Source organism: Streptomyces sp. NPDC006450, assembly GCF_040612195.1.
Classification (GTDB): domain Bacteria; phylum Actinomycetota; class Actinomycetes; order Streptomycetales; family Streptomycetaceae; genus Streptomyces.
The window spans coordinates 1-57,082 of the sequence record NZ_JBEXPT010000018.1; the positions used below are offsets into that span (position 1 = coordinate 1).

The window sequence follows — 57,082 nt, forward strand, 5'->3', positions numbered from 1 at the left end:
CTTCCGGGTCCGGTCGGCGCCCGTTCCGGTCACTTGCCGGTACCGGTCACGCCTGCGCGGGGTGGGTCAGCGGCGGAGCTTCAGGCGGTGTACCCCGCCGTCGACCGCGCCGACGTAGAGCGTGCGGCCGTCGGCGGCGGCGGCCAGCTTGGTGGTGTCGGTGTTCTGCAGACCGCTCGAAATGTTTTCCCACGTCAGACCGTTGTCGGTGCTGCGCAGTACGCCCCGGCCGCCTTGGACGAGTCCCGACGCGGTGGAGGAGGTGGTGGCCGCGTAGAGCGCTTCGCCGGCCTTCAGCAGGTCCGAGACGTGGACCGCGAGCGGGCCGGTGTCGGCGGTGCGGAACGTCTTGCCGCCGTCGGTGCTGACCCGGATGGACGAACCTCCCACGATCAGGCGTCCCCCGTCCGTCGTGATCGCGGAAACCGGACCCTCGGCGACCTTGGTCTTGGTGACGCCGCCGTCGTCCGAGCGGTAGAGGCCCGAGGCGTTGCCCAGCCAGAGGCGCCGCGGGTCGCGCGGGTCACCGGCCATGGCATCGAAGGACCTCTCGTGGAAGAGGTTCTTCCACGTCCTGCCGCCGTCGGACGTCGCGAACAGCCCGTCGCCGAAGATGCTCCGGAAGCTGATCGCCACCCGGTTCGGGGAGGCCGGGTGGACCAGGATCGAGGTCGGTATCTCCGACGACGTGCCCTTCACCTGCCAGGTCCGGCCGGCGTCACGGCTGCGGGAGACCTCGAAGAGGCCGGTCGCCGTGCGCCGGACCTGCCACACCACCTTGGTGTCCGCGGGCGAGACGGCGATGTGCGAGGTGAGGCGACCGGTCATGCCCTCGCCCCCGGACTGGCCCCACTCGGGACCGGCGACGGGGATCGCGGTGCGGTAGGTGCCGCTCACGGTGCCGGCGAGCAACTGGTCGCCGCTGGCCGCGAGGGCGAAGGCGGTCAGGCCCTGGACACCGATCCTGCGGTAGCCGGTGCCGTCGGCCGAGCCGCGGTACAGGCCGTCCTGTTCACTGGACACGGTCACCGAGCCGTCGGCCCAGCGGTCGTAGTCCATGGGGATGGCCGCCTTCGAGGGGGCGGGCACCGCCTTCCAGGTCCTGCCGTGGTCGCGGCTCACCTGCCCGGCGCCGAACAGCGCCCGTACGTACAGGTCGCCGCCGGAGGCGGTCAGCCCGTTGCCGCCCTCCGGCAGGGGGAGCAGGGTGGACCAGGTGCGGCCCTTGTCGTAGGAGCCGCGGACGCCCCTACCGGGGACGTAGGCCGCCACCACGGTGGAGTCGGCCGCGAGACCGCGGATGGTGTTCACCGGCTCGTCGAGGACCAGGCGCGCCGTCCCGGGGTCGCCCTTGCCGACGCCGTCGATCCGCCAGACCCCGTCGAAGGTCGCCAGGTACAGGGTGTCGCCGACGAGACTGGCCTCGCGGACGCCACCGGTGACACCGGTGGGGTACGTCGCCCAACTGTCGCCTGCGTCCGTGCTGACCAGCAGGGTGCCGCCGACCATCGCGGCGAGGGTACGGGTCTGCTCGTCCGCGACGAACTCGTCGATGTGCGCGTCGGGCACGTCGAGCTTGCGCCAGGTGCGGCCGTTGTCGTCGGTGCGCAGGATCGTTCCCCGGCGGGTGGGGTCGGCGGCCGTGTTCACGGCGTACCACCAGCGATCGGGGCGGCGGGCGTCGACCACGACCGCCCCGGTGCCGTTGCCGTCGGCGATCGGCAGTCTGCCCACCTGGCGCCAGTTGGCGCCGCCGTCGGTGCTCAGCCAGGGAGCTGCCTTGCGGTACTGGGTCACGACGGCCTGCTTCGGCCGGGCGGGAGAGAGCGCGACGTGGCCGGCCTCGCTGTTCGGGCCGATGGGCTCCCAGCGCTGCCCGCGGCTGTCGGCGGGCGTGACCTCGAAGGCGCTGGATCCGGTGATCCGGCGGCCGTCGGTGGTCGTGGCCCGCACGGCCAAGCGGTAGGCGCCGGACGCCTTCCCGGTTACGTCGGCCTGGTAGTAGCCGGCTCCGTTCATGGTGGTGGGCAGCGTGAAGGCCTTGCCGCGCGGCGGCGTGACCGTGATCTGCGGCGGCGCGTTGAGGGCGGCCGGAGAGGCGATGTGCACGGTGGAGCGGCCGTCGCTCGGGTCGGGGGACGCCTGGACGACCAGGTGCCGCACGACGAGCAGGTACGGCACCCGCAGGGCCGGACCGCGATCGGGGGTGGCGGTGATCCGGCCGTGGATCTCCGTGTCGGTGGCCGGGCGGTCGGTGCGCAGGGTGGCCGTCACGGTCGCGGAGCCCCCGGCGGGGACGGTGACCCGCGCCGGGGTCACGGTGGTGGGCCCGCTGCTGCTCAGATTGACGGTCAGCGGTTCCTTGCCGGGGTTGGCCAGCCGTACCTTCGCGGAGGCGCCGACGGTCTTGTCCGACAGGTCCGCGAGGCCGAACGACACGGCCGTCGGGGAGGAGCTGAGGCCGGCCGAGGCCGCGGCGGCCACGTCGAGCCGCCCGTTGCCGTGGACGGTTGGTCCGGTGCCGGCGAGCGGCTTCGCGCTGCCGACCAGTGCGGACTTGATCCCGTCCGGGCTCTGGTCCGGGCGTAGTTGGCGCAGCAGGGCGGCGGCTCCGGCAACGTGCGGGCTCGCCATCGAGGTGCCCGACATGCGGTAGACGCCGGGTGCGTACATCGAGGTGGGGATCGTGGAGCGGATCTCCACGCCGGGTGCGACCAGGTCGGGCTTGAGGCCGAATCCGGTGCCCGGTCCACGCGAGGAGAACGAGGCGATCTCGTCGGTGGAGTCGGTGCCGCGCAAGGTGACGGATACTGTGCCGGCGGCCATTTCACGGCTCAGCTGGGCGTACTGGGTCGTGTCGATGCCCATGACGACCAGGTGGTCCATGCGCAGCGAGTCGCCGGAGGCGGCGCTCCGGTTGAGCTCGGGGCGGGCCGGGGTCGCCGGGACCTCGACCGTTCCCGGGGTAGCGGCGAGCACCGGTCCGTCGTGGGACGGGAGGCCGCCGAGCACGGCGAGCGCGCCGCGCTTCTCGGCCTCGCGCGCCCAGTCGATGTCGCTCCCGCTCAGGACCTCCGTGCTGGGCGGGACGAGGATGTCGGCGCGCAGGATCTTGCCCCGCACGTCACCGACCCGCTTCCAGTCCTCGGCGGTGCCCGCGCCGACGTCCACGAGCGGCGCGGTGACCGGTTCCCGGGGCGGGTTCGCGGAGAGGATTCCCCGGTAGGTCTGGATCAGTTCGGGCTTCGCGCCCGCCAGGTAGGCGCTGGGCTTCTGCAGCCCGCTGGTGGAGGCGCCGACCGCGATGACGCCGTCGGCCGAGGCAGGGGAGTTGACGGTGCCACTGCCGGGGCCGTCGTTGCCCGCCGCGGCGACGACCACGACTCCGGCCCGCACGGCGGCGGTCGCCGCGCGGCCCAGCGGGTCGGTGCCGTCGCCGGGGCCGCCGAGGCTCATGTTGATGACATCGGCCGGGTGGGGGTTGGCGGGGTCGGCCGCCGCCTCGATGCCGGCGATGATGTCGGAGGTGTAGCCGCTGCCGTCGGCGCCGATGACCTTGTAGGCCAGCAGGCTCGCGTCGGGCGCCATGCCGGTGACGCCCCCCTTCGAGGCCGCCTTGCCCGCGATGATGCCCGCGACGTGGGTGCCGTGGCCGTTGTCGTCCATCGGGTCGTCGTCGCCGTTGGCGAAGTCGAAGCCGCCGACGACCTTGTGGCCCTTGCCGAAGCCGCCGCCCAGGTCGGGGTGGCCGTAGTCCACGCCGCTGTCCAGGACCGCCACGACGGTGCCCTTGCCGGTGGCCTTCACCCCGGCCGGGTCCTTGCGCTTCCAGACGTCGGGCGCGCCGGTCAGCGGCACGCTGGCGTCCGTGCGCACCTGGATCCGGGTGTCGGGACGGACGCTGAGGACGCCCGGCTGCCCGGCCAGCCGCGCCGTCTCGGAGGTGGGCACCGTCATCGCCACGGCGTTGACGAGCAGGCCGAGTTTGCGGGGCGAGGCGGGGTGCAGGCCCGCCTTCCGGACCGTCTCGACGAAGGCGTCCTGCCGCGCCGCCAGGGCCCGCCGGGCGTCGCCGACGGCGGAGGCGGTGCCGGCGGCCGGAGAGGTGAGCGAGCCGCCGGGGGCTGCTGCTGCCGCTGCGTCCCCGGACAGCTCGACGATGACCCGTTGGTTCGGGTCGGGTGACTTCGCGGTCGCGGTGGCGGGCATCGCAGTGAGCGTCCCGGCGAGCGCGACGGTGGTGACCGTGGCGGCCGCCAGGCGTCGGCTTCTTCGTGGGTTCTTGGCCATGGAGAGAAGTCCTAGTGCCGAAGTCACTCTCCGTACAACGGATTCCGGCGGCCCATTGCTGCCGCTGGCACAAGTGGGCCAGTATCGGCATATGACGAACGATCTCACCGCTGCAGGCATCGATCCGTTCGACGAGAGCGTCTACCGGGCCGTGTTGACCCGCCGTACGGCGGCTCCGACCGAGCTTGCCGCCGACCTCGGCTGCTCCCCTCTCCGCGCCGCAAGGGCGCTGGACCGGCTGCACGACCACGGCCTGGTCGGGCGGCTCGCGGGCGTCCGCCGCCAGTACGCGGCGATCGAGCCGGGAGCCGCCGTCGAGTCCCTCGTACGTACCAGGGCCGCGGAGTTGGACCGGGTCCGCTCGGCGGCGGCCGAGCTGTCCCGCCTCTTCGCGGCGGCCCAGGCCGGCACCGCCGGGGAGGACGAGGTGGAGATCACCACCGGCCGCGAGGCACTCGGCCGCTGGTTCGTCCGCCTCCAACAGGAGGCGCGCGAGGACGTCATGACACTGGACCGGCCGCCGTACGCACTGACCACCTCCAACCCGGTGGAGAGCACGGCGCTGGGGCGCGGCGTGCGCTACCGCGCGGTCTACGCCCCCGAGGCGCTGGAGTGGCCGGGGGTACTGGACGACATCCGCGGACTCGTACGCAGCGGCGAGGAGGCCCGGGTGATGCCCGGGTTGCGGATCAAACTGGCCATCGCGGACCGCCGACTGGCACTCATGCCCCTCTCGCTCGACCTCGACGGCGTGCGCGCTGCCGTCATCCGGCCCTCCACCCTGCTGGACGCCCTCACCGACTACTGGGAGCTGTGCTGGAAACAAGCCCTGCCGCTCGACATGACCGCCGAGGACCCCCTCGGTGAGGAGGACCGCCTGGTGCTCACCCTGCTGGTCAGCGGCCTCAAGGACGAGGCCATAGCCCGCCAGCTCGGCTGGTCGGTGCGCACCATGCGCCGCCGCATGAGCCGCCTCCACGAACTCCTGGGCGCGGTCAACCGCTTCCAGGCCGGCGTCGTAGCCTCCCGCCGGGGCTGGATCTGACACGACACCGGGCGCGGGGCTGGGGTACACCGCGTCCGACCGCGGCCCGGCGGACGCCCGTCACGACGATCGGATCGCAAACCCGGCGCACGCCGCGACAGCGTCGGGCGCCACTCGAACCGGAGCGGGTCGCCGGCTCCGCGGCGGACCACCTCGGCCCCACCCACCCGGTGATCACCACCGCAAGGGGCACAGCGATGACGGGCGCTGCTAAGATCCGCGGGAATTCGAACGTGGGGGGCCTCCGGAGAGTTCGCACTCCTGGTGTCGGTGTTCCCTGCACAGCCCTCCTCGGTCGTCGTGTCTGCTCGCACCTTGCGCAGCAGCCCGTCCAGGAGGACACGTGCCGCACAGCAACTCATCCCGCAAGGTCCTGGCCGGGACGGTGGCTCTCGCCATGGCGACCATCGCCGGGCCATTCGCGGTGCCCGCGGTCGCGGATCCCGGGACCGGGACGGCCCGCCCGGACGCCGAGGCCCAGACGACCGCCGCTGCTGCGCTGCCTCCGGGTTCGGAGTTGGTCATGGCCGGCGCGACGGGCTTCCTGGCGTCGACTCCCGGCTACGACTTGCTGTGGACTCGGTACGCCGACGGTTCGGTCACCAAGCTGAGCCGTGGCTACTCGCAAGCGCGGATGGGCGTGTCCTACGGGTCGGTGTCCGATGTAGTGGCACTGGAGTATGGCGAGATCGGCGACGCCGACCACCGGGTGGAACTGCGCGACATGTCCACCGGAGCGGTTTCCACCGTGGTGCTGGGCAAGTACCGGCATTTCCAGGGCGCCGTCGGTTCGACAGTGGTGACCACCCCCTGGCTGGGCGGGAACTCCTACTCCACGGAACTGCACCTGCTCAGCATCGTGGACGGTGTGCAGACCGATCGGACGGTCACCGGGCTTCCCGATGACACACGGAGGGTGGACATAGCATCCGCCGCCCCCGGGAAGCTGGTGCTGTACTACAACCGCCTCTCAGACGCAGAAACCGACCGCTGGTCCTACGCGGTGGTTGACCTCGCCTCCGGCGTCGCATCACCCTCGAACCTTGCGCCCACGCCATGGGCCGGCGCGGCCCTGTCCCCGAAGTACCTCGCCACTCTGCAAGGCAGCTCGAGCTGGCCTGCCACCTCGCAATTGCGCGTGAAGAACCGCGGCACCGGCCAGGTGACGAAGGTCGACACGCACCAGCTCATATCCGAACCCCTGGTGGGGCTGGCCGGGAACTGGGCTCTGTTCGGATCCCGGACTCCGCTGTCGGAGGGCTCCACCGACGACGACTTCTCCTTCCGGGCGATACCGGTCGGCGGGGGCGTCAGCCGCAAGATCCTGGACCACGCCACCTCGCTCGCGGCCACCCCTGACGGTGCACTGCTGGTGATGGGCGGCACGCTCGCCCAGGGCGAAGGCGTCTACCGGGTGTCACCCGGTGCTGACGGTGCGCCGGTGGCGAAGCTGGTTGCCGGCACCGGCCAGCCGCTGGGGATCACCCTGGTGAGTTCCGACGCCCCCGCCGTGGCCACGCTCGACACAGCGCCCTGGAAGGCGAGGTGGCAGCTGTCACGCGCCAACGCGGACGTGACCCTCACCCTCCGCAACACCACGACAGGCGCCTCCAGCACGTCGCACCTGAACCCCTCCGACGACACCACTCAGCCGGTGCGGATGGACTACAACGGGCGGATCCGCATGGACTGGACGGGGTGGACCAACACCGGCGAAGCCCCCAACGGCAATTACACCTGGGAGATCACCGCCAAGCCGTACAACGGGCTCGGGCCGGACCTCAAGGTCAGCGGCGCCTTCAAGGTCACGCGCCGGCCCGCACCCCACGACTACACCGACAACGGGTCGCCGGACCTCCTGGGCCGCGACAGCTCCGGTGTGCTCTGGCGGGTCGACACCACCCAGGTTCCGTGGAACCCGACGCTGTACGCCACCACCCCGGTGAGTCTCGGTGGTGGCTGGAACACCTACAACCAGATCACCCCGGTCGGCAACATCGCCGGCGGCTCCGCGGGTGACCTCCTGGCCCGCGACAGCGCGGGCGTGCTGTGGCTCTACCAGGGCACCGGCAAGGGCGCCTTCGCCTCCCGCACCCGGGTCGGCGGCGGCTGGAACACCTACACCCAGCTGACCGGAACCGGAGACTTCTCCGGCGACGGCAGGGCAGACCTCGTCGCACGCGACCGCGAGGGCTCCTTGTGGCTCTACAAGGGAACCGGGGACTGGAAGGTGCCGTACGCCGCCCGGACGCGTGTCGGCGGCGGCTGGAACATCTACAACAAGATCACCGCGGTCGGCAACATCGCCGGCGGCTCCGCGGGTGACCTCCTGGCCCGCGACAGCGCCGGCGTGCTGTGGCTCTACCAGGGCACCGGCAAGGGCACGTTCGCCAGCCGCATCCGGATCGGCGGCGGCTGGAACACCTACACCCAGCTGATCGGCCTGGGCGACAGCAACATGGACGGTAAGCCGGACCTGCTCGCCATCGACCAGACCGGCACCCCTTGGCGCTACCGCGGAACCGGTAACGCGCAAGCCCCCTTCGCAACGCGCGAGAACAGTCAAGTCATCTACCCAGGTCACCGCTACGAAACCATCGTCTGACCTCGGCAGCGGGATCTCAGAACACTCAGGTTGGTGGACCGTAGACCGGTTCCACGACGATGAGGGCGGCCACCCGGTAGTCCGGGGGTGGCCGCCCTCATCGTCAGCGTGCCGGTGGGGGTTGCCAGATGTATCGGATGTCCGGCCCGCGCTCGTCGTTGTGCAGCCCGTCCGTCCCCTCGACCGTGATGAAGCCGTAGCGCTCTTAGCTTGTTCTTTATCTACCAGGACCTGCCAGGTTTGCCGATGGCCTTGAGGGTCTCGGGGCGTTTTACAGTTTTGCCGACGTCGTAGCGGGGTGCCCTGTGTTTGTTCTTGGCGCCGGGTGGCCGGCCGGGGCCGGTGCCTGTGGGTTTGGGAATACGAGTCGGGCAGGCGAGGTGAGCGCGGATGTTCCTGAACCCTCGGCGGACCCGGGCCGGGGTGAGCCGGTCTGAGGCGGCGGGTTTCTCCCAGGGCCGGCGGAGGTCTGCGGCGAGCGGTCGGGCGAGTCGGAGCTGGGTGTGAGCGACGATCAGGATCCAGGTCCAGCGGTCCGCCGCCTCGGGAGTACGGAGTTTCGGGGTGGTCCAGCCCAGGGTCTGTTTAGTGAAGCGGAAGGTGTGCTCCGGATCGAAGCGGCGAAGAAATGCCCGCCAGCAACGGTCCACATCGTCGGGGGCGGCGCCGGTCTTCGAGGACCACAACCACACCGGCGGAGCGTCCCGTTCCTTCGACAGATGCTCGACCTTCAGCCGGATCAACGTTCCCTCGACCAAGGGAAGTTCACCCTCGTGGTCGAGCCAGGCCGAGCGGTGGGTGAGCCGGGGGTGGACCCGGTCCCATGCCTGGGTTTCGGCCTTGCCGTAATTGCTGGTCTCGGTGACGGTGGTTATCGCAGGCGCGGGCCAGGTCTCCGGCTTGGCGAAGCGGAACTCCGGTCCGTGCTTGGGCGGCCGGCCGTTGACGCCGTGCATCCGCGGTGGCTTCGGCAGACGCATCACGCGGTCGGAGCGGACGCGGCCGACCATCTCGACGGGCAGGTCTCGCAGGACCCAGGCCAGGCGGGTGATGTCGTAGCCGGCATCGCTGACGATCACGATGTCCGGGTCCCCGGCCTGCCACGGGCCCGCGACGATGAGCCGTTCAACGACTCCTCGCAGCTGGCCGGCGGTGATCGCGGTTGCGTCGTCCGCCGGTCCGAGCCGGACCACGTCCAGGATCGCGGTCCAGGACGTAGCACCCGGCTCCAGCACGGCGACGAAAGAGTAAGGCCAGCCTGGAATGAACTGCGAAGCCATCTTCGCCCGACCGTAGACGTGGCAGAACAGCCGCTCTGCCGAGCGCGGTGCGTCCGAACGCAGCCACGGGGACACATCGACCGCGAGGACCAGGCGCCCGCCGTCGAACCGCGGCAGCGACAGCCCGGCCAGCACCGACCGCACCCGATCGACATCGATTCGGCCGTGGTTCAAACCGCCGTACATCGCTCCGTGCCCACGACGATGCTCGGGCAACAACGTCAAGTCCACCGGAGACTTCACCGCACCGTCCGCACAGAGCACCGCGTCCATCAGCTCGAACAACTCATCGCGCCGAGCGGTCAGACACTCGTAGAACTCGCCCCGGAAGCGTGACGCTTCCACGAACGCTTCCCTGCGGACAGCATCAGACAGCAGACTCACCCTCACGGCCTTCGTCGTGGTCACCGTGCATTCCTTGGTCGGAGCACATGATCAGACGAAGACCGTCTCCACGTCCCGGGCATCCCCAGGTGAGCGACTCAGTTCGAGACACCGTTCGAGGCGGGTACCCCCGATCATTCGATCTTGTCGGTGCCCCAACACTGTCACCTGGACGGACGTAACGGCGCTCTCGCCGCGTCGTCTCACCTGGCATAGCCAGCGAGTGCTCACTGCGGTCTCAGCTCTCCAGTATGAAGCCCAACGGCCCACGGAGGTCGGCAGGTCCGCAGTAGTGCACGCCGGTCATGCCGAGCCCGACCGCAGCCTCGACGTTCTCAAGCCGGTCATCCACGAAAAGGCACCGGCTCATGTCAACACCCGCCTGCTCGGCCGCAATCTCGTAGATTTTCCGGTCCGGCTTGGCCACTCCCACCCGCGCACTGCTGACGACGTGGTCTGCGAAATCCGACAGACCCAGCGAGGCCAGGTCGTCCTCCAGCTCCACGGTCGCATTGGTCACCAGCACCAAGGGCACGTGCGCCCGCACCTGACGGAGCATGGCCACCACAACTTCGTCGGCCCAGAACGGCGCCTTGGCAAGCGCGGCACCCAGCTCGCGCGCTTGCACCTCTGGCACCTGGCCTGCGAGGCCGAGCACGATGGACTCCACCCACTGCTGCTTGGTGATCGTCCCGAGGAGCAGTGGCAGGTCTATCTCCGGCGCAAACGCCACTCTCTCGGTTGTGCCCTCTGCCAGCCCCGCACCCCGCTCCAGGTTTGCCAGCTGCGTCGTGTCGTAGAAGCGGATCACGTTGTCGAGGTCGCACAACACCGCGTCGAAGGGCCTACTAGAGATCTTGGTAGTCGTCACTGCTCTTGGATAGCACAGCGTTCATCGCAGTCTCACGTGACCTCGTCCCTGGCCTGCGAACTCGCGGCGCCAGATGCGATGGCATGAGCCGAGACAGCCGGAGGATAAAGAACAAGCTTAGAACCGGTGCGTCAATTCGTTGACCTGGAACGTCCACAGCGCCAGGCCGTCCGGCCGCCGCCTTTCGTGGGTTGGCTGGGAGATACGCCAGGGCGTGGGGATCGGCCTGCTGGTATTCCGGCCATTCAGTGGCCACGACGAGGTCGGCGGCGTCGACGGACCTAGGCAGGTTGTCGGTAGTCACCGCCGTGCCCGGGTGAGGATGGCGCGAGGCGGAGTGCGGCCTGGTCCGCGATGGCGAGCTTGTCCGTTCGCACGGCCCGGCCGCGCCGCAGACGGTGGCCGCACCGGGAATCAGGCCGCGACGAGCTCCTGCTTGCGGTCCGGCGTCTTGACCTTCGGCTTCTTGTTCGGCAGCGAGAGCCGGAAGACCTTGTGCCACGCGGAGAACACCTGCTTGGGCAGCGGCCCGGTGACGTACTCCAGCTCGTACTTTTCGAACAGCGCGCGTACCTTCACCGCGACCTCGGCGTACCGGTTGCTCGGCAGGTCCGGGAACAGGTGGTGCTCGATCTGGTGCGACAGGTTGCCGGTCATGAAGTGCATGGCCCTGCTGCCGCTGATGTTCGCCGAGCCCATCATCTGGCGCAGGTACCACTGGCCGCGCGTCTCGCCCTTGATCGACCGGCGCTCGAAGACCTGCACGCCCTCGGGGAAGTGCCCGCACATGATCACCGAGTGGGTCCAGATGTTGCGGATCAGGTTCGCGGTGAACGTGGCGGCGAGCGTGGTGAGGAACGACGGGCCCGACAGCAGCGGGTGGATCACGTAGTCCTTGAGCACCTGCTTGCGGATCTTGCGACCCACGGCCTTGGCCCGCGCGCGGAACTCCGGGTTCTTGCGGCGGCGCTTGTGGAGGTTCTTGCCGAGCTCGAGGTCGTACGCTGCGATGCCGTACTCGAAGAAGCAGGCGTTGATGAAGTTCCACAGCGGCTGGCCGAGGTGGAACGGGTGCCACCTCTGGTCCTCGTCGACGCGCATGATGCCGTAGCCGAGGTCGTTGTCCTTGCCGATCACATTGGTGTACGTGTGGTGCAGCTGGTTGTGCGAGTGCTTCCACTGCTCGGACGGCGAGACGTGATCCCACTCCCAGGTGGTGGAGTGAATCTTCGGGTCCCGCATCCAGTCCCACTGACCGTGCAGGATGTTGTGGCCGATCTCCATGTTGTCCATGATCTTCGCCACGGACAGGCCGGCCGTGCCGAGCAGCCACGCGGGCGGGAAGAACGAGAACAGCAGCACGCCCCTGCTGACCAGCTCGAGTTTGCGCTGCGCCGAGATGACCTTGCGGATGTAGGCTGCGTCCTTCTCGCCGCGGCTGGCGATCACCTCGTCGCGGATCGCGTCCAGCTCGCGGCCGAGCTCCTCGATCTGCTCCGCGGTCAGGTGGGCGGTGGGGTCGATGGCGGTCAAGGTGTTCCTACCGTTCGATGTCGCAGGGGCCCGCCGCGGCGGACACGCAGGTCTGGATGAGGACGCCCGGCTCGGCCTCGGTGATCTCGCCGGTGCGCAGGTCGCGGATGGCGCCCGACTTGAGCGGTGTGATGCAACCGAAGCAGATGCCCATGCGACACCCGGAGGGCATCAGCACGCCGGCCTGTTCGCCGACGTCCAGCAACGGCGTGGCGCCGTCCGCGTCGACGGTCTTGCCGCTGGCGCTGAACGTGACCTCGCCGCCGTCGCCGGCCACGACGATGCTGGGGCGGAAGCGTTCGGTGTGCAGGCGCTCGTGTACGCCGTGCTCGGTCCAGTGCCCTTCGGCGGCGTCGAGCAGGCCCGCGGGCCCGCAAGCCCAGGTCTCGCGCTCGGCCCAGTCGGGCACGAGTTCGTCGAGGCGGGCGATGTCGAGCATGCCGTCCGTGTCGGTGTGCACCTCGGTGAGCCGCAGCTTCCTGTCCGCAACCAGGTTGTGGAGTTCGCTGCGGAAGATCACGTCTTGCGGCTGTGGCGCGCAGTGGACCATGACGACGTCGTCGAGCTCGATATCGCGCAGCATGCCCATCACGGGCGTGATGCCGCTGCCGGCCGTCAGGTAGAGCACCTTGGAGGGCTTGGCCTGCGGCAGCACGAAGTCACCGGTCGGCTGGTCGAGCTGGATCAGCGTGCCCGGTTCAGCCCTGCGGACCAGGTGGTTGCTGACCTTGCCGTCCGGGATCGCCTTCACGGTGATCGTGATGCGGCCGTCCGGGCGGTTTGTCGGTGAGGTGATGGAGTAGGCACGCCACAGGCGCACCCCGTCGACGTCGACCCCGATCCGCACGTACTGGCCGGCTCTGTGGCCGAGCCAACCCCGTCCCGGCCTGATCACGATGGTCGCGGCGTCACCCGTCTCGGGGTGCACGGCCTCGATGCGCCCCCGCAGGTCAGCGCCCGCACGCAGCGGGCTGACCAGGTCAAGGTAGTCCGACGGCAGCAGCGGCGTCGTGACCATCTCCAGCAGTTTCCACGCCCTGCTGCGGAGGGCTGTACTCGTCATGGCTCCAGCTTGCTGTGCCTCAAGGCGTAAAGTCCTGACCGTAGGACGTAAATCTGGTCGGCTGAATTGTTCGCAGGGAACAAAACGTGAGTCATGCAAGCAGGAGGGCCAGCGAGCTGGCCCTGGATGAGACGACGGTCACCGTACTTCGGGCCGCGCTGAAGACGACCGCCGACGAGGTCGTCCAGGCGATCATCGATGAGGTCCCTCCCTACGCCAACGCCCTCTCGGGCCGTATGGGCGCCACCATCCGCCGATCCGTCCGTACCGCACTGGGCCACTACCTGGACCTCGCGAGCGGGAACGCCACGGGCGGCGACGCCGGTGACGCGGCCTACGAGCTGGGCCGTGGCGAGGTGCGCGACGGCCGCTCGATGGACGCCCTCCTCAGCGCCTACCGCGTCGGCGCGCGCGTGGCCTGGCGATGCCTGGCAGCGGGTGCCGTACCCGCAGGTCTGCCTGCCGCCGACGTCGCCAAGTTCGCCGAGCTGACCTTCGCCTACATCGACGAGCTCTCTGCCGCGAGCGCCGCCGGCCACGCCGACGAACTGGCCGCCCGGGGCAGGGACCACGAGCGCCACCTGGAACACCTGGCCCGCGATCTCCTCGCCGGCGCGAGCACGGACGTGCTTCTGGCCTCTGTTCTACGGGCCGGGTGGCAACCTCCGGTTTCGCTGACCGCGGTCCTGCTGCCCGCCGCCCAGGCCCGGCCTGCCTACCGCATGCTCGACCCGAACACCCTCGTCCTCGACGATCTGCCGGACCTCACCGGTGTGCTGCTCGTCCCCGACGCCGACCGCTCACATCTCCTGCGGCAGCTGACCGACCGCACCGCCGTGGTCGGCCCGGCCCGGCCATGGACTCGTGCGTCCGCCTCGTACGGACGAGCCGTACGCGCGCGCTCCCTCTCCTCTGATATTCGCGACACCGAGGGCCACCTGCCCGAGCTGGTGCTGAGCGCTGACGCGGACGCCTTCGCAGACCTGCGTGCCCGAGCCCTCGCACCGTTGCGGGCCTTGCCCGTCACGACCGCACGGCGGCTGGAGGAGACGCTGCGGGAGTGGCTGCTGCACCAGGGCAGGCGGGACGAGGTGGCGGCGGCCTTGTTCGTCCATCCCCAGACAGTCCGGTACCGGATGTCGCAGCTGAGGGAGCTGTTTCCGGATCTCGCATCGCCACAACGGGTCCTTGAACTGACACTGGCGGTCGGTCTTGGTCCTCGGGAAGCCAGTCGGGGCGCCGGCTCTGAGAGCGCGGTACGGCTCGACTGGACCCGGAGGGTCGACGCAGGCGAGCACTGAACACCGTCACGGGAGAAGCTCTCCGCAGCCGTACGCGGATGCCACGCTTTGCTCCTGCGTGCCTGTTGCAGAACGGTGGTCAGGAGCATCATCCGGACGGGCCCGGATCGGATGTACGCGCTGCCTGTCGGGGCAGACTGCGGCGGGGTCAGTGTGCGAGACGCTGTTCGATCAGGCCGAGTCCCGAACGCAGTCCCGTCAGCCGCCTGGCGCCGGCCCTAGGGACGGAGTTCCAGCCTTGCCCGGCCACCAGGAGCGTGGTGTGAGACCTCGCCCCCCTTACCCCCCACTCGGCTCCCTCGACCGCACTCACCAGCTCGGCTGCAGCAGTGGGACGGTCCTGGGCCCACACCACCACCATCGAGGGGCCCACCCGCCGCACCGCCTCGCCCAAGGCTTCCACCGGAAAGGCGGGACCGAACATCTTCACGGGCAGGCCGCGCTCGGTCAGGGCTGCCCACAGTGCTTCCAGCGGCAGGCTGTGGAGTTCACCTGGCGCGCAGGCCAGTACGATCGGCCGCACCCCTTCGCGGGGCGGCCGGCGAGGCTCGTGTCGCCGTCGCAAGGCCGAGGAGACCAGCCAGGACAGCAGGTGCTCGACCTCGATGTACCGATCGCCCGCCGAGGCCCACTTGCGGCCGGCCGCGCGCAGCGTCGGCGCGATGATCTCCTCCCACGCCCCCACACAGCCATTGTCCTTGATTGCCCGGTCCAGGAGGATCTCCACCGCGTCCCCATCCAGCCGCACGGCTGCCCGGGCGAGACCGCGACACTCGGCCCGGACCGGCCCCAGCGGCAGCGTGGCGGGGCCTCCAGGGGCCCGCCCCGCCACGGCCGCGGGCGCATGTCCTTCGTCCCGGGACGCATCCGTGGCCGCCACCCGGGCGGCTCGCGCTGCCTCCGCAGGCGGCACACCCAGCGCGGTCAGACGGCTCATCTCCTCCAGGCGCACGATGTCCCCCGGAAGCCAGCGCCGATGCTTGCCCTCGACGCGTACAGCAGGGCCGATCCCATAACGCCGCTCCCACGAACGCAGCGTGGCGGCCGCCACGCCGAGCCGCTGCGCCACGGCCCCCGTACTCAGGCCGACCACCGGTTCTGGCTGCGTCAGAGGGCGCGCGTTGACTGTCACGGGTTCAGCTGCCAGATGGACGCGTTGAGGGCGGTCGCGAAGGCCACCCACAACAGGTACGGGAGGAGCAGGAGCGCCGACATGCGGTTCAGCCGCCGGAACAGGACCACCGTGGTGCCGAGCGCGGCCAGTAGCAGGAGGATGTCCAGCAGGGCGAGCCCGTACTGGCGGGCTGCGAAGAACACGGGGGACCAGGCCAGGTTGAGGGCGAGCTGGACTGACCACCAGGCGAGGGCACGCCGCACGCGCAGGCGATCCGCGTGGAGCCAGACCAGCCAGGCCGCAACTGCCATCATCCCGTACAGCACGGTCCACACAGGCCCGAACAGCCAGGCCGGGGGAGCCCAGCCGGGCCGGTCGAGCGCACCGTACACCTCACCCGCGCCGGCGGAGGCGAGCGCTCCCAGCGTCGCGACGCAGTAGCTCGCGGCGAGGAAGCCCGCGAGAGCCCGCCACTGCGCCGATCGGTGCGGGCGGGCCGGAGTCGGCGTCGGTGTGGGTGTCGCTGAATGTGCCACGGCCGGCTCCCGTTGTGCTCGATGACTTCTGACGCGCAGTGCGACCTACCGCCGACCGCTGCCCGGCATCTCCTTCGCGCGGACGCGGCTTCGTCGCGCACCGCCTGCCTTCACTTCTCCTGCCGCGCTGCTGCCGGATGCGCGTGCCGGGCGCATCCGGCACCGCGGCGGTCGGGCCTCACCATCCCCGCGTACCCGGCGGGCCCTTGAAAGGCCCGCTGACCTGGCGGCGCCTTTCCGTTCGCACCACGATCGGGTCCCGGACTGCAGGAACAGCTCGGGCTGCAGGACCAGCTCTGGCCGCATGTCCTGGGGTGGAACGCAGAAGACCGGGGGATGGCTCGTCTCCAGCACCCGAACACAGCGGCGGGTGTCGGCGATTCGAACCCCGGCGAACTCGACGACCACGCGCCGACTGTCTGCCTCGAGGTGCGGCGGACCCGGGTGATCCCACGCGGACGCGAGCGGTCAGCCAGACGGCCCGGTCGCCGTCACGGCCACCGCCTGCGCTCACCGCGCGGTGGAAGCCGGGCCCTCAAGCTGGTCGACCAAGGCGTGTACCGCCACGGCCGGGTCGCCGCCCTTCGGTAGGGCGGGCGCCCGCCCCGCCACGGGCCGGTCCGAGAAGCCCGTCTCCAGGTGAGGGAGGCGGAAGTCGAACACCCGCAGCCGCCGGGCCCGCCCCTCGCGGGCCAAGACACCGAGCCAACAGCTCAGGGCGGTCTTGGCCGCCGCGTAGTCGGCCGTGCCCAGCATCGGCCGGTCCACGACGGCTCCTGTCACGGCGGCCAGGAACCCGCCGTCCGTCACGCGGGGGATCGCACCGCGCAGGACCGCGGCCGGACACAGCATGTTGACAGCGAAGAGATGCTCGACGACCGCATCGGACACCTCCTCCACACGCCCGAACCCAGCCACTCCTACCGTCACAAGGACTCCGTCCAGTCCTCCGAGCTCCCGACCCGCCCACGCGGCAAGGGCTGCACAGTCTTCGACGTCGTAGGCGTCGAGCCCCCGGACCGGAGCCCCGCCGAGCCCGACGGATACGTCCGCGAGCCGGTCCGTATCCCTTCCGGCAAGGGCGACCACGGCGCCGCGGAGGTGCAACTCGCGGGCCGCGAGCCCACCGAGAACCCCGCTGGCCCCCGCCACGAGTACCCGCGACCCGCTCATACCGGGCCCGGACACAGCCGTGCCGTTCTCCATGTGGGTCACCCCCGCCCTACAGGCCGGCGATCCGTGCCACGAAGAAGCCCGCTACGAGGACTGCGCCGAGCACGATCAACCCCAGGAACAACCACGGGTGCTCCCAGATCCCGCCGTCGGGTCGTTCCTGATGTGCTTCGGCCGTGGAACCTTCCGCTGACGGGGTTTCCTCCGGCACCACATGACCGGCGCTCATGTTGCCTCCTCTGCGAGACGGGGTCGTACCTTTCTTCAACCGTTCTGCGCCGGCCCCGCGACCGCACATCGCATCGTTCATGCACCGCTTGAACCCCGCCACGCACGGTCCATGCTCTGCGAGGCGAGGCGAGGCGAGGCAGTGACAGCTCCCAGGGACGCCATGCCTCTGCCCACCACCAGGAACGGGCACCCCGTTGCAGAGTCCATGGCCCCCGACGAGGGAGGGGCATGGCGCTCCCCGGACGAAGTCTTCCTCCTCGCCCGACGCTCTCAGATCGCGCATACGAGCCAGAGGGGTCCGGTCTCGTGCCGGTGCGTCCATTGGGGCGATTGCCCGTGGAGTTCTGTCTGAGCCGCTCGGCGGGTGGGGGAGCAATGGCTCGTGCGGTCCGAGCGCATCCGTTCCCCCGGTGTACGTCGAATAGACGACAGCGCCACTTCACGACACGGAGGACTGAATGCACGCGAAGTCGGTTGCTCGCCATTTCATCGCGACCCCACAGGGGCGCGCCGTGTGCATGCCGAACCCTTTGACGGCGGCTGCGGTCGACCTTGACGTCGGTGCCGCTGTAGATCGCGAGCTGTCCGTGATCTGCAGCGCTCTTGTGGAGTACAGCCGCTCCCTCGACGCCACGTTCGCCCACGACGTCGCGGAAAGGACGGCGGCTTTCGTCCTCGGCGGCGGATCCCGGATCAGGCCCCGATTCCTTTGGTGGGCCACGCGGGCCTGCGGTGTCGCGGACCGCGATGTGCCCGGGGCGCTGCGCGTGGCCGCCGCCCTCGAGCTCATCCAGACCTGCGCCCTCATCCACGACGACGTGATGGATCAGTCGGCAGTGCGCCGCGGCAAGCCCTCCTTCCACGCCCAGATCGCAGCGCAGTACCCGACGGGCGAGTTCCCCGAGGGAACCGGACCGTCACCGTTCGCACGATCGGCCGCGGTCCTCGCCGGAGACCTCGCGCTCTGCTGGGCCGACGACCTCATCGCCGAAGCCGACCTCCAGCCGCCCGTACGCACGGACATCCTGCGGATCTGGAAGGCCATGCGGACAGAAATGGTCGCCGGGCAGTACCTCGACCTGCACGGTCAGGCAAACTCATCCCGTTCGGCCGTCCAGGCCATCCGAACCGTATGCCTGAAGACGGCCCGCTACACCGTCGAACGGCCCCTGGCCCTGGGCGCGGCGCTCGCGGGCGCCGACGTCGCCACCACCCAGGCTTTGACCGCTGCCGGCCGCTGCGCGGGCATCGCCTTCCAACTGCGCGACGACCTCCTCGGTGTGTTCGGCGATCCCGAGCTGACCGGCAAACCCTCAGGGGACGACATCCGCTCCGGCAAGGCAACGTATCTCCTGGCCCTGACGCACTCACGCGCCCGCGCCACCGGCGCCTGCGACGTCATCGACCTCCTTGAGGAGTGCCGGGGGAGTACCGACCTCTCCGAGCCCGTGCTGGCCGCCGTCCGCGAAGCCCTGCGTTCCACGGGGGCCCCGGCGCAGGTCGAACGGCGCATCGGGCGACTGGTGCGCGCGTCCGAGCGCCACCTGCGGGCCGCACGCATACACGGTCCCGCCGCGCAGCAGCTCGCCGAGCTGCTCAGACAGGTCGCCTCACCCCCGCAACGGCCCACGGCCGCGACGTCCGACGTTCACTACGGGGGCTCCCTATGAGGACGATCACCGGGCGCACCGACCACGTCGTGGTGGTCGGAGCCGGACTCGCGGGTCTTTCCGCCACCCTCCACCTCCTCGGCGCGAACCGCCGCGTCACCCTCGTCGAACGCGACCCCCTCCCCGGCGGCAGGGCCGGCCTCACCGAGCGCGATGGCCACCGCTTCGACACAGGCCCCACCGTGCTCACCATGCCGCACTTGCTGGAAGAAGCCTTCGCGGCCGTGGGCCGGACGATGTCCGAACGGCTGACCCTGCACCCCCTGCATCCTGCCTATCACGCCCGGTTCGCGGACGGCACCAGCCTCGACGTCCACACCGGCGCGCAGGCCATGGAGGCGGAGATCGAACGCTTCGCCGGTGGCCGAGAAGCAGCCGGGTACCGGCGCCTACGCCAGTGGCTCCAAGACCTTTATCACGCGCAGATGGGCCGTTTCATCGAGTCCAACTTCGACTCGCCCTTCTCCCTCCTGCACACCGACCTGGCCCGGCTCGCCGCGCTCGGCGGGTTCGGCCGCCTCCAACCGAAGATCGCCCAGTTCGTCACGGACGAGCGCCTGCAACGCGTCTTCTCCTTCCAGGCCCTCTACGCGGGCGTCCCCCCAGCGCGCGCACTCGCCGCCTACGCCGTCATCGCCTACATGGACACCATCGCCGGGGTCTACTTCCCTCAAGGCGGCATGCACGCCGTTCCCACCGCGATGGCCGCGGCCGCCGCCGACGCCGGGGCCACCCTCCTCCACGGCCAGACCGTCACCCGCCTGGAGCGCACCGGCGAGCGGATCACCGCCGTCGTCACCGACCAGCAGCGCATCCCCTGCGACGCGGTGGTCCTGACCCCGGACCTGCCCGTCGCCTACCGTCTGCTCGGGAAGCGTCCACGCCGCCCGCTCGCGCTGCGCCACTCCCCGTCGGCCGTCGTGCTGCACGCCGGCACCAACCGGACGTGGCCCGAACTGGCCCACCACACCATCTCCTTCGGCGCCGCCTGGAAGCAGACCTTCCACGAACTCACCACCACCGGAAGCCTGATGAGCGACCCCTCGCTCCTCATCACCCGGCCCACCGCCACCGACCCGAGCCTGGCCCCACCCGGCAAGCACACCCACTACGTGCTCGCGCCCTGTCCCAACACCGCAATCGGCCCCTCGCCCGCCACCTGGAAGGACCTGGGACCCCGCTACCGGGACAGGCTGCTGCGGGAGCTGGAGCGCCGCGGCCTGACCGGTTTCGAGGACGCCATCGACACCGAGGTTCTCGTCACCCCCGCCGACTGGGCGGCCCAGGGCCATGCGGACGGCACGCCCTTCTCCGTGGCCCACACCTTTCCCCAGACCGGCCCCTTCCGACCGCGCAACCTGGTGAGCGGCACCGCCAACGCCGTACTCGCGGGCTGCGGGACCACCCCGGGCGTCGGTGTCCCCACCGTCCTGATCTCCGGTCGGCTCGCGGCGGCCCGGGTCACCGGCCTGTCCGGCGCCCGCCACCGGGCCCCGGGGACTCCCGTCCAACCGGCGAAGGGCAACCGGTCATGACACGACGCGAACTCGACGCCGCGGCCATCACCGACCCCGTCCTGCGCGCGGCCTTCGAGCGATGCCGCCGCCTCAATGCCAGACACGGGAGAACCTACTTCCTCGCCACCCGGCTCCTCCCCGCATCCCGGCGCCCCGCCGTGCACGCCCTATACGGATTCGCCCGGTACGCCGACGACATCGTCGACGACCTGACCGCGCCCACCGCGCCCGGTGACCGTGCCCGGCGCCTCCAGGCGCTGTCCCACGACCTCCGCACGGCGATGGATGGCGGCCCCGGCCGCCATCCGGTCGTCACCGCCGTCGCCCACATCGCGTACCGCTACCGCATCCCCCACCATCACTTCGACGAGTTCCTCGTTTCCATGCGCAGCGACCTCACCGTCACCGACTACCCCACCTTGGACGCCTTGCGCCAGTACATGCACGGCTCCGCGGCCGTCATCGGCCTCCAGATGCTCCCCGTGCTCGGCCACACCACATCCCGGGACGAGGCCGCACCGCACGCTGCCGCGCTCGGCGAGGCGTTCCAGCTCACCAACTTCATCCGCGACGTCGGTGAGGACCTAGACCGCGACCGTGTCTATCTGCCCGCGGACCTCCTGGCCACCGAGGGCGTGGACCGGGACCTGCTCCTGTGGAGCAGACGAACCGGCCGCCGCGATCCGCGCATCATCCGTGCCCTGCGTTCCGCCGCCGCCCTCACGCAGCAGTTCTACGCGACGGCACAACCGGGACTGGACATGCTCGAACCCGTCTCCCGGCCCTGCGTGCGTACCGCCTTCATCCTCTACCGGGAGATCCTCGACGCCGTCGCCCGCGACGGGTTCGCGAGCGTCCACCGCCGCTCCTCGGTCCCCCTGACCCGACGGGCGGCCGTGGCCGCAGCCGGCCTGGCCAAGATCGCGGCAGTCCGCCTGAGGACTCCCGCCGCAGACCCCGTACTCAAGGAGCCGGCCCGATGAGCCCGCGCGCCCCCCGTCGCAGTCGCTTCCCACTCAGCCTGCGCCGCGAGCCGGTGCCCTGGCACCGGCAGGAGCCGACCTGGCGTGAGGCCTCACCCCGGCTGATCGACGCCGCCCTCAAACGCGCACAGGCCAGGCCCGCCGGCAACTGGTACGTCCTGGGACCGAGCGCCGCCGTCCGCGCGGACATCAGCTACGGACGCACCATCGGGGGGACCGAGATCGTGGCCTGGCGCGGAGCCGGGGGCGCTCTCCTCGCAGGACCCGGAGCATGCCCCCACCTGGGCGCCCCACTGGCACAGGCACCCACCCGCTGCGGCACGCTCGTCTGCCCCTGGCACGGACTCGCGCTGAGCGGCGCCCCCTTCGCCGGCTGGAATCCGTACCCTGCACACGACGACGGCGTGCTGGCCTGGGTGCGCCTGGACGACCACGGTGGCGAGGAACCCCTCGACACCCCCGACGTCCCACCCCGCCCGCCCGCCCATGTCTCCCTGCACTCCGTCTACACCGGCACCGGCGTCTGCGAACCCGAGGACATCCTCGCCAACCGCCTCGATCCCTGGCACGGCGCGTGGTTCCACCCCTACTCCTTCGTCGACCTCACCGTCCTCGACGACGGCGCCGAAAGCGACGTCCTCAGCGTGCGCGTCTCCTTCAAGGTGGCCCGCCGTGTGGTCGTTCCGGTCACCGCCGAGTTCACCGCCCCCGGCCCTCGTACCGTCGTCATGCGCATCACCGACGGCGAAGGAGAAGGATCGGTCGTGGAATCCCACGCCACCCCACTGGGAAGCGCTGGCGACGGCCGCCCTCGCACCCTCGTCACCGAGGCGGTGATCGCCACCTCCCGCCGCACCGGCTTCACCCTCGCCCGCACCGCCGCCCCCCTCCTGCGCCCCCTGATCCGGCGGGCGGCGGGCCGACTGTGGCAGGACGACCTCGCGTACGCTGAGCGCCGCTGGGTCCTGCGCAGCACCGGACGCTTCCCCGGCTGAGCCGGCCCGGTGTGCCGGTGCCGTACAGGTCACCGCCCGCGGGTCGGCCGCCCGAGACCCGCAAGCACCCGGCCCGCCGCCGAACGGCCTCGCCCGGGCACCGTCCACAGGGTCTCGCCCCGCACGCCCCACCGCTCCAGCAGGGCGTTCGCCGCCATGAACCCGCTCGTGGCCGCCCGTTCCATCAACGCGACCGGCAGACCCGTACGCACCAGGTCGCCGGCGATCACGACACGCTCGTCGCCCGTGCGGACCGCCGGCCGGTCGCGATATCCACCGACGGTGAACAGCGGGCAGTCCGCACGCCACTCGTGTCGGGAGTCGATGATTTCGGCGCGCGCAGTCTCCGGGTACACCTCGTGCAGCTGCCGTACCAGACCTTCCTCCACCTGCGGGCGGCGCGCCGCGGGATCCACCGCGTACGCGTGGAGTTCCACCACCGAGCCGCCGTTCCCAAGTGCCCAGCGGTGCGCCTCGCCCTCCCATCGGTCCATGACACTGACGTTGTCGAGTCCGCCGAATCCACTGGTGCCGAGGAAGCCGTGGCGGTCGCCGGCCACCGGGCGCGACAGCCACAGCCGTGACACCAGGAACGGCGGCGCCGTCCGCAGTCCCGCGATACGCGCCCGCCACGCGGCGTCGACCAGTTCGGGCGACGCGCCGACCACCTTCCGCAGCCCAGTGGTGTCCAGGGCCAGCACCACCCCGTCGTACCGCTCGCCGCCACCTTCTGAGACGACCTCGACGCGGTCCAGGCCGGCGGGGCCCACTTCGTGCACAGGCGTGCCCGTACGGATGTCTGCACCGTGGGCGCTCAGGTAACGGGCCAGCGGGTCCCACAGGGCCTGTGGGAAAGGCTCGCGCGGCACGTCGAAGAGCAGTCCCTCGCTGGAGCCGAGGAAGTAGATGTGGAACATCAGCACGAGTTCCGCAGCCGAGAAGGTCGCCGGATCGGCGAAGAAGCTCCGCGAGAACACCTCGAAAGCAAGGTGATGGGCCGCTTCCGGGAAGCGGACCGAGGCCAGGAAGTCCGTGGCACTGACCCCGTCCAGGGACTCGTACACCTCAGGGACGCCGACGTCCAGCAGGGGCAGGGCGGCCCGTGCGTCCATCCGGCCCAGATCCCGCCAGCCGAACGAGGGACTCTGGACGACGAACCCGACAGCGCTCAGGGGCGGCGTGCGGGGCACCCGCGCGAAGCTGTCCTGACCGCCGTCGCGGTGGCGCAGCGGATAGTCCGCCAGCCCGGTCAGGCCATGGAGGCCCGGATCGGTCCGGCGCAGGAGCGCCCGCAGGTTGTAGTACTGCCGGAAGAAGGCATGAAAGCCCCGGCTCATCGTCGCCTTCGAGCCGTCCGCCAGCCGCGTGTCCCACCCGGCCAAACGGCCACCGAGCTGCGCGTCCCGCTCGTACAAGGTGACGCGGATCCCGCGCTCCGCGAGCACGGTCGCCGCCGCGAGACCGGCGATGCCTCCACCCACAACGGCCACCCGCGGGCAGTCGTCCCCCTCGATCCCGGCCCGTCCGGCCCGGGGGTCGATGCGCCGGGCCCGCCGGTCACGTCCCGGGTACGCGCCGTTCACCGGGCCACCCGCCCGACGAAGGTGTGCGTGATGCCGGTCTGCCATCCGGGCAGCGGCAGCACCCGGACGTCCGCGAACCCGGCCGCGCGCATCCGCGCTGCGAACTCCGGCGCGGTATCGAAACCGAGCACGCTCCGCCACAGATGCTCATACAGTCCCGCGTCCCCGCCGGCCCGGCCCAGCGGCATGATCACCGCTCGGCACACGGCCGTCCACAGCGCCCGGTGTACCGGCTTCCCACTGAGCGCGTACTCGTGCACGGCGATCCGCCCGCCCGGCGACATCCGCGCACGCACGGCGGCCAGCGTGAAATCGGGATCGGGCACGTTCCGGAAAAGGTAGGCGGCGAAGACGGCGTCGAACGGGCCGTCGACACCGGCCTCGCCCAGCCGGTCCGCCGAAGCCTCCACGAACCGGACCCCGGGGGGCCACTTCTTGCCGGCAGCACGTTCCAGCATCCCCGCCGAGGCGTCCACCCCGGTGATCTCCGCCGGTTCCGCTACAGACAGCAGGGCGGCGGTCGAGGCGCCGGTACCGCAGCCCAAGTCCAGGACGCGGGCGCCGCGGCCCAGGTCAGGAAGCCCCAACCGGCGGGCCGAGCGGCGCAGATGCCCGTGATAGCCGGGACTCGCCGACACCAGCAGGTCGTAGCGTGCCGCGGCATGGTCGAAAGCAACGGACAAGGCCTCGTCGCGCAGCAGTGACATGAAAGCCTCTCAATGATGTCCCGGACCCGCGGCCGGGACGGTTCGGGGAAGCAGGGGCAGTTCCAGCAGCGACCGGAGCATCGGCACCACGGGTGTGCGCAGGCCGATGCCGAAGTCCTCCCACGGCGAGGTCGCGCCGTCCAGGAACCGCAGGACCCGCTCGGCCGGCACGGTCGAGAAGAGCTCGGTGAAGAAGGGACCGCCGGCGACCCTCCCGGCGTCCAGCGCGCGGAGAAGCACCGCGTCCATCGCCCGGGCCCGACGCCCGTGCACCGCCGGCGCCCGGGCGGGAGAGCGATGCGCCCGCACCGCCTCTGCGAGGTGGCGGCTCTGACGCTGGATCGCCGCGAAGGTGTACCCGGTCGACGGCCGGGTCGCCCCGCCGGCCGCCCCGATGAGGAAGACCCGGCGCCCTGCGCGGCGGGGGAAGCGACCGTCGCTCATCGGGATCACGCCGTGCTCGCGCCCCTGTACGGAGTGCTCGCCAAGACCGAGAACGGACTCGCAGTAGTGGCGCAGGGCGTCCTCGTAGGCTGCCCGGTCCAGAGCGGCGGGGGAGAACTCCGTGTACTCGACCAGTGCTTCGTGCCGGCTGACCGGCAGGACGTAGCCGAAGGCGAGCCCCCGGGGCGGCTGCGGCAGCCGAAAGTCCATCAAGGTCGCCGCCGTCGGGTCGAAGGACGGCTCGACGGTGCGGACGAACCAGCCCATGAAGTGCTGGAGCAGTGTGGTCCGGGCGGCGGGCAACTGCCGCGGCGGCCGCGAGTCGAAGACCAACCCGGACCGCAGTACGGAAGGGGCACCCGACGCGTCGCGTCCGCGGACCAGCGCCACGGCGCCGGCATCGTGTACCGACTCCACCGTCATGGGGCGTACGGCGACGCCGTACGCGGTCAGTCGCTCCGTCATGGCGGACTCGAACCGGTCGGACCTCAGCATCTTGTACCTCAGAGGTCCGAGCTGCCGGTCGATGGCCCGTCCGTCCGGGGCGTAGACCCTCAGCCGATCCCAGCTCGCCGTCAGGAGATCGTCGTACGGCCCGGTGCCCGCCTCCCAGTAGCACCAGGTCCGGACGGGCGGCCTCAGCGGGCCCGGTGGCGCCTCGACGACGAGTACGCGGGGCGCCGGACCTCGCCCGGGGAGCGGCTTCGCCAACTCGACCGCCAGGGACAGCCCCGCCGCCCCCGCGCCCACCACGGTCACATCAGCGTCCCCGTTCACCCTGGGCCTCCCGCTCCGCGCGCCTGTGGTCCCTTTTCCGCGCCGGACACTCCGACGGATGCAGTAAACCGCGCCCCGGGCCCCGAAGCCGGGCGACATGGCGGCGCAGGGCGAGCAGCCTCACCGTGGAGCGGAGCCGAACCTCCGAGCCGGTTGCAACAGAGCTGTCCCCGTGGATCTCATGCGGGAGGGCTGCCACAACGGCAGCCCTCCCTGATTCGCCGGCCGCCGGTCGCGGCCATCTCACGACTACCGCTGCGCATCGTCGGTGGGTGCGGGGCCGCTCGCACCTGTGACGGCAGCGACGGAGCCGGTCACCCGGTCGGCGATGGCCCGACTTGCCTGTGGATCCCGGCCGCCTTCATGCCGGGGATGACGGCGCTGCCAGTACGGATTGTCGTGGGGGAGCTTGCTCGAGACGCGGCCGTACATCCCGAACGTCATGATGATCAAGCCCATGGCGAAGCTGAACATCACGTTCGTCATGCCGAATCCCAGGATGTTGGCGCCCTTGTCGAGGATGAAGATGTGCGCGAACCCGCTGAGCAGGAACAGCGCTCCCACCGTGATGTTGAGGGTGGAGGCGAAGTTGCCGCCGATGACGGCGCCCGCGGCGAGTGCGAGCCCGACGACGACGGAGATGACGCTCAGGGTGGTGTTGGTGGTCAGGCCCGCGATCGTCTCGCCTTGCGTGTCGAACGGGCGGAGGGCATCGGCGAAGCCGAGCACACCGAACGCGATCAGGGTCAGCCCGCAGAGAAGGGCGCCGTATCTGTAGACGGTTGCCAGCCTGTGATCGACTGGGAGTTCGTCGCTCAGCTTCATGCAGACTCCTCAGCTGGTGTGGACGTGCTGCTTCACTTCTCGTAGTTCGCGAGGGCCAGCCCGAGGCCGAAGAAGGTGGGTGCCCACTCTCCGACGAAGATGCCCCACCGGTCCGCCCGCTCGATGTCCTCGCGGCTGTTGGAGGCCAGCCAGGATGCGAGTGACAGACCGATGGACACCGTCGCCGCCGTGTAGGCGTGCTCGCTTCTCACCCCTGCTTCGTGCAGCTTCTTGACGATCATGACGGAGGCTCCTTCGGATCGTTTCGGGTGAGCGCCACCTCCGGCGAGGTGGCCCGTCCAGCCGAACGTATCCGCAGCCCGAGTCGACGTCGACTTGCACCCTTTATGCACAATTTTGAGGTCGCAGCTTCCTTGCTGTCGGGTTGCCGCAGCCGGTGTGCAGGACTGTCCGCCATGGGCCCGGACAGGCGGTGGATGCCGGAACCGGCGAGTGAAGGCTCCGGCACCCGCCCGGTCTCAGCTCTTTGTCAGGGTGCAGGTGTACGAAGAGCTGCCCGAGCTTTGGTACGCGTCGATCTCGAGGTAGTAGCTGCCGCTTCCGGCGGCGGTTCGGGTGAAGGCGAGGGACTCGTCCGTGCCCACTCCATCGTTCACGGACCGGTCGATGGTGCTCCCGCCCGAGTCGAGCAGGTAGAGGTCGGCGTCATAGGCTCCGTCCGGAATGGCGCACTGGATGCTGACCCGCTCGCCGACCGAAAAGGAGACGCGGAAGTAGTCGCGGTCGGTGGTCGACTTCATGCTGCCGGTGAGTGAGGCGGGGTAGGCCAGGGCGTCGGCGTCGTCAGCGGTGGCACGGGTGTCGTTCGTCTCGGTTTCCGCCAGGGTGTTCGTGCCTCCGGGCGGGGTGCAGCTGGTCTGCGGGGTACCTGTGTACAGGTGGGGGTCGGCGACTCCGCTTGTGATGCTGCGGAGGTAGTAGCCGCAGGTGGGCCGGTTCTTGAAGTCGTAGGTCTGCCCGGGTCCCAGGCGCCAGATCTTGTAGTCGGAGAAGGTCAGCGGCTTGCCTGAGGATGCCTGCTCCGGCTGGTGGTCGCCCAGGACGACGTAGGCCTCCTTGCCGTAGAGGGTGGCCTTTCCGTTCTTGTCGAGGAGCAGTGAGCTGCCTTCCTCGACCCCTACGCCCCAGGCTTTGCCTCCAGAGGTCCGGCCTTCCTTGATGGCGCGGGCGACGAAGGCCATGGTGCGGCCCATCCGGTCGCGGGTGGTGAAGTGGGAGTCGTTGACGACTCCGCCGTAGTTCGCCCAGTCGAACATGCCGGTGGTGAACGTGATGGAGCTGTCGTACGGGTTGGCGAGGGCTTCTGAGCTGGTGACGCTGCCTTTGCAGGCGTCGTAGACGACGGGACTGTTGATGTGATGGCCGGCGCTGCCGCCGCCCGAGCCGCCGCCCTTGGCCACGACGGATTCGACGGACGCCTCCAGCGCGCTGCCCTTCCAGGCGGCGTAGCGGCACTGGTCACCGCCTGCGAAGTAGACGAACTCGGCGTTGCGGATGTCGGCGTTGACCTGGCTGTTGTTGCCGTCCGCGGCGGCGGTCAGGGTCCAGGTGGTACAGGAGTTGACGCCTGTGAGCGCCAAGGCGGCGTCGCATTCGGGGGTGGCGCTGCCTGAGGTGGGGGCGGAGCCGGCCAGGACGATGACGTCCAGGCTGCCGGCGCCCCCGCGGATGGCATCGATGGCAGCGGACATGGATCCGGGGGCGATCTTGCCGTCGCCGTTCATGGTGAAGGCGGGGCCCTGCCATGACGTGCGGCTGACGTCGGAGCTGCTGCCCAAGCGGACCCGCGTGGCGGCAGCCTGCGCGCTGCCGGTGGAAGTGAGCGTTGCGGCAAGTGTGAGCAGTGCTACGGCAGCTGAGGCCGGCGAGGCATGCCTGAACCGTGTGCCCATGGCTTCTCCAAGGGGTGGGGGAGGAGTGGAGTGGCGCATCTGCAGGGGGCAGGGCGTGGCGACGCCCTGAGCGGTGCGTGGGAGGTGCGCCGTCCTGCGGGTGCTGCAGTAGCGGAACTTACAAGCCGAGCTGAATGAACGGTAGATGTAGAGCGCGAATCACCCTCCCCATCGGATGTGTGGGTGATTTGGTCAGCTCAACGGCGCCTGATGCGCGGTCTCGCGGTCAGAAGAGCCCCGTTACCGCAATGTAACGAGCGATACATCTAGCCATAAGTTCAACGCGTCTGTAATTTCCGTGTTGTAGCCGACGGCGACCATCCCGTCGGCCCTGAAGACCGGAGAGGCATACGCCTGATGAACACCCGTCTGTCCCGAAACCTGATCGTGGCGCTGACTGCCGCGACCGCGCTGACCACGCTCACTTCTTGTTCGGACTCCGCTGCCGACACCGCCGAGGCCACCGGCGGACAGCCGGCCGCCATCGCGGGGGTAACGGTCGCGAAGGACACTGCGCTGCACGACGCGCTGCCCGACGCGATCAAGAAGTCGGGCACCGTGCGCGTGGCCACGGACGTGCCCTACGCGCCGTTCGAGATGTTCGTGACCGAGGGCAAGCCCGAGCTCACCGGCCTCGACTACGACCTGGGGCAGGCGCTGGGGGCCAAGCTGGGTGTGAAGTTCGCCTTCACGCCTCAGAAGTTCGACGGCATCGTGCCGGCCATCCAGGCCGGAAGATTCGACGCGGCGATGTCGGCGATGACGGACAACAAGGAGCGCCAAGCGGTCGTCGACTTCGTCGACTACTCCGTTTCGGGTTCCGGGATCATGGTGATCAAGGGCAACCCCGAGGAGATCACCACCCTCGATGACCTGTGCGGCAAGAAGGCCGCGGTGCAGGCGGCGACCAACCAGCTGGACCTCCTGAAGGAACATCAGGCGAAGTGCAAGGCCGCCGGGAAGGGCGAGATCGACATCCAGACCTTCCCCAAGGACTCCGATGCGCAACTCGCACTGCGCTCCGGCAAGGTCGTCGCCCAGGTGCAGACCAAGCCCGCCGCGGGCTGGACGGCCAAGACCGCCGACGGCGGCAACGCCTTCCAGGTCGTGGACGACCCGGCTGCCGCGGGCGGCTACGGCGCCTCACCGAACGGCATCGCGGTGTCCAAGAAGCTGCCGCAGCTCAGCGACGCGATCCACAAGGCCTTGCAGACGCTGATCGACGACGGAACCGTGACCAAGATCTTCGACAAGTACGGCGTCGCATCGATCGCCGTCAAGGAGGCCACCAAGAACGCGGCGGTGGACTAGAAATGACCACCACCACAGCCCCCGCGGACATCGACCGCCCGGCCCCCCAGCAGCTCACCGTCGTGCCGCTGCGCCACTACGGCCGCTGGATCGCCGCTGTTGCGGCCATGACCGCACTCATCGGTGTGGCCGGATCACTGGCGAAGAACGGCAATCTTCACTGGGAGATCATCGGCCGCTTCCTCTTCGCCGACCTGATCTTCTCCGGACTCGTCACCACCCTGTGGCTCACCGTGGCTGCGATGGCCCTCGGGCTCGCTCTGGGCACGCTGGTCGCAGTGATGCGCCTGTCGTCCAACCCGGTTCTCCACGGCATGTCCTCACTGTTCGTCTGGTTCTTCCGCGGCACCCCCCTGCTGGTCCAGATCATCTTCTGGGGATACGCCGCCGCCCTCTACCAGTACGTGAAGATCGGCATCCCGTTCACCAGCGTCACCTTCTTCCAGGTCGAGACGAACTCCCTCCTCACCCCGGCCGTCGCAGCCCTGCTGGCCCTCGGCCTCAACGAGGCCGCGTACGCCTCGGAGATCGTCAGGGCCGGCATCCAGTCGGTGGACCCCGGCCAGACGGAAGCCGCGCACTCCCTCGGCATGCGGCCCGCCCAGACCATGCGCAGGATCGTGCTGCCCCAGGCCATGCGGGTGATCATCCCGCCGATGGGCAACGAGACGATCAACATGCTGAAGATGACCGCTCTGGTATCGATCATCTCGGCGCACGACCTGATGTCCAACATTCAGGACGTGTACGCGCAGAACTACCAGGTCATCCCCATGCTCGTCGTCGCCAGCCTCTGGTACCTGGGCTTGGTCACCCTGCTCGGCATCCCGCAGGCATGGCTGGAGCGCCGCTACGGCCGCGGCTCCGACCGAGGCGGCCACGTCTCGCCTCTCCGCCGCATGTTCGCCGGCGCACTGGCCCCATTCGCCCGCACGAAGAAGAACACCAAGGAGGCGGCGGCGTGAACGTCCCCATGGTCCACGCCCAGGGCGTGCGCAAGCACTTCGGGAAACTCGAAGTCCTCAAAGGCATCGACCTGACGGTCGAACGCGGGCAGGTGTGCTGCCTGCTGGGCCCCTCAGGCTCAGGCAAGTCCACCTTCCTGCGCTGCATCAACCACCTCGACCGAGTCGATGGCGGGAAGCTCGCGGTCGACGGCGACCTGGTCGGCTACCGCCAGAGCGGATCGCGGCTCCACGAACTGCGCGAGAAGGAAGTCGCCGCGCGACGACGCGACATCGGCATGGTCTTCCAGCGCTTCAACCTCTTCCCTCACATGACCGCTCTGGACAACGTCATGGAAGCCCCCGTCAACGTCTGCAAGACCGACACGGCGCAGGCCAGGGAAGAGGCCCACCACCTGCTGGAACAGGTGGGCCTCGGGGACCGCGCGGGCCACTACCCGGCCCAGCTGTCAGGCGGGCAGCAGCAGCGCGTCGCCATAGCGCGAGCCCTGGCGATGAAGCCCAAACTCATGCTCTTCGACGAACCCACCTCCGCCCTCGACCCGGAACTGGTCGGAGACGTCCTGGACGTCATGCGCCGGCTCGCGGCAGACGGCATGACCATGGTCGTGGTCACCCACGAGATCGGCTTTGCCCGCGAGGTGGGTGACACCGCCGTCTTCATGGACGACGGCGTCGTCGTCGAATCCGGTGACCCGCGCCAGGTCCTTGTCGAACCCCGGCAGGAACGCACCCGCGCGTTCCTCTCGAAGGTCCTGTGACCGCCCCTTCACGGGAGCAGCTGCACACCGACACGCTGCTTCCGTACGCCGCAGCGCGCCTGGAAGGCTACCTCGCCGACCTTGCCGGCCTGGTGGCCATCGACTCGGGCTCCTACAGCCCCGCCGGCGTGAACCAGATGGCCGACTGGACCCAGGAGCGGCTGCTGCGGCTCGGATTCGACATCGAGCGCGTCGCTCCCGACCCCACCCACGGGCGCCCTGTCGGCGATGTGATCGTCGCCCGCAAGCCGGGCGACCTTCCGGTCGAGCAGGGCGGACGACGCCTCCTGCTCGTCGCGCACCTCGACACCGTCTTCGACGACGGAACCGCCGCAGCGAGGCCCTTCCACCTCGACGGCCACACGGCGCGCGGCCCCGGTGTCAGCGATGACAAGGCCGGCCTGCTGGCCGGCATCACCGCTCTCGAGATCCTGGAAGAGACGCGGGCAGGCCAGTACGCCGAACTCGTCTTCCTTGCCACCCCGGACGAGGAGATCGGCTCACCGGCGAGCCGCCCGGTGACCGAAGCGGCAGCCCGCGGAGTTCACTTCGCCCTCGCCCTGGAGTGCGCCCGGGAGAACGGCGACCTGGTCATCGCCCGCAAAGGTGTCGCAGACTTCCGTGTGAGCGTCACCGGCCGGGCAGCGCACGCCGGCATCGAGCCCGAGCGCGGAGCGAACGCCGCCCTGACCGCCGCCCACCTGGTCGTGGCCCTGCAGTCCCTCAACGGCCACTGGGACGACGTCACCGTCAACGTCGGTGTCGTACGGGCCGGCAGCCGAACCAACATCGTCTGCCCGGAAGCCGAGCTGCGCGTCGAGGTCCGCTCGGCCACCGCCGCCGGACTCGCAGCGGCCCACCGTGCGATCGAGTCAGCCGCGGCACGGCCCGCCGTGGCCGGCACCACTGCGACCGTCGAGCAGCTGGACCTGTGCCCGCCCATGGAGGACACATCCGCCTCACGCCGCATGTTCGACCAGGCCAGACGCATAGCCGCAGGCCTGGGAATCAGCCTGGCAGGATCGGCGACCGGCGGCGTCGGGGACGCCAACTTTATCGCCGGTCTCGGCGTGCCCACCCTGGACGGCCTCGGCCCGGTCGGCGGCGCCGACCACACCCCGGAGGAATGGCTGGACACCTCCACCGTACCGGCCCGCGTCGCTCTCCTGGCCTCCCTGATCGCCGACCTCGGCGACAGCCGCACCGGCTGACACCCCCATGAACGTCCCGTACCGGTTTGATCGCGCCATTGCCCGGTACGGGATGCCCGCCCCGGCAGCCCCTCCCACCACGCACTGGGCTGCCGGCCCGCGCGGGGACCGCAGCGGCCACCCGCAGCTGCGGTCCCGGCCCCCACCCCACCCGACCCGACCCACAGGAGGCATCCCCATGCCCGTCCCGACCGGAGCCCGCCGTACCGTACTGGCGGGCAGCACAGCTCTCCTTCTCGGCCTCACCCTCACCCCGGCCGCCCACGCCCACACTGCCGCGCCGGCCGACGGCCGCGGCTCGCTCGTCCTGATCGGCGGCGGCCTGAAAGCCGACAACACGCAGGTCTACGGCGAGATCATCAAGCGTGCCGGTGGAGCGAAAGCGCGCATCGGCGTCCTCACCGCCGCCTCCGTCCCCGCCAGCCAGGATCCGGCCGCAGGCGACCCGGAGAACTGCAGCAACTCCGCCTGCAACGGCGCCTACTACGCCGGACTCTTCAAGCAGCACGGTGCCGCCGATGCCCAATGGATCCCCATCGACCTCGACCACATAACCAATGCCGACTCCGACGAGGTCGTGCGGCAGGTCAACTCCATGACCGGCTTCTTCTTCGGCGGCGGCGACCAGTACCGCTACGTCACCACCCTGCTCCACGGCTCCGCACACACCGACTCGAAGGTTCTCGCCGCCATCCGGGCCAAGCTCGCCGCCGGGGCCGTGGTATCCGGATCCAGCGCCGGAGCGCAGATCGCAGCCGGAGCGGACATGGTCACCGGGGGCGACTCCTACGAAGGGCTTCGCGACGGCAGCAGCCCGGGCTACTTCGACGACCCGGCCCGGCTCGGATACCTCCCCGAAGGCGGCTTCGGCTTCCTCCGCTCAGGACTCGTCGACACCCACACCGGCACGAGCGGACGCGAAGGCAGGGCCCTGCGACTCGCTGCCGACACGGGACACGACCGCGTGTACGCACTGGAAGAGAACACCGCACTCATCGTCGACGATCCCAGCACGCCCCGCGAGCGACTGCGCGTCCTGGGCCCGCAAGGCGTCGCCATCCTCGACCTCCGGCAAGCCCGCACCAGCAAGGACCCACAGGCCGGATGGGCGCTGACCGGCGCCCGCTACAACTACCTCTCCCACGGCGACCGCTACGACCCCCGCCGCTGGCACATCCAGCCCGCCAGTGGCAAGCGGCCCCTGATCCCGCTGTCAGCCTCACCGATACCCGCCAACTCGGACGTCTTCTACTCCCCGGCCAACCCCGCGGGCGTCCCCTACTCCTTCCTGAACACCGCCCGCGCCCTGGCCGCCAGTACCCAGCGCACCACCACGGCCAGCACCTTCGAGAGCGGTCCCCGGTTCACCGTCACCTTCAGCAAGCAACCCGGATTCACCGCCTGGACCAGCGACGACGCCACCGCGCACACAGTCACCGGCCTGCGGATAGCCGTCGCTCCGGAGTGATTCTGCCCTGACGCACTCCGGGCGACAGGGTCGGCCGGAATCCGGGGGTTCCGGCCGGCCTCACTCGCTCACGCGCGACACTAAGCTCGACCTCGACCCGCCCCAGCACCCACGCATACGAAGGAAGACCCAGCGCATGGCCCCTGGCACGCTCGCCGACGAGATCCGCCTCAAGCTGGGCGATGCCAGCCCCGCCGAACGCAAGGTCGCACGCGTGCTGCTCGCCGGCTACCCCGCAGCCGGTTTCGAAACCATGGCCGTCCTCGCGGAACGCGCCGCCGTCAGCACCCCGACCGTCCTGCGCTTCATCAACCGGATCGGCTATCGCGGCTTCCCCGATTTCCAGGCCGCGCTCCGCGCGGAGCTCGACGAACGCAACGCCTCCCCCCTCTCCCTCTACGAGGCAACCGACTACGGCCGCAGCCAAGACGGAGTCGAGGACCTTTCCCTCCTCCAGCGAGGCAGCAACCTCTTCAGCGCCGCTGTGGCCCAGACCCTCGCCGAACTACCCCCGCACGATCTCGAACACGCGATCGCGCTGCTCTCCGACGGCAAACGCCGCATCACCCTGGCCGGCGGCCGGTTCACGAACCTCTTCGCCCAATACCTCGGCCTGCACCTCATGCAGGTACGCGACGACGTCCGGTTCCTCCCGGACCGGGACGTCGAACGGACCGCGCAGCTCGCAGCGGTGAACCGACGCGATGTCTTCGTCCTGTTCGACTACCGGCGCTACGAGCCGGACAAGGTCTCCATGGCCGAACTCGTCCAGGAGCAGGGCGGCAAAGTCATCCTCTTCACCGACGTATGGCTTTCACCCGCGGCCGCCCACGCACAGGTGGTCCTGCCGAGCCAGGTCGCCGCACCCTCCCCCTACGACAGCCTCGTCCCTACGCTCGCCATCATCGAGACCGTCGTCGCCGGCGTGCTCACCGCCCTCGGTGAAGGAGCCCGCCGGCGGATGCAGCACGGAGAGGACACCGCCCGCCGGATGGGCCTGTACTGACCACCACACCCTCAGCGTGGACGATCTGCCGGTTCCGCGGGAAGCCGCGGAGGTCGTACGCCTGTCACTCAGCGGACGTCACCCACCGCTCTCCGTGACGTCGCGCTCCCGAGGATGCAGCCATCCGTACCGGATGCATCCGGTACGGGTCTGCAGGGCGAAGAGTGGATGCAGTCTCGAGACGCTCCGGCAGAGAAAGTCGCGCAGCGACTGCCCACCGCAGCCGAGACCCGGCACGGTGACGGGAACGTCAAAGAAGAAGAAGTAGTGAGGGTGCTCCGCCTCGCCGGTCGCCGCCCCAGCGAACGACAGAGTCCGAAGTCCCCTTCGGAGGAGGAAGCCATGGCTGTCCATCACGTCCGCCGCACCGCCGCACTCGCGGCAGCGGCGTTCGCTCTCCCTCTGGCACTGGGCGTGGCAACCCCGGTATTCGCCGACTCCCAGCGGGCTGACCCGTATGGGCCGGCCTGCGCATCGGTCCCCAAGGAAGGCTCCGGCAGCCTCGCCGGCATGGCCGAGGACCCCGTGGCCACCGCGGCGTCCAACAACCCGGCCCTGTCGACGCTGTCCGCAGCCATCACGAAGGCCGGCCTGGTCGACACCCTGAACAACGCCGAGGACATCACCGTGTTCGCTCCGACCAACGAGGCGTTCGCGAAGATCCCGAAGGCCGACCTGGACAAGATCCTGGCCGACAAGGCGGAACTGACCAAGATCCTCACCTACCACGTGGTGGGCGAGAAGATCACACCGGACCAGCTCGACAAGGGCTCCTTCAAGACCCTCGAGGGCAGTTCCCTGACGACTGCCGGATCCGGAGAGAGCTTCACCGTCAACGGCACGGCGAGGATCGTCTGCGGCGACGTCCAGACGGCCAACGCCACGGTCAACATCATCGACACCGTCCTCACGCCGATGTGACCAGACCCCCTGACATCCAACCGCTACGCAGCCACGATCCCGCTGCGATACGCGGTAGTCCGGCAGCGGGTCCAAAAGGACCGGTCTCCCGTCCATGCGGGCCCGCAGTGGGGCCGTAGTCGGGTGCCCGCGTGCCGGGCGGAAGCTCCCACCAGCGGGGGAGTCCTGCAAGGAAAGACAGTGAGCGTGAGCGTACGAAGGTGTGGGACAGTCGCGTCGTTCCTCGGAGGCCTGGTCCGCGTTGGTTGGATGCGGGCATGAGTTCTGTGCACTGGCTGTTCGGGGACCAGCTCGGCCCGCACTTCACCGCCACCGCCGCGGGCGGGACGCCGAGGAACGTCCGGTGGCTGCTGATCGAGTCCCTCGCCGTTCTGCGGCGGCGCCGGTTCCACCGGGCCAAGGCCCATCTCGTGCTCAGCGCCATGCGCCACCGGGCGGCAGACTTGGGTGAGCGAGCCCAGTACGTCAAGGCGGAGACCTACCGTGAAGGGCTGATGGGGGCCGTCGGTGACGCGCCCGTCTCCGTCCACCACCCCACGTCCCGTGCCGCCCTCGCCCTGGTGACGTCGCTCCCGCAGGTCACCGTCCACCCGGCCCGCGGCTTTCTGGTCGGGCACCGGGAGTTCGCCGACTGGGCCGCGCGGCAGAAGGGCCGGCGGCTCCTGCAGGAAAACTTCTACCGGTACACCCGGCGCACCCACGACATCCTCATGGAAGGAGACGGGCCGGCGGGCGGACGGTGGAACCTGGACCACGACAACCGCGAGCCACCGCCCCGCGGTCGCACCACGCTCGGTGCGCCGCCTGCATACCGGCCCCGTGAGGACGAGATCGACGAAGGGGTCCGGCAAGACCTGGACCGCTGGGAACGCGAGGAGGGCATCACCTTCGTCGGGCGAGATGGCCCCCGCCTGTTTCCCGCGAGCCGCCACGAGGCACTGGCCGCGCTCGACCACTTCGTCACCCACCGGCTCGCCGATTTCGGCGCGCACGAGGATGCCATGCTGGCCGCCGACCCCGTGATGAGCCACAGTCTGCTGTCCTCCTCCCTCAACCTCGGCCTCCTCGACCCGTGGGAGTGCGTGAGCCGGGCCGAGGAGGCCTTCAGGGCCGGGCTGGTACCGCTCAACAGCGCTGAGGGCTTCATTCGGCAGGTATGCGGCTGGCGTGAGTACGTGTGGAATCTCTACTGGCACCTGGGCGAGGACTACCGGCACCGCAACGAACTGCGCCACACCACACCGGTTCCGGCCTGGTTCGCCGAGCTGGACGCGGACGCCGTGGGCGCCCGCTGCCTGTCCACGGTGCTGGCGCAGGTACGGGACACGGGGTGGACGCACCACATCCCCCGCTTGATGGTCCTTGGCAGCCACGCCCTGCAGCGGGGCTGGGACCCGGCGGAGGTGACGGACTGGTTCCACCGGAGCTTCGTTGACGGCTACGACTGGGTGATGCTGCCCAATGTGGTGGGCATGTCCCAGTACGCGGACGGCGGGCTGATGACCACCAAGCCCTACACCTCGGGCGGCGCCTACATCCACCGGATGAGCGACCTGTGCGAGGGCTGCCGATACCGACCCACGGACCGCAGTGGCGAACGGGCCTGCCCCTACACCGTCGGCTACTGGTCCTTCCTGCATCGGCATCGCGCACGGCTGGAGGGCAATCCCCGCATGGCCCGGGCCGTGAAGGGCCTGGACCGGCTCGCCGACGTCGAGCAGGTCGCCCGGGCGCACCGCGCCGCCGGCGACACACCACCCTGAGCCCCGGTCTGGCCGTCGGCCGGCAGAGCTGTGGGTAACCGGCCACTCGTGCCTCGCTGCCAAGATCCCATGCTATGCACGATCCTCGCGGCGAGTGTTGCCCGACGGGAGCGGTCTCAACTACGGGATCTCCTCTCCCTCAGGCAGGTGAACGAGAAAGACTTCGTCCACGAAACACCACGCCCAGGCCTCGTCGGGATCCATCGACAGGACCACGGGGTGGCCCGTCTGCGCATGGTGGGCGTACGCGTGCCGCCCTCGCGAACTGTCGCAGCATCCGATGTGTCCGCACGTCGAACACCACCGCAGCCGGGTCCAAGTCCACCCGCGTTCGCGGCACTCCGCGCACACGCCCCAAGGCGTCGCCGGCTGTCTGGGCAGCGCGGTGCGGTGGGAACACGCACGTCCTTCGACACGCCCGCCGTCGGGTGATACCGCCCATGAGGAGACCTGTTGCCGGAGACTCTCGCGATCCGCGCCGATGTGATCCAACTCGATTCCCTTCCTCGGCCGGCCCACAGGGGACACAGGCTGAGTGCGTTCACCGCTCTTGCAGGGCCCAAGGCGAGGGGGGCACCCCGCGCGGGGAGCTCTTGGGTAGCGAGACGACCCAGTGCCCCCGCTGCGCCCCACGACCGGCAGCCGGGCTCTGAGTCGGATGCCGCACGCGATCACAACGCCGCGATACGGGCGGCAAAGAAGCCCGCCACCAAGACTGCGCCGAAGGCAATCAACCCCAAGAACAGCCAGGGGTGCTCCCATATGCCACCGTCTGGCCGCTCTGCATGCGCCTCGGCCGTGCATCCCTCACCTGATGGGGTTTCCTCCGGCGTGACACCGTACGTGCTCATGGTGCCTCCTCAACTCAGTGTCTTCATTCCCTTCCATATTTCTGCGAAGCTCCGCCTCGCGCCTTTCGCATCGTTTGTGCACCGCCTGGTGCGGTGAGCCATCGATCACACCACGTGGCTGGTCGGCCCGCTCGCAGGCGGAATCCCGCGCATGAGCTCGTGTGACGAGGGCACCCCCAACGAGGCCGTGTGCCGGATCGTGATCCTGGAAGACCAGATCGAAGAGGCCAGCGCATCAACGCCGCCTATCGCCGCGCCGCCGAGTCGGTGAGCTCCCCTCCCGCCGGCTGGAACGGACGTACCCGGCGAGCCCGGCGTAGCGGCGCCGAGGAGCCTCGTGGCCTTCAGCCCTACCGGCAGGTCCAATCCGCACCGCCAGACGGTGTCGCTGGGTTCCAGGAACGGGTCGTCGGCCCGTGAAGGCCGACGGCGCGGCCGAAGTCCCGAACACCACTGAACACCGGTCTTTCCGGCGGGATCGTCGTGTTCGGGATGCCCGCAGATCGCGGACGGCGGGCCGTGGAAGGACGGTGCGCTGAGGGGCGATGTGAGCAGGCGCGAGCCCTGGACGACCGAGAAGTTCGGAACATCCTACGAGGGCGCGGTCCAGGGGCTTCTCGCCGCTGGGATGTCCCGTACCCGGTCCTGTTCCCCCCGGCGTCGCCGTCGGCGCCGAGGCGGCCACGGCGCATGCGGGTTATGCCCCAGCCTCGCTCACGTCTTCATGGTTGCGATACTGATGCGGTGACGGATAGCGAACGGCAGACGGGCCGGCGTTTGGAAAGAGCCATCCTGGAATTGCTTGAACGTCGCGGCCCGACTTCGACCATCTGCCCCTCGGATGCCGCGCGGGCGGTGTATGAGGGAGACGACGACGGCTGGCGCGCGTTGATGGAACCAGCTCGCCGTGCGGCCCGTCGGCTGGCCTCGGCCGGCGAGGTGGAGATCACCCAGGCAGGCCAACCCGTAGACCCGGCCAAGACCCGCGGCCCGATCCGTATCCGCCGCGCCCCTGAACCGCGGTAGGGAGCTGAGCCTCGACGGCGACTGCGGCACCTGCGCCCGGCCGACGTCGAGACTGGGTGACCCTGGCGCCTGTGAAGGGCCAGGCAGCCTTCAGCGGCAGTCGCCCCGGCGGGGCCCTTCTCGCAGCGGATGCGGGCACGTTCGCGTCGTTGGGCTGCGAGGGCTTCGGGGTATCGGTGGCGTGCGACGACCCGCTGGGGATCACGGGGCTTGGCCGCCGGTGACGTCGGCTGGAGTGTCGCTCGTTCCGCGGACTTGCCGCAGTCAGTACGGCCGGTGGCGCGCCCTGGGGAGGCGGCCGCGCTCTGTCCATGCCGTCCCGTTGCGGTCGGCCAGGAGCCTGCCGTCAGGCGCCAGGGCGATCAGCTGGTCGGGGGGCGGGCCGCTCCACGGCTGCCAGGGCGGGGCTCCGGGGACGGGCTGAAGCTTGTGGCCCCGTCGGTGGAGGAGCCCGCTTCTGGTGGTCGCCCCCAACGCGCCAACAACCTGGCAGCACGTATCCGGGCAGAAGACGGTCCACGGCCGGTTTTGGCAGCTTCGAACCGGATCGCCGCGGGCGAAAGAGCATGATGCCAGGCGGCCCGACCGGAGGGGCCCGCGGGCAGCCACCAGGCCGGGCGACAGCGCCACCGGTGGGGGAGGTGAGGCCGTCTCGCAGTGGCACGTCTACGACGGCCGACGGCCCCGCGTGCCGAAGGTGGCCGGACTGCATGCGGGATCGGTACGGGCACACCGTCCAGGTGGAGGCGACGAGCGTCCTGCTCCTGTGACATCACGTCCGGCATCGCCGCGCGCGCCGGCGGCAATGACTCGGCCGCCGCACGGCTCTGAACGGAACCATCACCGATCAGAGCGCACAGGTGCACGTCGAGGCAGTTCGTGGAACGGCAGCCGTACGGCCGCCGCCGAACTTCCACGTGCCTGACCTGTCAGGCTCCGCCCACGCAATCCACGGTCGGTGTCCGGGCCTTGTCGGCCTTGGCTCAGGTGGCTCGACGGGGCTGCGCGCGTCACCACGGTGGGCCGGCGGTATCAGTTCCACCGGTTTCAGGTCGCGGTTCGGGAACCGTTCCGCGGGATCCTGCGTGAGCCCTTGATGGGCAGCGGTCGGTCGTTGGAGGGGATCTGATGCGAACGCGGACGATGGTGAGTGTGGCGGTGTCGGCATGCGTGGCAGTGGTGGCATGCGGGTGCGGTCCGGAGAATTCGAAGGAGAAGGCTGACGCAAAGCCTTCGCGGCCGTCCGCGTCCACACCGGCGACAGCACCGTCGGGCACGCCGTCCGCATCGGCCGGAGCCGCGAAGCCGTCGGCCACGGTGAGCGCCAACCAGCCCGCGCCCAGGACGAAGGAACGCGCGATCCAGCGCTACGAGCAGTACCTCCACGGCCTGGGGCGGGAGGACATCGGCACGGTCTGCGAAGTGGCCGGGCCGGGCGCGAAGAAGGCAGAGGACCAGGGATTCGGTCCGTGTACGTCGACGTACGTGATCGTGTTCCAGATGATCTCACCCGAACAGAAGAAGGCTTTGCAGACCGCGACGGTAGATCCGCAGCGCGTCCCCGTGCACACCCTCGACAAGATCGAGATGCCGCTCGAAGCGGTCAGGTCCTCCGCCACCTTCTCCGAGGAAGACCTGGGCAGTTACACCCTGGAGTACGTAAAGAACGACTACTACGTCACCGACGGGAAGTGACCCTGGGTCGGGTGCCGTCGTGCGCGGTCGGCGCGGGCTGGAGGTCACCCGGCCCGTCCCGGGTCGGCCGGAACGCCCCAGGCGGCCGGGTGGGGCATGTGCGGTCCGTGGTCGGTGATGGTGAAGAGCTGGATGGTGCAGATCAGCTCTAGCAGGTGGGTGACCTGCGGGCGCGGGGCGTACAGGCGGATGCGCCGGCCCTGCTCGCGGGCGGCCAGGCGGTCCTCGAGGAGGATGTTCAGGCCGGTGGCTTTCGTAGGGCGGTCGCGGTCGCGGTCGCGGCACGAGTGCCGTCGCCGCGGGGCTCAAGGGGGTGGGCTGCCGGTTCCAGTGGTTGAAGTCGCCGACCACGCTGACGGGTCCGTCGGGGGTGTCCTCGGGGAGGACGAAGTCACCTGGGCGCCATTCTTGAGTTGCTTGCGTTCGAGCAGGGAAGGGATTCCAGCGGGAGGGGAACGGTTTTCGCCTGTGCATTCTCGCGGGTCCCGCCCCGTGCGCGCGCCGGCACGGGGCCGGGCGTGGGCGTGGACGTCACCCGGCCGGGCCGAACGGACACCCGCCACATCCCGGACGGCTTGCCGGACCTTTCGGTCGGAGGGACCGCCCCGCGTTCGGGCAACTCGGTCGCTGCGGCCTGCCTCGTCGTCGGGTACGAGGGCTCTCCGCTCGACCCCCTGTTCGTCGCGGCCCCCGACCACCCCTGACTGACCGGCCCAGACGGGCCCGGACCGGGGTCGCTTAGCGGCCCGGCCCGGCCCGTAGCGCAGCCAACTGGCAAGCGGTCTCGTCCAATCGAGGCGTCTACTCAGCGAAGCCAGTCGCTTGGATGGCTCGGCTCGTCATTCAGTCGTCCGAGCGTTCGCGGCGCAGGCATTCAGAGCGGGACCGGAGGGTGTCCAGGGCTTCGTGGATCGGGCAACTGGCCTCAGCTCGCGGTCTGAAGCGGCCTGGCGATGAGTTTGCACGCGAGGTCCTTGAGGTTCCCGTCATCGAGACAGACCCTGACGTACGCGGCCCCGCCGGGCTGGTCCGCCGGAACGACGAAGTCGTAGGACGCGATGGTGGCGCAGGCGATCGGGTAGCCACCACCCTGGCCGATCACGGCACGGTCCCCTCGGAGGGTGTAGGCCCACGTGGTTCGGCATGTGCCCGCACTGTCCCCTACTGCAGACCTGTGCTGCCCGACGACTCGGACCGACCGGTTGTACCAAGTGACGGTTCCCCTGGTCCACGTGGCACCGAACGTGATGTTGAAGTCGCTGGCGGGGTAGGCGGCAGCGGTCTGCGCGCCAGCGGCGGGAGCTCCCAGCAACGTGCCCGCGCTCAGCACGACAGAACCGAGGGCGGCGGCGAAATGAGTCTTCATGCGATCTCCAGGATGGGACGATCCGGTTGCGGCTCCACATCCTGGGCTGGCCGGCCACCTGCGGCCTACCTCTTAAGCCACGGCTTAAAGGGGGGCCGGGGGAGCAGGCACGGCGCCTCGCGCACCTCGGCACGGGTGTCCGGTGGCACCCGAACGGGGCGGCGCACCGCACCCACCGGTCTGACGCCGCGGTGCCCTCGGCCCTCACGGTTCCGTCAGCGCACCGGTCCGCAGCAGGGCCAGCCCGAGGGGGGTGATGAGGTGCAGCACGGACCCGCCTCGGCGGCTGGTGGTGATGAGGCCCGTGTTCCGCAGCACTGTCGCGTGCTGACTGGCCGCTGCGGCCGTGACGTTGAGGCGGCGGGCCAGTTCGCTCGTCGTGCATCCTTCTGCCGTCACCTGCAGGGCGCCGGCTCGCGTGCGGCCCAGCAGAGACTCCAGATTCCGCACGGCCGAGTCGTCCGCTTCTGCCGGTTCGGTACCGGTCAGCGGCCTTCGGAGAGCAGGCACGGTCAGCCGGGGTGGCAGGGCGGTATCGAGCGGATCCCACAGAAAGCTCACCGGGCGCTTCGAGAAGACCGTGGGCGTGATGATCAGTCCCCTTCCCTGGAGACGCACCTCAACTGGGCGCGGGTAGGGAGCTTCGAGCACCGGTGGACGCCAGCGGACCAGCGGTGCGCAGATCGAACGCAGCAGCAGATCTACGCCACCCTCCAACACCAGGTTCGCGCAACGGGTGGACAGGGCGACCAGTTCGGAGCGCCCTCGGTGCCAGTAGGGCTCCACGGTCAGCCGGTGGCAGGCGCGCACGGCCTCGGCGAGCTCCCGCCGCGCGTCGCGGTCGCCCTCAGCCACCCGCCTGGCCCACGGCAGGTGCCCTGGGTGGAAGTCGAGACCCTCGAACTCGCGTCGCAGCCGGGACACCGGGGCGTGCAGCAGGTTGTCCACGGCGTGGTCCACAGAGGGCACATCGCCCATCAGGGCCAGCAGATCAAGCCCGGGACCGCGCACCGGAACCAGGGACGTCAGGGGGCGCGTGTCGGCCCCCATCCGGCCCGCGATCGCTGACCGCCACGAGCGGAAGTGAGGAAGCTCCCGCTTCTCTCTCAGCAACTCCAGGCTGTAGTAGACCTCCGCTGCGACACCGATCGTTGCGGCTACCCGTGTCCGGGCGAGGTCTTCCGTCGTGAAGTGAATGCGTAACACCGACCGGCCCCCTGCTACTGACTTGAAGCGCGTGAGCGCACGCCCAGCATGCCCCAACCCGCCGCGCCCGATCCGGCGTTCAGGCGTAGGCCGCGCCAGCTGGTTGACTGCGCACGCGGCGCCCGCAAACCGGTTCGGGCGAGGGTCGGTTTGCCCTGGCATGACTCAGAAGATCGCTGACATCCCGGTCTTCGGCGGCTTCGGCGGCTTCGGCGGCGGCCTGGCCCCGCGGCAGTCGGTGGCGGGGACTGCCCGGGACCAGGTGAAGGTCGGCGGGTACATGCAGAACCCGGACCTGCTCATCCCGCTCCAGGAGGTCCGCAGCCCGTACCTCGCCGCGTTCCGGGACCAGGCCGTCGCCGACTACGGTGGAACGCACGCCACAGGAGCGCACGAGTTGTTGGGCGTCGGGACCACCACGTCCGGACGGCCGGGACGTCGGCGTGGGGTCGCCGTCACTCAGCGATGGTGGGGGCCCAGCAGCGTGGCGGCCGCGGCGATGAAGGCGATGGATGCTTCCTTGGCCGCATGCCGCCGGGCGTCCAGCTCGGCCCGGTCGATGACCTTGCGCAGCGCGTACGTCGCATCTGCGGCCAGCTGGGCGGGGGCGGCCAGCGCGGGCACGAGGACCTGCAGGCGGATGTGGGGCGCGGTGATTGCCGCCCGAGTGTCGTGCGACCTCGTCTGGGCCTCCAGTTGGTGCTCGGTGCCTGCCTCGGTCAGGGCCAGACGCTCCCGGTGGAACATCGCCGAGCGGTGCGCGTCCAGGGCGGCCGCGAAGTCGGTGACGGCGCCGAGCTGGTCCTGGCGGTGGCTTTCGGTTCGCTCCTCGGCGCGTGCAGTGCGTGCCGAACGGTGCTGGAGGAGTCCGGCGGTCAGGGCACCGGCGAGGGTGCCGAGTACGGCAACGATCGAAGGCCATATGGACATCAGGTGGTGGGTCCTCTCGAGCAGTCGGTTTCCGTGGTGAGGTCGGCGAACAGCGGGCACACGGCGGCGCCTTCAGTGGTGGCGTTACGCCTGCGGCGCTCCGGACCTACCTTCGCTGCCATGATCACCTGTCCCGAGTCGACCTGTACACGTGCTGGCCGGAAGCGAGTACCGGCGCGTTCCCAGAACTCAGCTACACATTCCTGGTCGCTGACGGAGCGCCTCCAGCGGTGACCAACAAACGTTTCGGGCTCTCGGCGACAAAGCCACCGGATGGAAAACACGTTGGCCGGTCCGCCGTTGAGCTGCGACGATGCCCCTGCTTCTCTTACGGAGGATGTTTGTTCGATTTTGTGTGCGGCGGCGAACCAGGCCAAGGGTGACCGGGGTCCCAACGACTGGCAGCCGCCTGCCAAGGGGCTACTGGTGCACCTTTGCGACGGCGTGGACGAACGTGAAGAACAGCTACCAGCTGACGGTGAGCGAGGGTGAGAAGAAGAGCTGACCGAGATGCTGGAGACGTGCTCATGACCGACCACCCGACCGGTAGCATCCCGCAGCCCGACCGCGGTGCAGTCCATGACGGGTTGAGCCCGTTGACCGACCAGGTGAAGGCGGGCCCGGGCGGAGCGATGACGGATGAAGTCGGCGTCATCACCGGCGACGTCACCTTGACGACCGAGGCCAGCCCGGACGGCCGGGCTTCGGTGAGGATCCAGTACACCGGGGCGGCGGCGGCGCCGAAGGCCCCAACGCACTTCGTGAGTGCCCGGCCGCCACATCGTCGTGTCCAGCCGCCCCACCCGTGGAGCGACCGCGATGCGTGCGGCCACACCTGACCCGCGACTGACATGGCCGGGCCCCGACCCAGGGGGTGGGTCGGGGCCCTGCACAGGGGACGGCAGTGCGTCCGAACGCCTACTGGCGGAAGGTGTCCTTGACGTCTTCCTTGGCGTGACGGGCCTGGCCCTTGGCCTGCTCGGCACGGCCTTCGGCGGTCATCCGCTCGTTGCCGGCCATGCGGCCCATGGCTTCCTTGGCCTTGCCCTTGGCCTGCTCGGCGTGCGCCTTGCTCTTCTCCGTGCCCGACATCGGGACCTCCTCGTGTAGTACCGGTTTGGTCGTGACCACACGCCTGCTCCCGATCTCGTACCGCAAACCCCGCCGTCTGCCATCGGCCGGCCAAGGGCGGAAGCCGGTGCTGTCTGGCGCATGGCTGGAGAGGGAGCCGTGCCTGGGAGCCGTGGTCAGCGGGAATAGTGGTGGAGGCCCCGCTGGCGGGGAAGGCCGCCAGGCCGCGGGGTCATGCGGCGGTGGGTGGCCCGGTGGCGTCGGCCGGGGAAGGGGTTGCGCCGGGCGGGCACGCTGGGGGCCAGTGCCAGCAGGACGACGAGGGCGGCGACCGCGACGAGGATGAGCACGGTAACGAGGGTCATGTTCCTGCCTTCCGTCGGGTTCTGACTGTCTGTAGCTACTTGTTGTTACCGGAATGAGAGCTTCTAAACACGGTGGGTGATGAAGTCCTCAGGTGGTGCTCTGAGACGCAGGTGGCGGTCGGCCGGAGTGCGCCGGCTGCGCGCGGGCGGCGCGACCGGGTCACTTGTCCGTTTCCGTGGAGTACGTGGAAGGAAGGAAGAAGCCTGCTGTGATGGGGGACGAACCGGTGGTCACCACGGCCCCGCACGAGGACATAGCGCTGATCCGTCTGCGCGGAGCCATCGACGAGGCCAGTGCGCCCGGCCTCGCGCGGGCCCTTGCCGAGGCTGCGGCAAGCGGTGCATCGCGTACGGTCGCCGATCTCTCGGACGCCAGCTTCGCGGACTCCCACGCCCTGCACGCCCTGCTCGACGCCCAGAAGCTGCACCGGGCGGCGGGGACGACCCTGGTCCTGGCCGGCCCGCTGCAGACGCCCCTGTGCTGGCTGTTCGAGGTGACCGGCACCGCAGCCGGGTTCCGGATGACGAGCAGCCTGGAAAGCGCGATGACATGCTGAGCACGGAGTTCCTCTGCGAAACGGCGTGTGTCCGCGTGCTGTTCACGACCCCGGGCAGGCGATGACGGCGTGAACCGCCCGTAGCGGACACGCGTCCTGCGCCTCTTCGGCACCTGACCGGCCTCCCCACGCTGCCCGCCGACGGTCGTGGGAGTGCTGCGCGCACCGCACCGGCGCGACACCCTTGAGGTGACGGATGGATGACGGCCCGCCATGGTGTCCCGCGGCGGGTCGTTGGGCTGGTCATGGACCAGCTACTCGGTGCGCAGGCCGTCGGGACGCATCATGCGCCACAGCGGCGGCAGGCTGAGCAGGGTGACCAGCAGGACGACACCGCTGCTGATGCCGGTCATCCACGCGATGCCCGCCCAGTCCACGGCCAGTGGCAGCACCGCCATTTTCAGCAGGATCACGCCGAGGCCCAGGCCGCCGACGACAGCCAGCGCCAGGCCGAGCGTCACCGGCAGCGCGGTCTGCCACAGCACCGACAGCCCGAGCGTCGAGCGCCGGGTGCCGAAGGCGACCAGTGCCGACAGCAGTTTCCTCCGCTCGCGGAGCTGCTCCAGCACGGTGACGAGCATGCTGGCGCCGATCAGCAGCAGCACGACGGTCGTGCCGATGAACAGGCCGCGCTTGATGTTCGTGAACTGCGGGGCCGCGACGGTCTCCTCGTAGTACTGGACCGACTGCAGCGGGTCCATCCGCGCCGCGGTGTTGCGGACCTGTTCGGCCGCGTCGCGGTCGGCGGGGTCCAGCTTCGCCAGCAGTTCGGTGCCGGCGTCACCCAGGGCGCCGGCGTCGATCGCCTCGGGGGTGGCGAAGATCCCGGTGTGGAAGGACCCTGCCGGGTCCGGTACCAACGCGGTGAGGCGGGCGGCGGCCGGCACGGTCCACAGCTTGGGCGCGCCCGGCTTCCGGGACGTCTTGTCCTGCGTCGAGAGGTCGACTTGCGTGCCGGGCGCGGGGAGGTACGCGCCGCCGGTCAGCGGGTCCTGGTTCGCCAGGTCGCCGGCCAGGTAGACGCTGCCGGGCCGGCAGCCGGAGGCCTCGACGATCTGGCCCAGGGCCGCGCAGTCCCCGACGATCACGAAGGCGCCGGCGTCCGAGGGCGTGCCGGGCCCGTGCGCGTGGCCGAGTGTGTAGGTCAGGGTCGATGCCACGCCCGGGGTGGCGCGGAGCGCGGCCGTGTCCTTCTTCTGCTGGGCCGCACCGGTGTAGTCCCTGCTGATCCGCATCTCCCCGCGGAGCGGACTGAAGCCGGTGTCCTGGGTGTACCTGCTCTCCAGCCCCGAGAACAGCATCTGCACGGCGATCGCGCCGGCCACCGCGACCGTGATGCCGTTGAACATCCGGGCCGACGCGCCACTGTCCATCTGGATGCGGCGGGTGGCGAGCTGGAGCGGGAGCGGGCCGCCGCGCATCCGGCCGACGACGGTCGCCATCGCCCAGGGCAGCAGCGCCGTCACCCCCATGAGCAGCAGCACGGCGCCCGCCGCGATCCTCGGCTCGTTGACCGGGGCGCCCGGCGAGAGCCCCCCGATCATCGGGGACAGCAGGGACACCCCGACGACCGGCAGCATCAGCCGCCACCACAGGCGCCGCCGGGCCGTCCCGGTGTTCCGTACGACGCCGAGCGGTTCGATGGAGACCGTACGCAGCGCGAACAGGGTGACGGCGACGGCCGTGACCGGCACGCCGGCCACGATCAGCGCCGCCAGCAGGGGGCTCGGGGACACGTCGGACGCGAAGACGCTGATCCGCCACAGCTCGACCGTGCCGATGAGCTGGCGTCCGCCGACGAAGAGTCCCAGCCCCACGGCGAGCCCGATCAGCGCGCTGAACAGGGCCTCCCCGGCCGCGATCCGCCGCGTCATGTGCGGGTCCGCGCCGACCAGCCGCAGCGCGGCCAGCCGTCGGTCGCGGCGCTCGCCGCCGAAGCGGACGGCGGTGGCGATGAGGACCGCCACCGGCATCAGCAGCACCACGAAGGTGATGATGACCAGCAGCGTCAGGAACGGGCCGAGGGCCTCGGAGGGATTCGGGCCGCCGATGTCGTCGGTCCTGATCGGGTTCTCGTCGTCGGGGACGAGGTTGTCGGCCCCCGCGTAGTAGGCGAGTTCGCGTGGGCCGAGGAGTCCCGCCTCACCGATGGTGCCGCTGACCTTGTGGCCGAGGCGCTCCTTGAGCAGGGCCCCTTCGGGTGAAGCGAGCAGCTTGCCGAGTTCGGGGGAGACGAACATCTCGCCGGGGGCGGGCAGTTCGTGCAGGCCGGGCGGGAGCAGCGGACGGTCGCCGTCCGGCTGGACCAGCCGCCCGTAGACGTCCTGGCCCCGGTAGGTGGTGTCGGCCCGGCCGGTGACGATCGTCTCGGCGGTGGGCCGCACGGCCACGCTGTAGGAGGAGGGGGAGTCGTCGCGGGCCGCGCCACGGTCGCCGCGGGCGTTGAGGATGGCCGGGACGGCGGCGGCGACGAGCAGCAGGGCCACGCCGAGGCCGACTCCGACGGCGGTCAGGAGCGTACGGGTCCAGCCCTCACGTCCGCCGCTCACCGCGAACCGGACGCCGAAGGCGAGGTCCCGTACCCAGTCGGCCGGGGTGACGGGGGTCTCCCCGCGCGCCGCCGCACGGCGGTTGTCGAGTTGGCGGTGCTGGGTACGGATGCGTCGCAGCATGCTGTTCTTCACGCGGCGTGCTCCATGTCGCGCGTCTTTCCGTCGCGTACGACGATCTCGCGGTCGGAGTACGCGGCGACGCGTGCTTCGTGGGTGACCAGGACGACGGCCGTGCCGGTGTCGCGGGCGGCCTCGGTCAGCAGGCGTATGACGCGTTCGCCGTTGAGGGAGTCCAGGGCGCCGGTCGGTTCGTCGGCGAAGAGCACGCGCGGGTTTCCGACCAGGGCGCGGGCGACGGCGACCCGTTGGCCCTGGCCGCCGGAGACCTGGCCGGGACGTTTGCGGGCGAGGTCGGCGACCTCCAGGCGTTCCATCCACCCGACGGCCCGGCGCTCGGCCTCCTTGCGCCGGACGCGGTTCAGCCGCAGCGGCAGTGCCACGTTCTCCAGGCAGGTCAGGTCGGGCACCAGCTGACCGAACTGGAAGACGAAGCCGAACTCACCCCGGCGCAGCCGGCTGCGCCCGGCGTCCGAGAGCGTCGACATGGCCCGGCCGTCGTACATCACCTGGCCGGCGTCGGGCGTGACGATGCCGGCCAGGCAGTGCAGGAGGGTGGACTTGCCGGAGCCCGAGGGGCCCATGACGGCGACGACCTCGCCGGAGCGGATGCCGAAGTCGGCGCCGTCCAGCGCGGGGGTCGCGCCGTACGACTTCCGCAGGCGGGTCGCGGACAAGAGGGGGTCGGTCATGTGCGGATCTCCGTGGCGAGCTGGCCGAGGCGGGCGGCGGTGAGTTCGAGCCACCGCAGGTCCGCCTCCAGGTGGAACAGGGCGTGGTCGCAGATCAGCTGGTCGGCGAGGTCGCCCTGGGACTTGCGGCGGGTGAGCTCGCGCATCAGGCGCAGGTGTTCGGCCCGCTGGGTGTCGAGCAGTGCCTCGGCGCTGCGGCCGGTCAGCAGGGCCAGCACGACCTTGGTGTACAGGGTCGTCTGGAGGTACGGCTCGGGCTTCTCGGGCTGGGCGAGCCAGCCCTCGACGTCGGTCACCCCGGCGTCGGTGATGGCGTACCGCTTGCGCTCCGGGCCTCCGCCCGCCTCCGTGCCGTCGACCTCGACCAGGCCGTTCTTCAGCAGCCGCGCCATGGTCGAGTAGACCTGGCCGTAGTGCAGGGGGCGGTCCTGGCCGAACCGGTCATCGAAGGCGCGCTTGAGGTCGTACCCGTGGCGGGGCCCTGACTCCAGAAGTCCGAGCAGGGCATGGCTGATTGACATGCGGCGCACTCTACACGGTGTGTATACATCGCGTGTATAGCCCTCCGTGGCGCCGGCCCGCCCGGCCATCGCCGGGTGTGGCCGGGGGCTGACGGGGCAAGCGGTGTCCCGGAGGTGGATGCGCAGTCTCACGCCATGAACGATTCGACATGGGCGGGAGTGTGGCACCGTGTGCAGTCACTCGTGGCCACGCCGGGCGGTGACCGCGTCTTCGGTGCCGGTTGGGCACACGTTCTTCCTCTTCTTCCTCGAAGACCCTCTGACTCCGGCGGAACTGGCGTATCTCGAAGGCCAGATGGGCGTGTCGCTGCCCGAGGAGTACTGCGGCTTCCTCCTCCGCGTCGGCGCCGGAGGCGCCGGGCCGGCACGCGGGGTGCATCCGGCACGCCTGATCCAGGGACGCTGGCGGTGGGAGGGAGACGGCGCAGAGCTGTCGGGCACCCGCTGGCGTGGGATGCCTACACGCGGCTGCTCGCCCGGCACGGCCGCGCCGCGGAGGCGTTCACCGTGATGCTGCTGCTGCTGCTGCTGCCGCCGCCGCACGCCGATGACTGGGCGCTCGCCACCGCCCTGGTCGACGTGGCCGCCGTCGCTGGCCGCGACGAGGAGGCCGCAGCGGCCACGCCCCCGGCCGCTCGCAGATGATCCGTGAGGAACTCGTGAAGGCGCTGGCGTCCTCCGGGCGCCGGACTGGCACAGGGATGTCGCGAAGAGGTATTCGCGAAGGTATTCAAAGGTGCATACTCGGGAACATGGCAGATACGACCGTGAAGATCGACTCCGAGACCCGAGACCGCCTCGCCGCCCTCGCGGCCGCTCACGGCAAGAGCGTCCGCGCCTACCTTGCCGAACTCGCCATCGAGGAGGAGAACCAGCTCGCCCTCGGCCGGGCCACCGCCGCCTTCCGCGAAGCCGTCAGCAAGCCGGGCATCGCCGACGCCTTCGACGCCGAGTACGGCGGCCTCCCGTCATCCACGACCACGCGCCGGGCGGCCTGACCCTTGGAACTGCACATCGACATCCGGTGGCTCCTGGACCGGCAGGAAGAACTGCTCGGGAAAGAGCTGGGAGTCCTGGACTACTCGGGCCTGGTCGCCGCGGTCGCCCGTCACCGCGTGAACACCCCGGCGCTGGCCGCCGACGAGCCCGACGCGTACTGGCGGGCCGCTGCCCTCCTGGAACAGCTCGTGCTCCTGCGCCCGCTGCCGGCCCGCAACGAGTACTTCGGATACGGCGTCGCCGTCGCCTACATCCGGTCCTCCGGCAAGACCGTCGACGAGGTCTTCGAGCCCTGGCGCAACCTCATCAACGACATCCGGGCCCTGCGCCTGAACGTCTTCGACGTCGCCGACCGGCTGCGCTCGCTACGCCCCACCTCCTGATCGGGCACGCCCCCGCCGCGTCTTCTCCGCGGAGGCGGCGCGCCCGCCATCGCGGCTTCAGCAACTGGTGCGGGGCTTCGTCGCGCTCTTCGAAGCTGTTTCCAGCCGGCGACAGAGCGTGACGGGGAGGAACCGTGGCAGACATGGCAGCGGCCGGGCGGAGGCCTCCCGCCGGGTCGGCGGTGCCGCACGGTCTGCACATGCTCTCCTCGATCTGCGGGACCGCGTGTGCCGCCGGGCAGCCCATCCCCGTGTTTCCGACGCGGCTTCGTCGCCGGCCGCGCCGCCGCCCGCTGGTCAGCCCCGTCGCCCCGACCCGGCTGATCCTGCACCGCTACGGCCAAACCCTGGCACGGGCATCCCGGTTGGTACGTGACGCCACCGGCTGACGCCCGCCCCGCCCCCTGGCTATCGTCAGGGCAGTCAGGACAGGGAGGTGGTCCGTGCGCGGTGCCGTCAAGGGCGCATCGTTCGCCGGAATCGCGGCGGCCGTGGCCGTACTGGCCTCGCTCGCGGCAAATGCCGCCACGTCCGAGGACCGTTGGCCCGGCGCGCTCGACCGCATCCGGCAGCAGCCGTGGTGGTGGGTCGCCGGACTCGCCGTCGCCGGGATCGTCGTGGCCGTCGTCTTGGCCTGGCGGCAGGAGCGGCCCGCCGACGATCCGCCCGTCCCGTCCGCGCAGACCGTTCCGGATTGGGTGATCGACCGCGCCGAAAGGGCCCGCACCGTCAAGGCGGTGTGCCGTACCCGGCGCGGCAGCCGTACCGTCGCCATCACGACCGCCCTCGAAGGCGCCGGCGGCTTCGGCAAGACGGTCCTCGCCCGGGCGGTGGCCGCGAGTCCGCGTGTACGGCGGCACTTCCGCGGCCGGATCTACGTCGTCACGATCGGCCGTGACGTCCGCGGCCGGGCGGCGATCGCCGCCAAGGTGGCAGAGGCCACCCGCTTCGTCACCGGCGACACGACGGCCTTCGACGACCCGGGCCTGGCGGGTGACCACCTCGGCCGGCTCCTCGACCGTCGCCCCCGCACGCTGCTTCTCCTGGACGACGTCTGGGATGCCGAACAGCTCGACCCATTCCTGCGCGGCGGAGCCCGCTGCGTCCGCCTCGTCACCACCCGTGTCCCCGGCGCCCTGCCGCGCGGCACCGAACGCGTCCGCGTCGACCAGATGTCCCCCGCTCAGGCTCGCGCGGTCCTCACCTGGGACCTGCCCGCGCTCCCCGAACCCCTCGTCCGCGACCTCCTGGAGGCGACCGGACGCTGGGCCCTGCTCCTGCGCCTCACCAACCGGCTGATCAGCCGCCGCATCGCCACCGGCACCGATCCGGAGCACGCTGCGGCCGAGACCCTGCAAGGGCTCGTCGCGCACGGCCCCGCCGTGGTCGACTCGGACCCGGCCACGCTCGACCTGGACGATCCGGCCCGCCGCGCCCAGGCCGTCCGGGCCACTGTGGAGGCGGCCCGGACCCTGCTGCCGCCCGGTGGTGACCGGCGCCTCGCGGAACTGTCCGTCTTCGCGGAGGACGAGTCGATCCCCGTCCCGCTGATCGCCCGCCTGTGGACGGCGACGAGCGGTCTGACGGAGGACGAGAGCCGTATGCTCTGTGCCGCGTTCGACCGGCTCTCCCTGATCTCGCTCGCCCCTGACCGCGGAGGCCGCGTCGCGATCCACGACGTGCTCCGCGACTATCTGCACCAGGAGTTGGGCGAACCGGCCGCGACCGCGCTGCACGGCACGCTCGCCGGCGCCTTCGGTCCCCGGCCCTGGGAGTCGTCCGAGGGATACGTGCTCGACCACGCGATCGAGCACCTGCTCGCCGCGGGGCGGACGGATGACGCGGAGCGCGTCGCGAGCGACCTGCGCTGGATCGAGACCCGACTTCACCAACGCGGCCCCATGGCGGCCTGGGCCGACCTGTTCGACGTCCCCACACGGCACGCGGCCCGGCTGGCCGACGACCTCACCCGAGCCGCCCACCTCCTCACCCCGACCGACCCGCCCGAGCTCCTGACGAACGTCCTGCACAGCCGCCTGGAGTCGCTGCCGCTGTGGCGCGACCGGATCGCGGGCAGGCAGGCCGCTCCCGAGATGGCGGCCCGGCCGCTCCTGCGCAACCGCGGGACCCCGCCGGACCTGCCCGAGCCGGCACTGCTCCGCACCTTCCTCGGCCATACCGGACCCGTGTGGTCCGTCGGGGTCAGCTCCGACGGCACGTCGCTCGTCACCGTCGGAGCCGACGGAATGGCCCGAGGGCTCGACCCGAAGATCGGCGGCGAGTTCACCGTGGACGTCCGGGGCCCCGGCCGCTTCAGGGTCCTCGCGGTCGCCCCGAACGGCACCGATCTGGTGACCGGCGGGCCGAGCCGTACCTTCCACACCTGGACCTTCGACCGGGCCACCCCGCCGACGCGAACCCTCGGGTCGGTCGGGGGCCGCGGGGCGTCGGTGCGGGCCCTGGCGGCCTCCGGGAGCCGGATCGCGACCGTCGCCACGGACGGCACTCTGGAGATCTGGGCGTGGAGCGGGGAGCACCTCGCCCAGGACGTCCAGCAGCAGGGTGACGAGCACACGTGCGTGGCGTTCTCCGCCGACGGTCTGTGGCTGGCCGTCGGCGGCCGGCGGCGAGTCCGGCTGATGTCCGCGGACCTCACCCAGGTGCAGGACCGCGGTCCCACTGCCGGCGCTCCGGTGAACGCCATCGCCATCGCGCGGGACGGCAACTGGATCGTCTCCGCCGAGGCGAACGGCGTACTGCAGATCTGGGACGAGACCCCGCCCCACCACACGTCGCAGATCCCCGCGCACAGAGGTCCCGCTACCGCGGTGGCGCTCTCGCCGGACGGCACGTGGCTGGCCAGCGGCGGCGAGGACGGCACCGTCGCGGTCTGGGACCGGCGGACACGGGAGTGCCGCGCCCGCTACACCGCCCATGCCGGCCCGGTCCACGGCGTCGCGGTCACACCGGACGGCGGCCGGGTGATCAGCACCGGCAAGGACGGAACGGTACGGGTCTGGGACAGCAGTGGGCCCGAGAGGATCCGCTCCGGCGCCGGCGAGGGAATGCGGACGGTCACCGTCGTCGGCGACGCCGAGCGGCTGGCCGTCGCCCACCGCGACGGGAGCGTCAGGCTGTGCGACCCGTACGGTGACACCTGGAGCAGCCCCCTGGCGTCACGTCACGGGGAGTACCGAGGACCGGTCGCCTTCGCGCCGCACGGCAGCTGGTACGCGGCGGGCCACCTCCACGGTGTCGAGATCAAGACCATCGACCAGTCGGCGGACCTGGACCCTACGGTCCTCCCGCTGGGCCCATCCACCACCGCGCAGGCCCTCGCCGTCGCTCCCGACGGCAGGTGGCTAGCCGTCGCCGACTCCGCGGGAGCGCTCCAGCTGTGGAACCGTCTGCCGCAGGTGCGAACCGCCACCGTGCCGGGTCCGTGGGATGTCCACGGCCGGGCGCACACCGTCGCCGTCGCACCCGACGGGACGTGGCTGGCCGTGTTGCGCCACCGGCCGCGGCGCGGACGGGACGATGTCGAGTCCCTGGTGCAGGTGATCCGCCTCGCGGAGGGCCGCGCGGTCGCCGGCCGACAGGTCCAGATTCACCGCGTCGAGAAACTCACCGGCCTCGCCGTCACACCCGACGGCACCCGCCTCCTCACCACGTCCCTGAGCGGAGACGTGAGCCAGTGGGACCCGCTCACCGGCATTCTCCTGACGACCGTCGCCGACCCCGACGGCCCCGTCCACGGCCTCGCGGTCTCCCCCGACGGCAAGTGGATTGCCACCGCAGGCTCCCTGCTCCGGGTCTGGGACGCCGCCACCGGCCGGACCGTCGCCGGCGTCCGCGCCGAGACGCCGCTGATTTCCTGCGTCTGGCTGCCTGACGGCCGCGGGATCGTCGCCGTCGGGGAACGCGGCTTGCACTCCCACGAGTTCCGGCCCTGAGGCGGCACCCCCACGGGCCGCCGAGCCGGTCGAGGCCATCGAGCACATGGGCGGCGTCACCTCCGCCCGCGGCACCAGCGGAACCCGCGGCGAGCTGGACTGGTCGCGGTGCGCTATCGACTCCGTCAGCATCCGGGCCACACAGGAGACGGCACGCGGTCCGGAACCCGGTGCCGGTGACAGCTCAGTGGGTGGATCTCGGCGCATCCGCCCCGCAGGGGCAACTGGCGGCGAATGGGAAGTCCGTGACGACATCTACGAAGCCTTCCTCAGTCGGGGATGCACGCTGATCTGGCGGCGGCGTTTGAACTCATCCCGGTGAAGGCGCGTTGACGCGTGCGTCACGGGCTGGGTGTTCCCGCACGCATTCGTTCCTGGGCGGCCATGACTTCTTCGCCGTGCTCGAAGGCCCACGATCCGAGTGTGTCGATCGGGCTGAGCATGGTTCGACCCAGAGCGGTGAGTTCGTACTCGACGCGAGGCGGCGCTTCGTCATGGGCGTGGCGTGTCACCAGCCCGTTGAACTCCAGCCGCCGCAGCGTCTCGGTGAGG

51 protein-coding genes and 1 pseudogene (1 of these 52 cut by a window edge) are annotated in these 57,082 nt (G+C 70.4%); 25 read left to right on the forward strand and 27 right to left on the reverse strand.

Translation table 11 applies throughout. From position 1 onward, the window contains the following. Window positions 1–66: 66 nt before the first annotated feature. Entirely contained in the window at window positions 67–4,290 is a 4,224-nt protein-coding gene (locus ABZY57_RS09230; protein ID WP_356509745.1) for a S8 family serine peptidase, read from the reverse strand. A gap of 91 nt (window positions 4,291–4,381) precedes the next feature. Between ABZY57_RS09230 and ABZY57_RS09235 the strand changes: the two genes are divergently transcribed. Continuing rightward, window positions 4,382–5,335 carry a hypothetical protein gene (locus tag ABZY57_RS09235; RefSeq protein ID WP_356509747.1) on the forward strand — a complete coding sequence of 318 codons (954 nt, stop codon included), beginning with the start codon at window positions 4,382–4,384 and terminating at the stop codon, window positions 5,333–5,335. A 343-nt stretch (window positions 5,336–5,678) separates the two neighbouring features. Next, window positions 5,679–7,940 carry a VCBS repeat-containing protein gene (locus ABZY57_RS09240; protein ID WP_356509749.1) on the forward strand — a complete coding sequence of 754 codons (2,262 nt, stop codon included), beginning with the start codon at window positions 5,679–5,681 and terminating at the stop codon, window positions 7,938–7,940. 221 nt (window positions 7,941–8,161) lie between these two features. Here the strand turns inward: ABZY57_RS09240 and ABZY57_RS09245 are convergent, their stop codons facing one another. The 4 genes from ABZY57_RS09245 to ABZY57_RS09260 all read right to left on the reverse strand — a co-directional run bounded on the left by ABZY57_RS09245 (window position 8,162) and on the right by ABZY57_RS09260 (window position 13,071). Next, window positions 8,162–9,604: an NF041680 family putative transposase gene (locus ABZY57_RS09245; RefSeq protein WP_356509866.1), complete on the reverse strand. Its 1,443-nt coding sequence runs from the start codon at window positions 9,602–9,604 to the stop codon at window positions 8,162–8,164. 238 nt (window positions 9,605–9,842) lie between these two features. Beyond that, window positions 9,843–10,475 carry an HAD-IA family hydrolase gene (locus tag ABZY57_RS09250; protein ID WP_356509751.1) on the reverse strand — a complete coding sequence of 211 codons (633 nt, stop codon included), beginning with the start codon at window positions 10,473–10,475 and terminating at the stop codon, window positions 9,843–9,845. A 414-nt stretch (window positions 10,476–10,889) separates the two neighbouring features. Continuing rightward, window positions 10,890–12,008, reverse strand: coding sequence for an acyl-CoA desaturase (locus tag ABZY57_RS09255; RefSeq protein ID WP_356509754.1), 1,119 nt, complete (start codon window positions 12,006–12,008; stop codon window positions 10,890–10,892). A 7-nt stretch (window positions 12,009–12,015) separates the two neighbouring features. Then, window positions 12,016–13,071, reverse strand: a complete 1,056-nt coding sequence (locus ABZY57_RS09260; protein WP_356509756.1) for a ferredoxin reductase — start codon at window positions 13,069–13,071, stop codon at window positions 12,016–12,018. 86 nt (window positions 13,072–13,157) lie between these two features. On the opposite strand from ABZY57_RS09260, the gene ABZY57_RS09265 reads away from it, so the two are divergent. After that, window positions 13,158–14,372, forward strand: coding sequence for a helix-turn-helix domain-containing protein (locus tag ABZY57_RS09265; protein WP_356509758.1), 1,215 nt, complete (start codon window positions 13,158–13,160; stop codon window positions 14,370–14,372). Between the two features lie 148 nt (window positions 14,373–14,520). On the opposite strand, the gene ABZY57_RS09270 is transcribed toward ABZY57_RS09265, so the two are convergent. The 5 genes from ABZY57_RS09270 to ABZY57_RS09290 form a co-directional block, all read right to left on the reverse strand. Then, window positions 14,521–15,441, reverse strand: a complete 921-nt coding sequence (locus ABZY57_RS09270; protein WP_356509760.1) for a MerR family transcriptional regulator — start codon at window positions 15,439–15,441, stop codon at window positions 14,521–14,523. 59 nt (window positions 15,442–15,500) lie between these two features. Beyond that, window positions 15,501–16,022, reverse strand: coding sequence for a TspO/MBR family protein (locus tag ABZY57_RS09275; protein ID WP_356509762.1), 522 nt, complete (start codon window positions 16,020–16,022; stop codon window positions 15,501–15,503). A 45-nt stretch (window positions 16,023–16,067) separates the two neighbouring features. Continuing rightward, window positions 16,068–16,430, reverse strand: a complete 363-nt coding sequence (locus ABZY57_RS09280; RefSeq protein WP_356509764.1) for a DUF427 domain-containing protein — start codon at window positions 16,428–16,430, stop codon at window positions 16,068–16,070. 102 nt (window positions 16,431–16,532) lie between these two features. Continuing rightward, window positions 16,533–17,228 carry an SDR family oxidoreductase gene (locus tag ABZY57_RS09285; protein ID WP_356509766.1) on the reverse strand — a complete coding sequence of 232 codons (696 nt, stop codon included), beginning with the start codon at window positions 17,226–17,228 and terminating at the stop codon, window positions 16,533–16,535. Between the two features lie 16 nt (window positions 17,229–17,244). Next, window positions 17,245–17,748, reverse strand: a complete 504-nt coding sequence (locus ABZY57_RS09290) for a DUF6480 family protein (protein WP_356509768.1) — start codon at window positions 17,746–17,748, stop codon at window positions 17,245–17,247. Window positions 17,749–17,944: 196 nt separating this feature from the next. On the opposite strand from ABZY57_RS09290, the gene ABZY57_RS09295 reads away from it, so the two are divergent. From ABZY57_RS09295 to ABZY57_RS09310, 4 genes are read left to right on the forward strand one after another with little or no spacing between them, the layout of a single operon-like run. Then, a complete protein-coding gene (locus tag ABZY57_RS09295; RefSeq protein ID WP_356509770.1) occupies window positions 17,945–19,096 on the forward strand; it encodes a polyprenyl synthetase family protein in 1,152 nt (383 codons plus the stop codon). Next, the gene (crtI, locus tag ABZY57_RS09300; protein ID WP_356509772.1) at window positions 19,093–20,631 is read left to right on the forward strand and encodes a phytoene desaturase family protein; all 1,539 of its coding nucleotides are present in this window, start codon (window positions 19,093–19,095) and stop codon (window positions 20,629–20,631) included. Before ABZY57_RS09295 ends, crtI begins: the two co-directional genes overlap by 4 nt. Further along, window positions 20,628–21,596, forward strand: coding sequence for a phytoene/squalene synthase family protein (locus tag ABZY57_RS09305; RefSeq protein ID WP_356509775.1), 969 nt, complete (start codon window positions 20,628–20,630; stop codon window positions 21,594–21,596). Before crtI ends, ABZY57_RS09305 begins: the two co-directional genes overlap by 4 nt. Continuing rightward, window positions 21,593–22,591 (forward strand): DUF5914 domain-containing protein, encoded by a 999-nt coding sequence (locus ABZY57_RS09310; protein WP_356509777.1) that lies wholly within the window; start codon window positions 21,593–21,595, stop codon window positions 22,589–22,591. Before ABZY57_RS09305 ends, ABZY57_RS09310 begins: the two co-directional genes overlap by 4 nt. 29 nt (window positions 22,592–22,620) lie before the next feature. On the opposite strand, the gene ABZY57_RS09315 is transcribed toward ABZY57_RS09310, so the two are convergent. The 6 genes from ABZY57_RS09315 to ABZY57_RS09340 all read right to left on the reverse strand — a co-directional run bounded on the left by ABZY57_RS09315 (window position 22,621) and on the right by ABZY57_RS09340 (window position 28,726). After that, window positions 22,621–24,219, reverse strand: a complete 1,599-nt coding sequence (locus ABZY57_RS09315; protein ID WP_356509779.1) for an FAD-dependent oxidoreductase — start codon at window positions 24,217–24,219, stop codon at window positions 22,621–22,623. Then, entirely contained in the window at window positions 24,171–24,881 is a 711-nt protein-coding gene (locus tag ABZY57_RS09320; protein ID WP_356509781.1) for a class I SAM-dependent methyltransferase, read from the reverse strand. Before ABZY57_RS09320 ends, ABZY57_RS09315 begins: the two co-directional genes overlap by 49 nt. A gap of 9 nt (window positions 24,882–24,890) precedes the next feature. After that, window positions 24,891–26,102 (reverse strand): lycopene cyclase family protein, encoded by a 1,212-nt coding sequence (locus tag ABZY57_RS09325; protein ID WP_356509783.1) that lies wholly within the window; start codon window positions 26,100–26,102, stop codon window positions 24,891–24,893. Window positions 26,103–26,351: 249 nt separating this feature from the next. After that, complete coding sequence (locus ABZY57_RS09330; RefSeq protein WP_356509785.1) at window positions 26,352–26,927, reverse strand: DUF4383 domain-containing protein; 576 nt, start codon at window positions 26,925–26,927, stop codon at window positions 26,352–26,354. A 32-nt stretch (window positions 26,928–26,959) separates the two neighbouring features. Then, the gene (locus ABZY57_RS09335) at window positions 26,960–27,169 is read right to left on the reverse strand and encodes a hypothetical protein (protein ID WP_356509787.1); all 210 of its coding nucleotides are present in this window, start codon (window positions 27,167–27,169) and stop codon (window positions 26,960–26,962) included. A gap of 237 nt (window positions 27,170–27,406) precedes the next feature. Beyond that, complete coding sequence (locus ABZY57_RS09340) at window positions 27,407–28,726, reverse strand: pre-peptidase C-terminal domain-containing protein (protein ID WP_356509789.1); 1,320 nt, start codon at window positions 28,724–28,726, stop codon at window positions 27,407–27,409. A 471-nt stretch (window positions 28,727–29,197) separates the two neighbouring features. On the opposite strand from ABZY57_RS09340, the gene ABZY57_RS09345 reads away from it, so the two are divergent. The 8 genes from ABZY57_RS09345 to ABZY57_RS09380 all read left to right on the forward strand — a co-directional run bounded on the left by ABZY57_RS09345 (window position 29,198) and on the right by ABZY57_RS09380 (window position 38,246). Further along, complete coding sequence (locus ABZY57_RS09345; RefSeq protein ID WP_356509791.1) at window positions 29,198–30,151, forward strand: ABC transporter substrate-binding protein; 954 nt, start codon at window positions 29,198–29,200, stop codon at window positions 30,149–30,151. Between the two features lie 2 nt (window positions 30,152–30,153). After that, window positions 30,154–31,116 carry an amino acid ABC transporter permease gene (locus ABZY57_RS09350; RefSeq protein WP_356509793.1) on the forward strand — a complete coding sequence of 321 codons (963 nt, stop codon included), beginning with the start codon at window positions 30,154–30,156 and terminating at the stop codon, window positions 31,114–31,116. 8 nt (window positions 31,117–31,124) lie between these two features. Beyond that, window positions 31,125–31,877, forward strand: coding sequence for an amino acid ABC transporter ATP-binding protein (locus ABZY57_RS09355; protein WP_356509868.1), 753 nt, complete (start codon window positions 31,125–31,127; stop codon window positions 31,875–31,877). Then, window positions 31,874–33,088, forward strand: coding sequence for a M20 family metallopeptidase (locus ABZY57_RS09360; RefSeq protein WP_356509795.1), 1,215 nt, complete (start codon window positions 31,874–31,876; stop codon window positions 33,086–33,088). The genes ABZY57_RS09355 and ABZY57_RS09360 overlap by 4 nt, the downstream gene beginning before the upstream one ends. A gap of 178 nt (window positions 33,089–33,266) precedes the next feature. Further along, entirely contained in the window at window positions 33,267–34,556 is a 1,290-nt protein-coding gene (locus tag ABZY57_RS09365) for a cyanophycinase (RefSeq protein ID WP_356509797.1), read from the forward strand. Between the two features lie 136 nt (window positions 34,557–34,692). Next, window positions 34,693–35,562: a MurR/RpiR family transcriptional regulator gene (locus tag ABZY57_RS09370; protein WP_356509799.1), complete on the forward strand. Its 870-nt coding sequence runs from the start codon at window positions 34,693–34,695 to the stop codon at window positions 35,560–35,562. Window positions 35,563–35,904: 342 nt separating this feature from the next. Next, window positions 35,905–36,483: a fasciclin domain-containing protein gene (locus tag ABZY57_RS09375; protein ID WP_356509801.1), complete on the forward strand. Its 579-nt coding sequence runs from the start codon at window positions 35,905–35,907 to the stop codon at window positions 36,481–36,483. Window positions 36,484–36,740: 257 nt separating this feature from the next. Beyond that, window positions 36,741–38,246 carry a cryptochrome/photolyase family protein gene (locus ABZY57_RS09380; RefSeq protein ID WP_356509803.1) on the forward strand — a complete coding sequence of 502 codons (1,506 nt, stop codon included), beginning with the start codon at window positions 36,741–36,743 and terminating at the stop codon, window positions 38,244–38,246. Between the two features lie 120 nt (window positions 38,247–38,366). Here the strand turns inward: ABZY57_RS09380 and ABZY57_RS09385 are convergent, their stop codons facing one another. Further along, window positions 38,367–38,597 (reverse strand): UBP-type zinc finger domain-containing protein, encoded by a 231-nt coding sequence (locus ABZY57_RS09385; RefSeq protein WP_356509870.1) that lies wholly within the window; start codon window positions 38,595–38,597, stop codon window positions 38,367–38,369. A 320-nt stretch (window positions 38,598–38,917) separates the two neighbouring features. Then, window positions 38,918–39,097: a hypothetical protein gene (locus tag ABZY57_RS09390; RefSeq protein WP_356509805.1), complete on the reverse strand. Its 180-nt coding sequence runs from the start codon at window positions 39,095–39,097 to the stop codon at window positions 38,918–38,920. Between the two features lie 163 nt (window positions 39,098–39,260). On the opposite strand from ABZY57_RS09390, the pseudogene ABZY57_RS09395 reads away from it, so the two are divergent. From ABZY57_RS09395 to ABZY57_RS09410, 4 genes and pseudogenes are all read left to right on the forward strand, one after another. Continuing rightward, window positions 39,261–39,364: pseudogene (locus ABZY57_RS09395) on the forward strand (MerR family transcriptional regulator); the annotation flags it as partial. Window positions 39,365–39,841: 477 nt separating this feature from the next. Beyond that, window positions 39,842–40,123 (forward strand): DUF3253 domain-containing protein, encoded by a 282-nt coding sequence (locus tag ABZY57_RS09400; protein WP_356509806.1) that lies wholly within the window; start codon window positions 39,842–39,844, stop codon window positions 40,121–40,123. Window positions 40,124–41,440: 1,317 nt separating this feature from the next. Next, window positions 41,441–41,818, forward strand: a complete 378-nt coding sequence (locus tag ABZY57_RS09405; RefSeq protein ID WP_356509808.1) for a hypothetical protein — start codon at window positions 41,441–41,443, stop codon at window positions 41,816–41,818. Between the two features lie 575 nt (window positions 41,819–42,393). Beyond that, window positions 42,394–42,522, forward strand: coding sequence for a hypothetical protein (locus tag ABZY57_RS09410; RefSeq protein ID WP_356509810.1), 129 nt, complete (start codon window positions 42,394–42,396; stop codon window positions 42,520–42,522). A gap of 221 nt (window positions 42,523–42,743) precedes the next feature. Here ABZY57_RS09410 and ABZY57_RS09415 read toward each other — a convergent pair whose 3' ends face one another. From ABZY57_RS09415 to ABZY57_RS09425, 3 genes are all read right to left on the reverse strand, one after another. Then, window positions 42,744–42,920: a hypothetical protein gene (locus ABZY57_RS09415; protein WP_356509812.1), complete on the reverse strand. Its 177-nt coding sequence runs from the start codon at window positions 42,918–42,920 to the stop codon at window positions 42,744–42,746. 468 nt (window positions 42,921–43,388) lie between these two features. After that, entirely contained in the window at window positions 43,389–44,390 is a 1,002-nt protein-coding gene (locus tag ABZY57_RS09420; RefSeq protein ID WP_356509814.1) for a winged helix-turn-helix domain-containing protein, read from the reverse strand. A gap of 459 nt (window positions 44,391–44,849) precedes the next feature. Continuing rightward, entirely contained in the window at window positions 44,850–45,320 is a 471-nt protein-coding gene (locus ABZY57_RS09425; RefSeq protein WP_356509816.1) for a hypothetical protein, read from the reverse strand. Between the two features lie 527 nt (window positions 45,321–45,847). On the opposite strand from ABZY57_RS09425, the gene ABZY57_RS09430 reads away from it, so the two are divergent. Next, window positions 45,848–46,159 (forward strand): hypothetical protein, encoded by a 312-nt coding sequence (locus tag ABZY57_RS09430; RefSeq protein ID WP_356509818.1) that lies wholly within the window; start codon window positions 45,848–45,850, stop codon window positions 46,157–46,159. 79 nt (window positions 46,160–46,238) lie between these two features. Here the strand turns inward: ABZY57_RS09430 and ABZY57_RS09435 are convergent, their stop codons facing one another. After that, on the reverse strand, window positions 46,239–46,412 hold the full coding sequence (locus tag ABZY57_RS09435) for a CsbD family protein (protein WP_356509820.1): 174 nt from the start codon (window positions 46,410–46,412) through the stop codon (window positions 46,239–46,241). 155 nt (window positions 46,413–46,567) lie between these two features. Further along, on the reverse strand, window positions 46,568–46,756 hold the full coding sequence (locus ABZY57_RS09440) for a hypothetical protein (RefSeq protein ID WP_356509822.1): 189 nt from the start codon (window positions 46,754–46,756) through the stop codon (window positions 46,568–46,570). Window positions 46,757–46,968: 212 nt separating this feature from the next. On the opposite strand from ABZY57_RS09440, the gene ABZY57_RS09445 reads away from it, so the two are divergent. Beyond that, complete coding sequence (locus tag ABZY57_RS09445) at window positions 46,969–47,313, forward strand: STAS domain-containing protein (protein WP_356509824.1); 345 nt, start codon at window positions 46,969–46,971, stop codon at window positions 47,311–47,313. A gap of 254 nt (window positions 47,314–47,567) precedes the next feature. On the opposite strand, the gene ABZY57_RS09450 is transcribed toward ABZY57_RS09445, so the two are convergent. The 3 genes from ABZY57_RS09450 to ABZY57_RS09460 are packed head-to-tail and all read right to left on the reverse strand — an operon-like array spanning window position 47,568 to window position 51,195. Beyond that, complete coding sequence (locus ABZY57_RS09450) at window positions 47,568–49,997, reverse strand: FtsX-like permease family protein (protein ID WP_356509826.1); 2,430 nt, start codon at window positions 49,995–49,997, stop codon at window positions 47,568–47,570. Continuing rightward, the gene (locus ABZY57_RS09455) at window positions 49,994–50,674 is read right to left on the reverse strand and encodes an ABC transporter ATP-binding protein (protein ID WP_356509828.1); all 681 of its coding nucleotides are present in this window, start codon (window positions 50,672–50,674) and stop codon (window positions 49,994–49,996) included. The genes ABZY57_RS09450 and ABZY57_RS09455 overlap by 4 nt, the downstream gene beginning before the upstream one ends. Then, a complete protein-coding gene (locus ABZY57_RS09460; RefSeq protein ID WP_356509830.1) occupies window positions 50,671–51,195 on the reverse strand; it encodes a PadR family transcriptional regulator in 525 nt (174 codons plus the stop codon). The genes ABZY57_RS09455 and ABZY57_RS09460 overlap by 4 nt, the downstream gene beginning before the upstream one ends. Window positions 51,196–51,603: 408 nt before the next feature. Between ABZY57_RS09460 and ABZY57_RS09465 the strand changes: the two genes are divergently transcribed. The 4 genes from ABZY57_RS09465 to ABZY57_RS09480 all read left to right on the forward strand — a co-directional run bounded on the left by ABZY57_RS09465 (window position 51,604) and on the right by ABZY57_RS09480 (window position 56,530). After that, window positions 51,604–51,840 (forward strand): hypothetical protein, encoded by a 237-nt coding sequence (locus ABZY57_RS09465; protein ID WP_356509832.1) that lies wholly within the window; start codon window positions 51,604–51,606, stop codon window positions 51,838–51,840. Window positions 51,841–51,947: 107 nt separating this feature from the next. Beyond that, a complete protein-coding gene (locus ABZY57_RS09470; protein ID WP_356509834.1) occupies window positions 51,948–52,193 on the forward strand; it encodes an antitoxin MazE7 in 246 nt (81 codons plus the stop codon). 3 nt (window positions 52,194–52,196) lie between these two features. Further along, entirely contained in the window at window positions 52,197–52,577 is a 381-nt protein-coding gene (locus ABZY57_RS09475; RefSeq protein ID WP_356509836.1) for a toxin Doc, read from the forward strand. A 443-nt stretch (window positions 52,578–53,020) separates the two neighbouring features. Further along, a complete protein-coding gene (locus ABZY57_RS09480; RefSeq protein ID WP_356509838.1) occupies window positions 53,021–56,530 on the forward strand; it encodes an NB-ARC domain-containing protein in 3,510 nt (1,169 codons plus the stop codon). Window positions 56,531–56,871: 341 nt separating this feature from the next. Here ABZY57_RS09480 and ABZY57_RS09485 read toward each other — a convergent pair whose 3' ends face one another. Further along, window positions 56,872–57,082, reverse strand: partial view of a helix-turn-helix domain-containing protein gene (locus ABZY57_RS09485; RefSeq protein ID WP_356509840.1) — the 3' portion only. 155 nt of this gene lie beyond the right edge of the window; the window shows 211 of its 366 coding nt (coding positions 156–366); its start codon lies off the right edge, out of view; it ends in the stop codon at window positions 56,872–56,874.

Excerpts from the sequence above, each read along its gene's own strand:
- ABZY57_RS09320 (WP_356509781.1), bottom strand. The coding sequence starts at position 24,881 with ATGTCACTGCTGCGCGACGAGGCCTTGTCCGTTGCTTTCGACCATGCC.
- ABZY57_RS09290 (WP_356509768.1), bottom strand. The coding sequence starts at position 17,748 with ATGGACGCACCGGCACGAGACCGGACCCCTCTGGCTCGTATGCGCGAT.
- ABZY57_RS09425 (WP_356509816.1), bottom strand. The coding sequence starts at position 45,320 with ATGTCCATATGGCCTTCGATCGTTGCCGTACTCGGCACCCTCGCCGGT.
- ABZY57_RS09335 (WP_356509787.1), bottom strand. The coding sequence starts at position 27,169 with ATGATCGTCAAGAAGCTGCACGAAGCAGGGGTGAGAAGCGAGCACGCC.
- ABZY57_RS09330 (WP_356509785.1), bottom strand. The coding sequence starts at position 26,927 with ATGAAGCTGAGCGACGAACTCCCAGTCGATCACAGGCTGGCAACCGTC.
- ABZY57_RS09460 (WP_356509830.1), bottom strand. The coding sequence starts at position 51,195 with ATGTCAATCAGCCATGCCCTGCTCGGACTTCTGGAGTCAGGGCCCCGC.
- ABZY57_RS09315 (WP_356509779.1), bottom strand. The coding sequence starts at position 24,219 with ATGGCAGACCGGCATCACGCACACCTTCGTCGGGCGGGTGGCCCGGTG.
- ABZY57_RS09285 (WP_356509766.1), bottom strand. The coding sequence starts at position 17,228 with ATGGAGAACGGCACGGCTGTGTCCGGGCCCGGTATGAGCGGGTCGCGG.
- ABZY57_RS09440 (WP_356509822.1), bottom strand. The coding sequence starts at position 46,756 with ATGACCCTCGTTACCGTGCTCATCCTCGTCGCGGTCGCCGCCCTCGTC.
- ABZY57_RS09295 (WP_356509770.1), top strand. The coding sequence starts at position 17,945 with ATGCCGAACCCTTTGACGGCGGCTGCGGTCGACCTTGACGTCGGTGCC.
- ABZY57_RS09310 (WP_356509777.1), top strand. The coding sequence starts at position 21,593 with ATGAGCCCGCGCGCCCCCCGTCGCAGTCGCTTCCCACTCAGCCTGCGC.
- ABZY57_RS09365 (WP_356509797.1), top strand. The coding sequence starts at position 33,267 with ATGCCCGTCCCGACCGGAGCCCGCCGTACCGTACTGGCGGGCAGCACA.
- ABZY57_RS09355 (WP_356509868.1), top strand. The coding sequence starts at position 31,125 with ATGGTCCACGCCCAGGGCGTGCGCAAGCACTTCGGGAAACTCGAAGTC.
- crtI (WP_356509772.1), top strand. The coding sequence starts at position 19,093 with ATGAGGACGATCACCGGGCGCACCGACCACGTCGTGGTGGTCGGAGCC.
- ABZY57_RS09445 (WP_356509824.1), top strand. The coding sequence starts at position 46,969 with ATGGGGGACGAACCGGTGGTCACCACGGCCCCGCACGAGGACATAGCG.
- ABZY57_RS09455 (WP_356509828.1), bottom strand. The coding sequence starts at position 50,674 with ATGACCGACCCCCTCTTGTCCGCGACCCGCCTGCGGAAGTCGTACGGC.
- ABZY57_RS09430 (WP_356509818.1), top strand. The coding sequence starts at position 45,848 with ATGACCGACCACCCGACCGGTAGCATCCCGCAGCCCGACCGCGGTGCA.
- ABZY57_RS09375 (WP_356509801.1), top strand. The coding sequence starts at position 35,905 with ATGGCTGTCCATCACGTCCGCCGCACCGCCGCACTCGCGGCAGCGGCG.
- ABZY57_RS09305 (WP_356509775.1), top strand. The coding sequence starts at position 20,628 with ATGACACGACGCGAACTCGACGCCGCGGCCATCACCGACCCCGTCCTG.
- ABZY57_RS09380 (WP_356509803.1), top strand. The coding sequence starts at position 36,741 with ATGAGTTCTGTGCACTGGCTGTTCGGGGACCAGCTCGGCCCGCACTTC.
- ABZY57_RS09260 (WP_356509756.1), bottom strand. The coding sequence starts at position 13,071 with ATGACGAGTACAGCCCTCCGCAGCAGGGCGTGGAAACTGCTGGAGATG.
- ABZY57_RS09470 (WP_356509834.1), top strand. The coding sequence starts at position 51,948 with ATGGCAGATACGACCGTGAAGATCGACTCCGAGACCCGAGACCGCCTC.
- ABZY57_RS09350 (WP_356509793.1), top strand. The coding sequence starts at position 30,154 with ATGACCACCACCACAGCCCCCGCGGACATCGACCGCCCGGCCCCCCAG.
- ABZY57_RS09230 (WP_356509745.1), bottom strand. The coding sequence starts at position 4,290 with ATGGCCAAGAACCCACGAAGAAGCCGACGCCTGGCGGCCGCCACGGTC.
- ABZY57_RS09390 (WP_356509805.1), bottom strand. The coding sequence starts at position 39,097 with ATGAGCACGTACGGTGTCACGCCGGAGGAAACCCCATCAGGTGAGGGA.
- ABZY57_RS09435 (WP_356509820.1), bottom strand. The coding sequence starts at position 46,412 with ATGTCGGGCACGGAGAAGAGCAAGGCGCACGCCGAGCAGGCCAAGGGC.
- ABZY57_RS09235 (WP_356509747.1), top strand. The coding sequence starts at position 4,382 with ATGACGAACGATCTCACCGCTGCAGGCATCGATCCGTTCGACGAGAGC.
- ABZY57_RS09345 (WP_356509791.1), top strand. The coding sequence starts at position 29,198 with ATGAACACCCGTCTGTCCCGAAACCTGATCGTGGCGCTGACTGCCGCG.
- ABZY57_RS09370 (WP_356509799.1), top strand. The coding sequence starts at position 34,693 with ATGGCCCCTGGCACGCTCGCCGACGAGATCCGCCTCAAGCTGGGCGAT.